The sequence below is a fragment of the Lysinibacillus sp. Y5S-8 genome (genome assembly GCF_036894365.1).
Classification (GTDB): Bacteria; Bacillota; Bacilli; order Bacillales_A; family Planococcaceae; genus Lysinibacillus; species Lysinibacillus fusiformis_D.
In genome coordinates this window covers 4,617,938-4,672,069 of sequence record NZ_CP145889.1, presented here as the reverse complement: position 1 = coordinate 4,672,069, position 54,132 = coordinate 4,617,938, and the positions used below count along the sequence as shown (strand labels likewise).

Annotated in this window: 51 protein-coding genes and 1 riboswitch; of the genes, 43 read left to right on the top strand and 8 right to left on the bottom strand. The window is 36.3% G+C overall.

Going from position 1 to position 54,132, the window contains the following annotated elements:
• The first annotated feature begins 608 nt into the window (after positions 1-608).
• The 11 genes from rpmH (at position 609) to V6670_RS22905 (ending at position 11,210) form a co-directional block, all read left to right on the top strand.
• Positions 609-743, top strand: a complete 135-nt coding sequence (rpmH, locus tag V6670_RS22955; RefSeq protein ID WP_004233310.1) for a 50S ribosomal protein L34 — start codon at positions 609-611, stop codon at positions 741-743.
• Positions 744-843: 100 nt separating this feature from the next.
• Positions 844-1,188 carry a ribonuclease P protein component gene (gene rnpA / locus V6670_RS22950; protein ID WP_036119559.1) on the top strand — a complete coding sequence of 115 codons (345 nt, stop codon included), beginning with the start codon at positions 844-846 and terminating at the stop codon, positions 1,186-1,188.
• 368 nt (positions 1,189-1,556) lie between these two features.
• Complete coding sequence (yidC, locus tag V6670_RS22945; RefSeq protein WP_025115704.1) at positions 1,557-2,327, top strand: membrane protein insertase YidC; 771 nt, start codon at positions 1,557-1,559, stop codon at positions 2,325-2,327.
• On the top strand, positions 2,324-3,127 hold the full coding sequence (gene jag, locus V6670_RS22940) for an RNA-binding cell elongation regulator Jag/EloR (protein ID WP_338652196.1): 804 nt from the start codon (positions 2,324-2,326) through the stop codon (positions 3,125-3,127). The genes yidC and jag overlap by 4 nt, the downstream gene beginning before the upstream one ends.
• A gap of 250 nt (positions 3,128-3,377) precedes the next feature.
• Complete coding sequence (gene mnmE / locus V6670_RS22935; RefSeq protein WP_036119549.1) at positions 3,378-4,763, top strand: tRNA uridine-5-carboxymethylaminomethyl(34) synthesis GTPase MnmE; 1,386 nt, start codon at positions 3,378-3,380, stop codon at positions 4,761-4,763.
• Positions 4,764-4,790: 27 nt separating this feature from the next.
• A complete protein-coding gene (gene mnmG, locus V6670_RS22930) occupies positions 4,791-6,683 on the top strand; it encodes a tRNA uridine-5-carboxymethylaminomethyl(34) synthesis enzyme MnmG (RefSeq protein WP_338652195.1) in 1,893 nt (630 codons plus the stop codon).
• A 111-nt stretch (positions 6,684-6,794) separates the two neighbouring features.
• On the top strand, positions 6,795-7,511 hold the full coding sequence (gene rsmG / locus V6670_RS22925; RefSeq protein ID WP_338652194.1) for a 16S rRNA (guanine(527)-N(7))-methyltransferase RsmG: 717 nt from the start codon (positions 6,795-6,797) through the stop codon (positions 7,509-7,511).
• Positions 7,512-7,690: 179 nt separating this feature from the next.
• Entirely contained in the window at positions 7,691-8,593 is a 903-nt protein-coding gene (gene noc, locus V6670_RS22920) for a nucleoid occlusion protein (protein WP_036119540.1), read from the top strand.
• A 220-nt stretch (positions 8,594-8,813) separates the two neighbouring features.
• Positions 8,814-9,575, top strand: a complete 762-nt coding sequence (locus V6670_RS22915; protein WP_036119537.1) for an AAA family ATPase — start codon at positions 8,814-8,816, stop codon at positions 9,573-9,575.
• Entirely contained in the window at positions 9,568-10,416 is an 849-nt protein-coding gene (locus tag V6670_RS22910; RefSeq protein WP_338652193.1) for a ParB/RepB/Spo0J family partition protein, read from the top strand. The genes V6670_RS22915 and V6670_RS22910 overlap by 8 nt, the downstream gene beginning before the upstream one ends.
• A gap of 77 nt (positions 10,417-10,493) precedes the next feature.
• On the top strand, positions 10,494-11,210 hold the full coding sequence (locus tag V6670_RS22905; RefSeq protein WP_338652192.1) for a DUF554 domain-containing protein: 717 nt from the start codon (positions 10,494-10,496) through the stop codon (positions 11,208-11,210).
• Here the strand turns inward: V6670_RS22905 and yyaC are convergent.
• Positions 11,127-11,759: a spore protease YyaC gene (yyaC, locus tag V6670_RS22900; RefSeq protein ID WP_338652191.1), complete on the bottom strand. Its 633-nt coding sequence runs from the start codon at positions 11,757-11,759 to the stop codon at positions 11,127-11,129. The genes V6670_RS22905 and yyaC overlap by 84 nt on opposite strands.
• Before the next feature lie 91 nt (positions 11,760-11,850).
• On the opposite strand from yyaC, the gene V6670_RS22895 reads away from it, so the two are divergent.
• The 4 genes from V6670_RS22895 to V6670_RS22880 all read left to right on the top strand — a co-directional run bounded on the left by V6670_RS22895 (position 11,851) and on the right by V6670_RS22880 (position 15,248).
• On the top strand, positions 11,851-12,723 hold the full coding sequence (locus V6670_RS22895) for a mechanosensitive ion channel family protein (protein WP_338652190.1): 873 nt from the start codon (positions 11,851-11,853) through the stop codon (positions 12,721-12,723).
• Positions 12,723-12,923, top strand: a complete 201-nt coding sequence (locus V6670_RS22890; protein ID WP_036119522.1) for a DUF951 domain-containing protein — start codon at positions 12,723-12,725, stop codon at positions 12,921-12,923. Before V6670_RS22895 ends, V6670_RS22890 begins: the two co-directional genes overlap by 1 nt.
• A 99-nt stretch (positions 12,924-13,022) precedes the next feature.
• Positions 13,023-14,123: a redox-regulated ATPase YchF gene (gene ychF / locus V6670_RS22885; protein ID WP_338652189.1), complete on the top strand. Its 1,101-nt coding sequence runs from the start codon at positions 13,023-13,025 to the stop codon at positions 14,121-14,123.
• An 84-nt stretch (positions 14,124-14,207) separates the two neighbouring features.
• Entirely contained in the window at positions 14,208-15,248 is a 1,041-nt protein-coding gene (locus V6670_RS22880; RefSeq protein WP_338652188.1) for an acyl-CoA dehydrogenase, read from the top strand.
• 55 nt (positions 15,249-15,303) lie between these two features.
• On the opposite strand, the gene V6670_RS22875 is transcribed toward V6670_RS22880, so the two are convergent.
• Entirely contained in the window at positions 15,304-15,879 is a 576-nt protein-coding gene (locus V6670_RS22875; RefSeq protein WP_141904588.1) for a DUF3267 domain-containing protein, read from the bottom strand.
• Positions 15,880-16,045: 166 nt separating this feature from the next.
• On the opposite strand from V6670_RS22875, the gene rpsF reads away from it, so the two are divergent.
• From rpsF to V6670_RS22855, 4 genes are all read left to right on the top strand, one after another.
• Positions 16,046-16,333 carry a 30S ribosomal protein S6 gene (gene rpsF, locus V6670_RS22870; RefSeq protein ID WP_036119511.1) on the top strand — a complete coding sequence of 96 codons (288 nt, stop codon included), beginning with the start codon at positions 16,046-16,048 and terminating at the stop codon, positions 16,331-16,333.
• A gap of 43 nt (positions 16,334-16,376) precedes the next feature.
• A complete protein-coding gene (gene ssb / locus V6670_RS22865; RefSeq protein ID WP_058844074.1) occupies positions 16,377-16,949 on the top strand; it encodes a single-stranded DNA-binding protein in 573 nt (190 codons plus the stop codon).
• Positions 16,950-16,988: 39 nt separating this feature from the next.
• On the top strand, positions 16,989-17,225 hold the full coding sequence (gene rpsR / locus V6670_RS22860; RefSeq protein ID WP_004233359.1) for a 30S ribosomal protein S18: 237 nt from the start codon (positions 16,989-16,991) through the stop codon (positions 17,223-17,225).
• 218 nt (positions 17,226-17,443) lie between these two features.
• Entirely contained in the window at positions 17,444-17,578 is a 135-nt protein-coding gene (locus tag V6670_RS22855; RefSeq protein WP_338652187.1) for a hypothetical protein, read from the top strand.
• A 268-nt stretch (positions 17,579-17,846) separates the two neighbouring features.
• Here V6670_RS22855 and V6670_RS22850 read toward each other — a convergent pair whose 3' ends face one another.
• From V6670_RS22850 to V6670_RS22840, 3 genes are read right to left on the bottom strand one after another with little or no spacing between them, the layout of a single operon-like run.
• Entirely contained in the window at positions 17,847-18,044 is a 198-nt protein-coding gene (locus V6670_RS22850) for a hypothetical protein (protein ID WP_036119346.1), read from the bottom strand.
• A 9-nt stretch (positions 18,045-18,053) separates the two neighbouring features.
• Entirely contained in the window at positions 18,054-18,752 is a 699-nt protein-coding gene (locus V6670_RS22845) for a hypothetical protein (RefSeq protein ID WP_222423550.1), read from the bottom strand.
• Positions 18,753-18,796: 44 nt separating this feature from the next.
• Positions 18,797-18,970 carry a hypothetical protein gene (locus tag V6670_RS22840; RefSeq protein WP_338652186.1) on the bottom strand — a complete coding sequence of 58 codons (174 nt, stop codon included), beginning with the start codon at positions 18,968-18,970 and terminating at the stop codon, positions 18,797-18,799.
• Positions 18,971-19,549: 579 nt separating this feature from the next.
• Here V6670_RS22840 and V6670_RS22835 point away from each other — a divergent pair.
• From V6670_RS22835 to V6670_RS22815, 5 genes are all read left to right on the top strand, one after another.
• Positions 19,550-20,491, top strand: a complete 942-nt coding sequence (locus V6670_RS22835; protein WP_141904587.1) for a YybS family protein — start codon at positions 19,550-19,552, stop codon at positions 20,489-20,491.
• A 13-nt stretch (positions 20,492-20,504) separates the two neighbouring features.
• Positions 20,505-22,475, top strand: coding sequence for a DHH family phosphoesterase (locus tag V6670_RS22830; RefSeq protein ID WP_338652185.1), 1,971 nt, complete (start codon positions 20,505-20,507; stop codon positions 22,473-22,475).
• Positions 22,475-22,921: a 50S ribosomal protein L9 gene (gene rplI, locus V6670_RS22825; RefSeq protein ID WP_036119355.1), complete on the top strand. Its 447-nt coding sequence runs from the start codon at positions 22,475-22,477 to the stop codon at positions 22,919-22,921. The genes V6670_RS22830 and rplI overlap by 1 nt, the downstream gene beginning before the upstream one ends.
• A 13-nt stretch (positions 22,922-22,934) precedes the next feature.
• On the top strand, positions 22,935-24,296 hold the full coding sequence (gene dnaB, locus V6670_RS22820; protein WP_141904585.1) for a replicative DNA helicase: 1,362 nt from the start codon (positions 22,935-22,937) through the stop codon (positions 24,294-24,296).
• A gap of 236 nt (positions 24,297-24,532) precedes the next feature.
• The gene (locus V6670_RS22815) at positions 24,533-25,822 is read left to right on the top strand and encodes an adenylosuccinate synthase (RefSeq protein WP_338652184.1); all 1,290 of its coding nucleotides are present in this window, start codon (positions 24,533-24,535) and stop codon (positions 25,820-25,822) included.
• 49 nt (positions 25,823-25,871) lie between these two features.
• Here V6670_RS22815 and V6670_RS22810 read toward each other — a convergent pair whose 3' ends face one another.
• Positions 25,872-26,735 (bottom strand): YitT family protein, encoded by an 864-nt coding sequence (locus V6670_RS22810; RefSeq protein ID WP_058844109.1) that lies wholly within the window; start codon positions 26,733-26,735, stop codon positions 25,872-25,874.
• Between the two features lie 403 nt (positions 26,736-27,138).
• Here V6670_RS22810 and V6670_RS22805 point away from each other — a divergent pair, with 403 nt between their 5' ends.
• The 16 genes from V6670_RS22805 (at position 27,139) to V6670_RS22730 (ending at position 44,034) form a co-directional block, all read left to right on the top strand.
• The gene (locus tag V6670_RS22805) at positions 27,139-28,602 is read left to right on the top strand and encodes a M23 family metallopeptidase (protein ID WP_338652183.1); all 1,464 of its coding nucleotides are present in this window, start codon (positions 27,139-27,141) and stop codon (positions 28,600-28,602) included.
• 213 nt (positions 28,603-28,815) lie between these two features.
• Complete coding sequence (yycF, locus tag V6670_RS22800) at positions 28,816-29,529, top strand: response regulator YycF (RefSeq protein ID WP_036077923.1); 714 nt, start codon at positions 28,816-28,818, stop codon at positions 29,527-29,529.
• 5 nt (positions 29,530-29,534) lie between these two features.
• Complete coding sequence (gene walK / locus V6670_RS22795; protein ID WP_058844079.1) at positions 29,535-31,400, top strand: cell wall metabolism sensor histidine kinase WalK; 1,866 nt, start codon at positions 29,535-29,537, stop codon at positions 31,398-31,400.
• A complete protein-coding gene (gene yycH, locus V6670_RS22790; protein WP_186436178.1) occupies positions 31,397-32,722 on the top strand; it encodes a two-component system activity regulator YycH in 1,326 nt (441 codons plus the stop codon). The genes walK and yycH overlap by 4 nt, the downstream gene beginning before the upstream one ends.
• Positions 32,709-33,530, top strand: a complete 822-nt coding sequence (yycI, locus tag V6670_RS22785) for a two-component system regulatory protein YycI (protein WP_338652182.1) — start codon at positions 32,709-32,711, stop codon at positions 33,528-33,530. The genes yycH and yycI overlap by 14 nt, the downstream gene beginning before the upstream one ends.
• Positions 33,530-34,318: an MBL fold metallo-hydrolase gene (locus tag V6670_RS22780; RefSeq protein WP_036119378.1), complete on the top strand. Its 789-nt coding sequence runs from the start codon at positions 33,530-33,532 to the stop codon at positions 34,316-34,318. Before yycI ends, V6670_RS22780 begins: the two co-directional genes overlap by 1 nt.
• A 166-nt stretch (positions 34,319-34,484) precedes the next feature.
• Positions 34,485-35,783, top strand: a complete 1,299-nt coding sequence (locus V6670_RS22775; RefSeq protein WP_338652181.1) for a trypsin-like peptidase domain-containing protein — start codon at positions 34,485-34,487, stop codon at positions 35,781-35,783.
• A gap of 244 nt (positions 35,784-36,027) precedes the next feature.
• Entirely contained in the window at positions 36,028-36,192 is a 165-nt protein-coding gene (locus V6670_RS22770; protein WP_036119384.1) for a CxxH/CxxC protein, read from the top strand.
• Between the two features lie 90 nt (positions 36,193-36,282).
• On the top strand, positions 36,283-36,762 hold the full coding sequence (rlmH, locus tag V6670_RS22765; RefSeq protein ID WP_036119387.1) for a 23S rRNA (pseudouridine(1915)-N(3))-methyltransferase RlmH: 480 nt from the start codon (positions 36,283-36,285) through the stop codon (positions 36,760-36,762).
• A gap of 98 nt (positions 36,763-36,860) precedes the next feature.
• The gene (locus tag V6670_RS22760) at positions 36,861-37,826 is read left to right on the top strand and encodes a hypothetical protein (RefSeq protein WP_338652180.1); all 966 of its coding nucleotides are present in this window, start codon (positions 36,861-36,863) and stop codon (positions 37,824-37,826) included.
• A 421-nt stretch (positions 37,827-38,247) separates the two neighbouring features.
• Positions 38,248-40,197 (top strand): NACHT domain-containing protein, encoded by a 1,950-nt coding sequence (locus V6670_RS22755; protein ID WP_338652179.1) that lies wholly within the window; start codon positions 38,248-38,250, stop codon positions 40,195-40,197.
• A 604-nt stretch (positions 40,198-40,801) separates the two neighbouring features.
• A riboswitch (PreQ1 riboswitch) is annotated at positions 40,802-40,848 on the top strand.
• 127 nt (positions 40,849-40,975) lie between these two features.
• Positions 40,976-41,476: a preQ(1) synthase gene (gene queF / locus V6670_RS22750; RefSeq protein WP_036119398.1), complete on the top strand. Its 501-nt coding sequence runs from the start codon at positions 40,976-40,978 to the stop codon at positions 41,474-41,476.
• A 119-nt stretch (positions 41,477-41,595) separates the two neighbouring features.
• On the top strand, positions 41,596-42,255 hold the full coding sequence (gene queC, locus V6670_RS22745) for a 7-cyano-7-deazaguanine synthase QueC (protein ID WP_338652178.1): 660 nt from the start codon (positions 41,596-41,598) through the stop codon (positions 42,253-42,255).
• Between the two features lie 3 nt (positions 42,256-42,258).
• Complete coding sequence (gene queD, locus V6670_RS22740) at positions 42,259-42,732, top strand: 6-carboxytetrahydropterin synthase QueD (RefSeq protein WP_338652177.1); 474 nt, start codon at positions 42,259-42,261, stop codon at positions 42,730-42,732.
• On the top strand, positions 42,725-43,453 hold the full coding sequence (gene queE / locus V6670_RS22735) for a 7-carboxy-7-deazaguanine synthase QueE (protein ID WP_338652176.1): 729 nt from the start codon (positions 42,725-42,727) through the stop codon (positions 43,451-43,453). The genes queD and queE overlap by 8 nt, the downstream gene beginning before the upstream one ends.
• A 41-nt stretch (positions 43,454-43,494) precedes the next feature.
• Positions 43,495-44,034, top strand: a complete 540-nt coding sequence (locus tag V6670_RS22730) for a VUT family protein (RefSeq protein WP_101966857.1) — start codon at positions 43,495-43,497, stop codon at positions 44,032-44,034.
• A 156-nt stretch (positions 44,035-44,190) separates the two neighbouring features.
• On the opposite strand, the gene V6670_RS22725 is transcribed toward V6670_RS22730, so the two are convergent.
• Positions 44,191-45,381 carry an MFS transporter gene (locus V6670_RS22725; protein WP_036119412.1) on the bottom strand — a complete coding sequence of 397 codons (1,191 nt, stop codon included), beginning with the start codon at positions 45,379-45,381 and terminating at the stop codon, positions 44,191-44,193.
• Between the two features lie 356 nt (positions 45,382-45,737).
• On the opposite strand from V6670_RS22725, the gene V6670_RS22720 reads away from it, so the two are divergent.
• The 3 genes from V6670_RS22720 (at position 45,738) to V6670_RS22710 (ending at position 52,871) form a co-directional block, all read left to right on the top strand.
• Positions 45,738-46,550: an MBL fold metallo-hydrolase gene (locus V6670_RS22720; protein ID WP_338654731.1), complete on the top strand. Its 813-nt coding sequence runs from the start codon at positions 45,738-45,740 to the stop codon at positions 46,548-46,550.
• A 608-nt stretch (positions 46,551-47,158) separates the two neighbouring features.
• A complete protein-coding gene (locus V6670_RS22715) occupies positions 47,159-48,991 on the top strand; it encodes an S-layer homology domain-containing protein (protein ID WP_338652175.1) in 1,833 nt (610 codons plus the stop codon).
• A gap of 76 nt (positions 48,992-49,067) precedes the next feature.
• On the top strand, positions 49,068-52,871 hold the full coding sequence (locus V6670_RS22710) for a chitobiase/beta-hexosaminidase C-terminal domain-containing protein (RefSeq protein WP_338652174.1): 3,804 nt from the start codon (positions 49,068-49,070) through the stop codon (positions 52,869-52,871).
• A 272-nt stretch (positions 52,872-53,143) separates the two neighbouring features.
• Here V6670_RS22710 and V6670_RS22705 read toward each other — a convergent pair whose 3' ends face one another.
• The gene (locus V6670_RS22705) at positions 53,144-54,109 is read right to left on the bottom strand and encodes a tRNA-dihydrouridine synthase (protein WP_141904573.1); all 966 of its coding nucleotides are present in this window, start codon (positions 54,107-54,109) and stop codon (positions 53,144-53,146) included.
• Positions 54,110-54,132 lie beyond the last annotated feature (23 nt).

Below are 54,132 nucleotides of genomic sequence, written 5' to 3'. Positions count from 1 at the left end.
GCTGCTAATCTCCTTTACAGTGTTCAATACATAAAAAAAAATCGCATTTATAGAAATGGTAAATACGTTCATAATTACAACTCGTCCACATAATCACAAGCTGTGGATAAAAGTTAACCAAAGGCTGTGATAAAAATTATCCACAGCATATTAACAGTTGTGGATAATTAAAATGTTCATTTCAGTTTTCAACAAAGTGAAGCACAGTAATCGTATCAGAAAAACAAAGCTATTTCAATAGTTTATGAAACTTATCCACATAGCTTGTAGTTATGCACTTTAGAGTTGTCCACAAGCACTGCTTATGTGAAAAAGCTGTAGATAATCGTTGTGGATAAAAAATAATGCAAAAAATACTATACACAACTCTGTGTAAAAAAAACAAGTACTCTGTGGATAAATATTTTATGTTCATGCAATAAATAATCTTTGAATTAGTAAAGATGCAAACGCTCAATGAGGGAAGATGGAATAGATTGATTTTGATACATAGATTAGCTGGTTAAAAGAAATTTATGAAATACATTGACAAAATAACTAGAAACTTTATATAATATTCGAGTCTGTATGTTGAAAAATTCAACTCATATCAGGAGGTGTCTATATAAATGAAACGTACTTACCAACCAAAGAAACGTAAGCACAGCAAAGTTCACGGTTTCCGCGCACGTATGAGCACGAAAAACGGTCGCAAAGTTCTTGCTGCTCGTCGTCGTAAAGGAAGAAAAGTTTTATCAGCATAAAATAAGTCCACTGAGCCACATCAGTGGTCTTTTTTTTCTTTATTTTTGGTAAACCTAGAAATGAGGATCAAAAGATATTATCTAATAGCAGGTGAAAGAAATGAAAAAACGCCAAAGAGTGAAAAAAAATGATGATTTTCAAAAGGTGTTTAAAAAAGGTAAATCTTTCGCTAATCGTCAGTTTGTTGTTTATTTTTTAGCAAAAGAAGGGCAAACAGAATTTCGTGTAGGTTTATCGGTTAGTAAAAAGCTTGGAAATGCGGTAACACGCAACAAAATAAAACGCTATATTCGACAAAGTATTCAAGAATTAAAGGATGATTTAAAGCCGAATATGGATTATGTTATTATCGCCAGACATCCGGCGGCCACTATGGATTTTCATGAAGTGAAACAAAGTTTGCAGCATGTACTACAAATCGCAAAGGTAATGAAGAAAGTGTAATGTATGCAAGCAAGTGGTGAAAATACGCCTGTACTGTAAGTAATGGAGTAGAAATAGAGCGGTTTTGCATACAATTATAAATAGAGGAATATACGCGTAGGGGTATTTGTAGCGTGCGATTTCATAAAAAAATATGTAAAATTCGCAACATAACTTAGGAATAAGTATATGTAGTTAGAATATTTAGTAGAGTGAACGTTATAGGCGTGATAAAATAACTGATAACTTTATCTTTATAGAGGACGTCTCAAACGCTGACTAAATCATGATAAAGCAGCTGGCAGGTCTTGAGGTAGGAAACTGCTAGTGAATGAAGAAATGCATATAGAATGAAGAAAAAGTGAATAGTAATTGTAGGGGGAAGAAGGTTGAAAAAACAACATTGGGTAATTTTGTCACTAGTATCAGTAGCCTTACTACTTTCTGGTTGTACAGAATTCAATGAACCAATTTCAAAAGACAGCACAGGCTTCTGGAATGAATTCATTGTTTGGCCGTTGGTATCAGCGATAAAATACTTTGCTGATTTGCTCGGTACGTATGCATGGGGGATCATTGCCGTAACGATTATTATTCGTTTAGCAATTTTACCTTTGATGATTAAACAAACAAAGAGCTCTAAAAAGATGCAAGAAATTCAACCAAAATTGAAGGAACTGCAGAAGAAGTATGCTTCTAAGGATGCTCAGACACAACAACAATATCAGCAAGAAATGATGAAGCTAATGAGTGAATCGGGAGTAAACCCACTAGCAGGGTGTTTACCAGTAATCATTCAAATGCCAATTTTAATTGGTTTCTATCATGCAATTAGTCGTATGAATGCTACATCTACATTTGATTTAGGAAATTTCTTTATCTTCCCGTTAGCAGATCCTGCACCTGCATTAGCAATTACGGCAGGTTTAATGCAATTTATCGTATTACGTACAGGACCAGCAATGGATAATCCTCAAATGAAAATCATGATGTATATTATGCCATTCATGATCATTGGTTTTGGTATGGCTTTACCAGCTGCATTATCACTATATTGGGTAATCGGGAATATTATTTCGATTTTCCAAAACCTGTATATTTATAAACCTTGGAATAAAGATAAAACACAACCTGCTCAAAATGGAGGGGCTAAAAAGTGAAACAACTTACGCAAATAGGCGCAACAACACAAGAAGCGATCTCATTGGCGTTACAGAAACTTGGCAAAACCCGTGAACAAGTAGATGTTGAAGTTTTACAAGAAGGTAAAAAAGGATTTTTAGGTTTTGGTGCACGTTCTGCAGAGGTACGTGTAACAGTAAAGGAAGTTCAGGTTCCGACAATTGAAAGTGACAAAGCCGAACCGCAAAATGCGACAAAATTAGACGAACCATTAGTAGTAGATGATGTTGAAACAATAAGTTCACAAGTTTCTGAACAACCAAGTGAAATCAAAGAAGTTCAACAAATCGTAAAAGAGCAAAATGAGGAAGAAGACACGGCAAACCCAATTGAAGAGGCAAAAGCTTATTTACAAAGTATTGCTGAACAGTTGGCTATTGATGATCTTGATATTGCTACGACTCGCGAGGGGAAATATGTATTATTTCAACTAAAAAGTGAGAAAGCTGCACTGCTTATAGGAAAACGTGGTCAAACACTAAATTCCTTGCAGCAATTGACGCAACTCGTATTGAATAAAAGCGCTAAGCAGTTTTTAATGGTGAAATTGGATGTAGAAAACTATCGCGAACGTCGACAAGAAGCTTTAGAATTACTTGCAGATCGAATGGCGGATAAAGCATTACGCTTAAATCAACGTGTGGCATTTGAACCAATGCCGTCTTACGAGCGAAAAATAATTCATAATCAATTAGCAAATCGTCTAGATCTTGAAACGTATTCAGAAGGCACAGAGCCTAATCGTTATTTAGTGATTGAACCAGTAAATAATAATTAGTCTGCTGCTGTAAACATACAGACACTATATTTTGAAAGGTCATTTTATCTTCGTGATAAAATGACCTTTTTTAGTGAGGCAAAGAATAGTGATTTTTGTCGAAAATAAGATAACCTAAAAAATTGATATTATCCACATTTGGAAATGATCCTTACTTTAGATTTTGTTGAAAATATGTTAGTCTAAGGTGTTAGTAAGTATTGGTCGGTTTCGATTATCCACATGTGGATAACGTTGAGGAGGTCATTAAATGGAGTTCGATACAATTGCTGCGATATCCACACCTATGGGTGAAGGTGCCATAGCTATCGTTCGTTTAAGTGGGGACGAGGCAGTGACAATTGCAGATAAAATATTCAAATCACCTGGTGGGAAAAGTTTAACAACGAAAGATTCGCACACCATTCATTATGGTCATTTAGTTGATCCTAAAACAAGTGAGGTAGTAGAGGAAGTAATGCTATCACTGATGCGTGGACCAAAAACATTTACACGTGAGGATGTAGTTGAAATAAATTGTCACGGTGGACTAGTTTCAGTGAATCGTGTATTGCAACTTGCGTTAACGAATGGAGCAAGATTAGCTGAGCCTGGCGAATTCACAAAACGAGCGTTTTTAAATGGACGTATTGATTTATCTCAGGCTGAAGCGGTTATGGATCTGATAAGAGCTAAAACAGATCGTGCGATGAATGTTGCTTTGGGGCAAATGGATGGAAAATTATCGAGACTTATTGGTGATTTACGCCAAGCTTTACTAGAGACATTGGCACAAGTAGAGGTTAATATAGATTATCCGGAGTATGATGATGTAGAAGAAATGACAGTACCTGTATTAGTAGAAAAATGTACATGGGTAAGAAATGAAATTAGTAAACTTTTGCAAACATCTTCTCAAGGAAAAATTTTACGCGAGGGCTTATCAACTGTTATTTTAGGTCGTCCAAATGTAGGGAAATCCTCTCTTTTAAATAGCTTAGTACAAGAAAATAAGGCCATAGTGACAGATATTGCAGGGACTACTCGTGATATTATAGAAGAGTATGTCAATGTACGCGGTGTTCCACTTCGTTTAGTGGATACAGCAGGTATTCGGGAGACAGAAGATATTGTTGAACGAATTGGAGTAGAACGTTCTCGAGAAGCTCTTCGTGGAGCAGATTTAATTTTGTTTGTATTAAACTACGCAGATGAATTAACTGCTGAGGATGAGCGTCTATTCAAAACAATTGAAGCGATGGATTACATCGTTATTGTCAATAAAACAGATTTACCGCAAAAAATTGATTTAGCACGTGTCGAAGAATTAGCTGATGAGCATCGTATTGTAACGACTTCCTTGTTACAGGAAGAAGGCATTACAGAGCTAGAAGAAGCCATTGCTGCTTTATTCTTTGAAGGACAAATCGAAGCGGGCGATTTAACATATGTTTCAAATGCAAGACATATTGCACTTCTGCACCAAGCACAGGCAACGGTTGAAGATGCAATAGCAGCTGCACAGGAAGGTGTACCAGTTGATATGGTACAAATCGATGTAACAAGAACATGGGAAATACTTGGTGAAATCATTGGCGACACTGTACAAGAAAGTCTAATTAATCAGCTATTTTCACAGTTCTGCTTAGGAAAATAAATTGATAAGAGAAAGGAAGATACGAGCATGCCAACAAAATATGAGGCAGGCACGTTTGATGTTATTGTAATTGGCGCAGGTCATGCAGGTTCAGAAGCTGCACACGCTGCGGCTAAAATGGGCGCTAGCACATTAATGCTAACAATCAATTTAGATATGATTGCATTTATGCCATGTAATCCATCTATTGGTGGCCCTGCCAAAGGAATCGTCGTACGTGAAATTGACGCTTTAGGTGGCGTCATGGGGAAAGTTATCGATAAAACACATATACAAATGAGAATGTTAAATACAGGGAAAGGTCCAGCAGTACGTGCATTGCGTGCACAAGCGGACAAAGTTTTGTACCAACAAGAGATGAAACGTGTGTTGGAGGAAACTGAAAACTTAACAATCCATCAAGGAATGGTTGAAGAGCTGATTATTGAAGATGGGGAAGTTAAAGGAGTCATTACACAAATTGGTGCCGTTTATCGCGCTAAAACAGTCGTTGTGACAACAGGTACTTTCTTACGTGGTGAAATCATTATTGGTGATATGAAGTATTCAAGCGGTCCTAATAACCAACAACCTTCGATTAGCTTAGCCGATAATTTAAAAGAGCTTGGCTTTGACCTAGTTCGTTTCAAAACAGGTACTCCACCACGTGTAAATAATCGTACAATTGATTATGACAAAACAGAGATTCAACCAGGGGATGACGTTCCACGTGCATTTAGTTTTGAAACAACTGAGTTCATTATGGACCAGCTACCTTGCTGGTTAACCTATACAAGCCCTGAAACGCATGAAATTATTGAAGCGAATTTACATCTTTCACCGATGTATTCAGGAATGATTAAAGGGACGGGGCCACGTTATTGCCCGTCTATTGAGGACAAAGTTGTGCGTTTTAATGATAAGCCACGACACCAAATTTTCTTAGAGCCAGAAGGCCGTAATACGCGTGAGGTGTATGTTCAAGGTTTGTCAACGAGCTTACCAGAACATGTCCAAACACGTTTACTAAAATCTATTCCTGGCTTAGAAAATGCAGAAATGATGCGCGCTGGTTATGCCATTGAATATGATTCAATTGTGCCAACCCAATTATGGCCGACATTAGAAACAAAACGCATTAAAGGCTTATATACAGCTGGTCAAATTAACGGTACATCTGGTTATGAAGAAGCAGCCGCACAAGGCTTAATGGCGGGAATGAATGCTGCTGCTAATGTACTTGGTAAAGAGGAGTTAATTTTAAGTCGCTCTGATGCCTATATTGGCGTTTTGATCGATGACTTGGTGACAAAAGGGACAAATGAGCCATATCGTTTATTAACATCTCGTGCAGAGTATCGTCTATTGTTACGTCACGATAATGCCGATTTACGTTTAATAGAGCTGGCTTACAAAATGGGCATGATTCCACAAGAAAGATATACAAAGTTCATTGAGAAAAAGGAACTGATTGAAACTGAAATTGCACGTCTTCGTGAAATCATTATTAAGCCAAATGAAGCAACCCAATCTGTTATTCGTTCTGTTGGCGGTAGTGAATTAAAGGATGGTATTCGTGGCGCAGATTTATTAAAACGTACTGAAATGCATTATGAGTTAATCGCATCTTTAATTCCTGCAGAAATAGAGTTTACGGATGAAGTAAAAGAACAAATTGAAATTCAGCTTAAATATGAAGGCTATATCGAAAAAGCATTGCAACAGGTAGAGAAGCTACACAAAATGGAAAACAAAAAAATTCCTGAGAATATTGATTACGATGCGATTTCAGGTTTAGCAACAGAAGCACGTCAAAAGTTAAAACAGGTTATACCACTTTCTATTGCACAAGCTTCTCGTATTTCGGGTGTTAATCCAGCTGATATTTCCATTCTGCTTGTTTATATTGAACAAGGTAAAATTGCGAAAGTAAGCAGCTAATCAACAACGTAAAGTGAATAAAGGGCGGGCATACTATTGTGCCCGCTTCCTATTTTTAAGGTTATACTGCTGAGTGGAGTAGTATAGTAAGATCGATAAAGGAGACTTTACATGAACGAACAACAATTTATTGAGGCTCTGAAAGAGAAAGGCATCGAACTTTCGGATAAGCAGATCGCTCAATTTAAAAAATATTTTGAATTACTTGTCGAGTGGAATGAAAAAATGAATTTAACCGCTATTACAGATTTAGAAGGCGTTTATTTAAAGCATTTCTTCGATTCGATCAGTGCCTCATTTTATTTTGATTTTTCAAAAGTAATTACTGTTTGTGATGTTGGAGCAGGTGCTGGTTTCCCTAGTATCCCTATTAAAATCTGTTTCCCGCATTTACATGTCACAATTGTCGACTCCTTAAATAAACGAATTACATTTTTAAATCATTTAAGTAATGAGCTACAATTAGAGAATATGCATTTTGTACATGCACGAGCAGAAGAGTTTGGTCAAAATACAAAATATCGTGAACAATTTGATGTGGTAACAGCACGCGCTGTAGCTCGTTTATCAGTGTTATCTGAGCTATGCGTACCTTTAGCAAAGCAAGATGGTTATTTTGTTGCTTTAAAGGCTGCAGCAGGAGCAGAGGAATTAAAGGATGCTAAAAAAGCTTTAATAACATTAGGTGTTAAACTGAGAGAAGAATTTTCTTTCAAGCTACCTGTTGAAGAAAGTGACCGCACTTTATATATATTTGATAAAATAAAAGGAACACCGAAAAAATACCCGCGTAAGCCAGGTGTACCAAATAAAACACCAATTCAATAATTAGTGTTTCATGTGAAACTTCTCAAAGTAGAAAATATTTTTTCTATTTTGAGCATACATACTAGTTATGGATGGTTCACGCAAAAGACATCTATGAACTATATACATTTGATGAAATATAATAAATAATAATAGAATGACACTTAGCAAGATAGTTACTTAAAGGTGGTGCCACTTGGATGAAAAGTCCTTTTTCACGTTTTTTTGGAGGCGGGAGTAAAACGGAGCCTATTGTGAAAAATGAAGTAGAACAAGCAGAGGCGGTTCATGCAGCGGAAGAAGTCATAAAGTTGCCTATTGATCAAATTGTACCTAACCGTTTTCAGCCACGTACTATTTTTGATGATGAAAAAATTGAAGAATTATCAAGAACCATTCATACACATGGTGTGATTCAGCCAATTGTTGTACGTAAAACATCAGAAAATCAATATGAAATCATTGCCGGTGAGCGCCGTTACCGAGCGATGAAAAAGCTACAATGGACAGAGGTCCCTGCTATTGTACGTAATTTAACTGATAAGGAAACAGCTTCTATTGCGCTAATAGAGAACTTACAGCGTGAGGAGTTAACCGCAATTGAAGAAGCGGTAGCCTATCAAAAATTATTAGAGCTTCATGAGCTAACACAAGAAGCTCTGGCCCAAAGACTTGGAAAAGGACAATCCACTGTAGCCAATAAATTGCGTTTATTAAGGCTGCCGGATGAAGTGCAGCAAGCCATTTTGAAGCGTAAAATATCTGAACGACATGCACGTGCATTAATTGCTATTAAGGATCAACCATTACAATTAGAAATTTTACAGCTATCGATTGATAATGAATGGAATGTTCGTCAGTTAGAGGAGCAAATTCAAGCCATATTAAACCCAGTCACAGACGAGCCAGAAGAAACAGTACCAAAGAAAGCAAAACCAAAACGTAAGGCTATAAGTAAAGATGTGCGCATTGCTTTAAATACCATTAAACAATCACTAACAATGGTAACGAAAAGTGGTATTACAGTAAAAACAGAAGAAGAAGATACAGAGGAATACTATCAAATTACAGTGAAGATACCTAAAAAGAAAAAGGTGCAATAAATTATTTTAGAAAAGTAATATATTGTTCTATCCAACACTGAACAGAGGAGATATCTCAGAAAAATAAATGAGATGTCTCCTTTTTTGTATATATTCTTAATATTTTATACAACTCTCTTCAATTTTTTTGATAGAATGAAAGTTAGATAGCGTATTAAATAGTGATTTTACAAATGATTTGTCAAAGTTAAGTTTGATAGATGAAAGCAGGTGCTTTTAAATGGGTAGAATTATAGCAATCGCCAATCAAAAGGGTGGCGTAGGTAAAACAACAACTTCGGTCAATTTGAGCGCTTGCCTAGCATATTTAGGTAAGAAAGTGCTATTAATTGATACCGATCCTCAGGGGAATACAACAAGTGGACTTGGTATTAATAAAGGAGAAATACAAGCTTGTATTTATGATGTGCTCATTGATGATGAAGATGTTGAAAATGTCATTCAAAAAACAAACGTAGAGAATTTATCAATCGTGCCAGCAACCATCTCACTTGCAGGTGCAGAAATTGAATTGGTTTCGACTATTTCAAGAGAAGTGCGTTTAAAACATGCACTGCAAAATGTGAAAGAAGATTTCGATTATATAATTATTGACTGTCCTCCATCTTTAGGGCTTTTAACTATTAATGCTTTAACAGCTTCAGATGCGCTCATTATCCCTGTACAATGCGAATATTATGCGTTGGAAGGGCTAAGTCAATTGCTCTCAACTGTTCGACTTGTTCAAAAGCATTTAAATCAGCAGCTCTATATTGATGGCGTTCTATTAACAATGCTAGATGCACGCACAAACTTAGGCTTGCAAGTTATTGATGAAGTAAAAAAATATTTCCAAGATAAAGTATACAAGACGATCATTCCTCGTAATGTGCGATTAAGTGAGGCACCAAGTCATGGTCAACCAATCATCACTTATGACGCAAAATCGAGAGGTGCAGAAGTTTATTTGGAGATGGCGAGGGAAGTGATTAAAAATGGCTAAAGGTTTAGGAAAGGGTATTGGTGCACTATTTCCAGGAGAGTCTTTAGAGCAAAGTGGTCAAGTGGAAGAAATTCAATTAGATTTAATTGTGGCGAACCCCTTTCAACCTCGTAAAATTTTTGATGAAGAAAGTTTACAAGAGTTAGCAGATTCTATTAAAGAACATGGTATTTTGCAGCCAATTGCTGTGCGCAAAAAAGGGCGTAAATTTGAAATTGTTGCAGGGGAACGTCGTTATAGAGCATGTCTGTTAGCTGAATTAGAGGTTATTCCTGTCATCATAAAAGAGCTATCAGATGCACAAATGATGGAGTTAGCTATTTTAGAAAATCTTCAACGTGAGGATTTAACCGTTATTGAAGAAGCGGAAGCCTATCAGAGTCTAATGGAAAACTTACATTTAACTCAAGAAGAATTATCGAAACGGTTAGGGAAAAGTAGACCACATATCGCTAATCATGTTCGGTTGCTTGCTTTACCAGAAGATGTACGTAAACTTATGAATGATGGCACCTTATCGATGGGGCAGGGACGAGCATTACTCGGTCTGAAAAATAAAAGAAGAATTTCAGAAGTGGCTAATAAGGTCATTAATTTAGGTTTGAATGTACGGCAGGTTGAAATGCTAGTACAAAACTTAAATGAAGAAGTTTCACGTGAAACAATTCCACCAAAGAAGAAAGATATATTTGTATCAGCCAAGGAATCCCAATTACGAGACTACTTTGGAACAAATGTTCAAATCAAAAAAACAAATAATAAGGGGAAAATTGAAATTGAATTTTATTCTGAAGATGATTTAGAACGTATTTTAGAAATACTAAATTTACAGGAAGAATAAAATACATTTCTATAACTTAATCAGAGCGCCAAGCAAATAGGCGCTCTCTATTTTTTAGAGAGAAGGAAGGCTTAAGTGTGGTATTACTAGGGGCATTGATTAATGCTGTGCTAATAGTAGCAGGTGCATTAGTAGGGCGCATTTTCAAAAATATTCCTGAATCTATGAAATCTACTGTACTATCTATTATTGGCTTAGCAGTCACATTATTAGGGATAAAAATGGGCTTTGAAAGTGATAATTTTATTATATTAGTAGTAAGTTTAGTAGTAGGTACTGTAATAGGTGAGTGGTTAGATTTAGATAGACAAATGAATCGTCTAGGGAAATGGGTAGAGAGTTTATTTCGTACAAAACGAAATGACCAAAATCAAATTAGCATAGCAGAGGGCTTTGTCACTGCCTCCTTAATTTTTGTTGTTGGGTCAATGGCTGTAATCGGTGCACTCGATAGTGGTCTTCGTAATGATCATAATGTATTAATTACAAAAGGATTAATAGATGGGTTTACATCCATTATTCTAGCATCCACTTTAGGCATTGGTGTATTGCTATCCGCCGTACCTGTTTTTGTTTATCAGGGATTAATCGCACTTTTTGCAGGCGTTATCAGTTCCTTGATACCTGATGCTGCACTACAAATGTACATTACAGAAATGACAGCTGTAGGCGGTGTAATGATTATGGCAATAGGGTTAAATATTGCTGGCTTAGCTAAGATCAAAGCTGCTAACTTGCTGCCAGGTATCGTCATTGTTGGTATTATGGTGGCTATCTTCTACACTTTTCAATGAATATCGATGGGCAGCCAATAATAAAGCTCTTGAAAGCTTTTCAGCCATAGCATAAGAAATATGAAGTCTTGTATTTTGTAAAACAAGCATTTCCATAAAGCCTCCAATATTGACGATTCCTTTAACGGAAATGTCTCCGATTGGGGGTAATTCTTTTTTTACAGCCTTGCCAGGGAAGATGGGTCCGCTTTGAACTGAAATATGACCAACATTTTGCTCACTGCCTAGACAGGCATCAATCGCAATAATGAAAGGTTTTGTAGTATGATTGTGTAGCTGTTGCATTGTAGAATCAAGATTTAGAGCATGTAAAGGATCTTCTAAAGAACCTACAATTTCATAGGGAAAGCTGACAGATTTTTTTAAAAAACTACCTGTTAATGGCCCAAGTGTATCACCCGTACAACGGTCACTGCCAATACAACAAAAAATTAGTCGTTCATGATGAAACGGTATATGTTCTAAAAATAATGTACTTAATTGCCAAACGGCATTTTTACTCTCGTGATGAAGGGAATAAGGTAGTAACAAATTTGGTATAGTATTCATAAAAAAACTCACTTTCTTTTTATTTTTAGAAGTGCTCAATTTTTATGCAGTATACGCAAATTTTTAGCAAGTTATTCAAGAGGTGGTAATTATGGAAGAGAATAAAAAATTAATGGAGAGATACTGGGATAAGCTCACATCTGAGGCCCTTTGGGAATCGGTTATTAATGCATCTTTAGAGATATTGCTCATTTTATTAGCATCATGGATTGCAGTAAGATTAGGTAAAAAATTTATTAAAAAAGTGTTTTTAATACGAATGCGCTCCCCATTAAACCACTCAGAGCGACGCCAACGAACAATTGCAAGATTATTACAAAGCGTGATTTCCTATGTTGTTTATTTCTCTGCAATCATTGGTATTCTTTCTTCCTTAGAAATAAAGGTAGCAGGTTTATTGGCTGGTGCAGGGATTGTTGGTTTAGCAATCGGTTTTGGCGCTCAAAGCTTAGTGAAGGATGTTATTACTGGATTCTTTATTATCTTTGAAGATCAGTTTGGTGTAGGGGATTATATAAAGATTAACGCAGCAGAAGGTACGGTTGTAGAAATTGGTTTACGTACAACAAAAATTAATGGTGCTACAGGGGAGCAATTCATCATTCCGAATGGTGCAATTGGTGAGGTCGTCAATTATTCTGTTAACAACTCCAAAATTTTTATAGATTTACAAATGGCTACTGAGGCTGATTTTGAAAAAGCAGAGGCAGTTATTAATAAGTATTTAGAAACATTACCAAAAATGCACAAGGAGCTAATAGCGACTCCAGTATTTTTAGGTGTGCAAAATGTTAAAGGGACAGAGGTAACGATACGAATAGCTGCTGAAACATTACCGCAACAGCAATATGGAGTAGCACGTAGTATTCGCCGTGACGTTACCAAACTTTTTGAAGAAAATAATATACCAATGGCCTATCCAAAAATGATGTTCTATGGCAAAGAAGAAGGGAGAAGTGAATAATGGAAGCGAAAAAATTTGGTTTAAATGATATTGTTGAAATGAAGAAACAACATCCATGTGGTACTAATAAATGGAAAATCATTCGTATGGGAGCAGACGTACGTATCAAATGCGAAGGATGTCAGCATAGTGTAATGATTCCACGCCGTGACTTTGAGAAAAAAATGAAAAAGGTTTTAATTTCTGCTAATGAGGCGTAACATCAGGCATATTAGACTTTTTATGAGTGAATCAATATAATAGATAAGGTTATATGAGAGAAAAAATTTGAACTGAGTATAGAAAGGTTGTGTCCATTCATGGCATTAACAGCTGGAATCGTTGGTTTACCTAACGTTGGAAAATCAACATTATTTAACGCAATTACAAAAGCGGGCGCATTGGCTGCAAACTATCCATTCGCAACGATTGATCCAAACGTTGGTATCGTTGAAGTACCTGATGCACGTTTAGATAAATTAACAGAATTAGTTGTACCGAAAAAAACTGTACCAACTGCATTTGAGTTCACAGATATCGCAGGAATTGTAAAAGGTGCTTCCAAAGGTGAAGGATTAGGGAATAAATTCCTTGCTCATATTCGTGAAGTAGATGCAATTTGTCAGGTTGTACGTTGTTTTGTAGACGAAAACATTACGCACGTATCTGGTGCAGTAGACCCTATTGATGATATAGAGGTTATTAATCTGGAGCTTGCACTTGCTGATTTAGAATCTGTAGATAAACGTTTACAACGTGTTAGCAAAATGGCAAAACAAAAAGATAAAGAGGCTATGGTGGAAGAGCCAGTTCTTCTAAAAATTAAAGAGCAATTAGAAAACGGTAAACCGGCACGTGCGGCTGAGCTTTCTGATGATGAACTAAAGATAATTAAAGGTCTTCATTTACTAACAATTAAACCAATGCTATATGTAGCAAACGTTTCAGAAGATGAAGTAGTAGATGCTGACAATAATGAGTATGTGAAAAAAGTACGTGAGTATGCTTCAGCAGAAGGTGCTCAAGTTATTACAATTTGTGCAAAAATCGAAGAAGAAATTTCTGAGCTTGATGATGAAGAAAAAGCTATGTTCTTAGAAGAACTTGGAATTAAAGAATCAGGCTTAGATCAGTTAATCCGTACTTCTTATGATTTATTAGGATTAGCTACTTACTTCACTGCAGGCGTACAAGAGGTACGTGCATGGACGTTCCGTAAAGGGATGAAGGCGCCACAATGTGCAGGTATCATCCATACGGATTTTGAACGTGGCTTTATTCGAGCAGAAACAGTTGCTTATGCTGATCTATTAGAGGCAGGTTCTCAAGCAGCAGCGAAGGAAGCTGGTAAAGTACGTCTTGAAGGTAAAGAATATGAAGTACAAGATGGCGATATTATGCTGTTCCGCTTTAATGTATAAAAACTGACAAGGGCAATCGAAAATGGTTGCCCTTTTTCGATTGTATCATTATCAGAATTTTTAACGTATGGAGGCGACTAACGCATGAATGCTTTGCAAATTAAGGAACGTGGTTTAGAGTTTGAGCAACTGGGGATGCTACCACAGGACGTCTTAGATTTTATTTATGAGCAACAATTATTTAAATTGTTCACGTCAAAAGAATTAGGTGGTAAGGATTTAGATTTAGTAGAGGGTGTAAAAGTATTTCAGCAAATGTCTGCACTCGATGGTAATGTCGGGTGGCTAATTACTATTGGTACAGGTGGAAATGCATTTATCCCAACATTCAGCCAGGATATTTGTGAGAAAATCTATATGCCTAAAGAAGCAGTCATAGCAGGCAGTGGTTATCCAACGGGAATAGCATTAAAAACAGATGGAGGCTACTACATAACGGGGCAGTGGAAGTATTGTAGTGGCTCCAACTATGCGTCAACATTTACAATGAACTGCTATATTGAAGAAAATGGTGTCAAAACAGAAAAAATTATTAGCTGCTCTGTGAACCCGCAAGATGTTGAAATTTTGAACGATTGGTGTGCCATGGGATTGAAGGCAACAGCAAGTCATACAATCCGTGTGAACAATGTTTGGGTGCCACAGGAAGCTACTTTTCAATTAGGTACTATCAGAAATAATTATGGCGATTCAGTACATAGCTTTCCATTTACCACTTTTGCGGAAGCTTCCTTTTTAAGTGTTTGTCTTGGGATAACAGAGAATTTTTTAGAAGAAGCAACCGTTTTAATGAAGCAACGAAATCATGATAGAAGCTGGGCTGAGCATATTGGATCCCTTCAGTTTTTATTAATGCAACAGCAGAAACGTTACAAGCAATACGAGGAACAATTCTATACAACATTATCTAAATATTGGGAATTACATCAACATGGTGATCAATTATCCGAAGAGGACTTATCACAATTTACACAAATGAGTAAGGATATTGCTGCAGCTTGCCTAGAGATAGCGAATAATTTAATACGCAGTCTTGGTATGGATGCTATTACAGAAACATCCACTATTAATCGTATTTGGAGAAATTTATACACAGCGGCCCAGCACGGATTTTTAACGCCTTAAATTAGAATCTGTAGCTAGTCATTTCTACGCTACAGATTCTTTGAATGATGAAGTGTTACTTTAGTGAGCTATCCTTTTCCAGTGGTAGATAGACATAAAGTTTCGGCAATTTGGGATCATCCCGTATCAAAGCATCTCTTGGATATTTTCGTAATTCTTTATACATGGCAAAATCACCTACTGCTCCTGCAATTAAAAAAGCCCCAATCAGGATCAAAACCGTACTATTGAGATAAAACCCAACGATAGTTGGAAGGATGCCGGTTGTCCAGAATGGCAGTAATAGAGCTTTTTTCATAGCGTGATTGAAGAGAGGCTGTTCAGTCGTCGCATAGGCAATGCCAAGCTCTAAATTGATGCCATATTTTAAAGCCTTAAAGGGTACTTTGCCAAAAAACATAAAACCAATTAAATGAAAAACCTCATGTAGGATAATAAAAATAATATACAACACCACGAACAGTGCTGTGCCACCAACCATGTTCCAAAAAGAAAAATGAAAATCTTTAAAGCAAATATATTGAATAGCTGTAAATAATATGACAAGACCACTAGTGATCACAAAATTGTCGATCATTAATTTCTTTAAATCTAATTCGATAACAATAGGCTCTTTATTATTAGTTAGCATGAAGGCGCTCCTTTCAAATATACTGTCATTATATAATGAATTATTAGTTTGTGACTTGAAAGAAATGTATCTATATGTTACAATTCATTGATGTGAGTAATAATTAATTACTTGCTCCTTGCTCCCTTCAATAGGAGAGCCTAAGTCCATAAGGAGGTGTAAACAGATGAGAAAATACGAATTAATGTACATCGTACGTCCGAACATTGAAGACGAAGCGAAGAAAGCTTTAGTTGAACGTTTCAACGAAATCTTAACTTCTAACGGTGCAGAAGTCATCGAATCAAAAGAGTGGGGCAAACGCCGCTTAGCTTATGAAATTAAAGACTTCCGCGAAGGTTACTACCAAATCGTAAAAGTAAACGCTTCTTCAGATGCAATCAACGAGTATACACGTCTTGCTAACATCAGCGAAGACATCATTCGCCACATTGCAGTTCGCCAAGAAGCTTAATAATTAATTTTTAACAAAACGCTGAAAAGGAGGTTGCATTCTGATGATAAACCGTGTCGTATTAGTCGGAAGACTAACAAAAGATCCTGAGCTACGTTATACACCAAATGGAATTGCGTCTACAAGATTTACAGTTGCTGTAAACCGTGCATTCTCAAATCAACAAGGTGAACGCGAAGCTGATTTCATTAGCTGTGTTGCATGGCGAAAACAGGCTGAAAACCTAGCGAACTTCATGCGAAAAGGAAGTTTAATTGGGGTAGAAGGCCGTATTCAAACAGGCAGTTATGAAGGACAAGACGGTAAGCGAGTATACACAACAGATGTCGTGGCAGATAGCGTACAGTTTTTAGAACCCCGTAATGGTAGCGGTGCACCTGCTCCTCAATACGGTGGTGGACAAACTTACGGTAATAACCAACCGTCATATGGCGGTGGTCAACCACAACAACAGTTTGGTGGCGGCGCAATGCCAGGACAGGGTTCCTATGGCGGCGATGCTTATCAGCAAAATCAACCACCTATGAATCAGCCGAATTATACACGTGTAGATGAGGACCCATTTGCGAATAGCAAAGGGCCAATAGAAGTATCTGAGGATGATCTTCCATTCTAATGCTTCTAAATTATAAAAAAGATAAGGAGGAGACATACTATGGCACCACGTCGCGGAGGCCGCAAACGCCGTAAAGTTTGCTACTTCACTTCAAACAATATTACGCACATCGACTACAAAGATGTAGATTTATTAAAAAAATTCATCTCTGAGCGCGGTAAAATTTTACCACGTCGCGTAACTGGCACAAGTGCAAAGTACCAACGTAAATTAACTTCAGCTATTAAAGTATCTCGTATCATGGGATTACTTCCATTCGTAGCAGAAGACAAATAATATTAAAAAAAGTACAACATTGGTTATTGAACCTTTGTTGTACTTTTTTTATGTATTTCATTTTAAATATATGTAAAAATATTATAGCAATAGCTACGGATTATTGTAGAGGTCTTAGATTTTATAAATACTTTAGAACAAAAAGGGTTATCACCAAATACTGTAAAAGATTATTTAGAAGGTTTAAAGTTTTTTATTTATGGCTAAAACAGGAGAGTTTGAAATTCTATGAAGTAAAGTCAGCAGATATACCAAACTTCATTGAGTTTATTGAAAATCGTCAAGCTAGTAAAAAGGTTTCTCCTGCAACATTAAATCGTTACTTAGCAACAACTAGTTTCTTTTATAGTTAAAACAATAAAAGTGTGAGTTAATCTGAATATGTATCTCGTATAAACTTTCTAAAGATATTTTTCCATGAAAAGATATAGCTGGAGGACATATTTACCAAGCAGTTTTATAAATTGAAATTAGAAGGAACAAGTCTGAATTTATTTTTGAACGCTTAGACAAAATAAAACTGTATTCTTTTACCTCTTGTTTAAAATCATCCTCAGTAAAAAAGAGTAGTCAAAGTTGACTACTCCTTAATACCACGGCTTTATTCATTTAATAAATATATTACTCTCTTTTTGCATCTAATCGCCGACGAAATACTAAAGCTGAGACAGCGAAAATAACGAAAGCTAATGTTGAAGCAGCAGTAACCATCTGCAACACAATTCCTATTGGAGATTTGAACAACAAGGCGACCGAGATGATTAAAACGGCACCAGTTAAACCCATTCCTAAAATCGAGATTGCCAAAACCTTATTCATCTAATCACCTCACAGGTAGTTGAAACAAGCTACCGCTCCAGCAATACCCCCTGCACCAATAACAGCATATGCTCCAATACATGCAGCACAGATCGGAGCAGTTACTGGTGTCGGTGCTGCACACGAACCGCCACACGCAACCGCAATAATATAAGCCACCGTACCACCGACACCAAGTACTGCTCCAAGACAACTTGCCACTGCTCCTACACCCATGGGTTGAATCATAGATGGCTCTTCTGCAAGTAATTCTTCATCCGTCATATAAGCAATCCCAGCATCCTGAGATTTAACAAGTGTTCCATTCAAATACGTCGAAATCTGGAAGTTTCCTAGCTCATTCTGGGTAACCAGCATTTCATTTGTCTGCAATACATTATGATCCTCATCTAAGAATACCGTTATATTACTAGGAAGGCTATAATCCCCATGCAAAGGAACTGTAACCGCCGTAACTCCACCACCAACAGTGTACACACTCGAACCTTCCAAATCAAATGCAGACACAGGAGCTACATTCTCAACTTTCCCCTTCTCGACTGCACGGAGCGTTGTATTAACAAGTTCCTTAGCAAGTTTGCCAGTAACTACAACAATACTCGGAGCATCCTCAGCTTGCACAGAAACATCTTTAGCTGGAGACAAACCTAAACAAAAAATAGTAAAGATCATTAATACTGGCAAATATATTTTTTTTGCCATTGACATAATAAAACCTCCCATTTTTAGTATTTTGTTACAAATTATTAATTCTACACCAAATCAGAATTTCCTCCTTTTTGGTAATTAATATATTTATCTGCAACAAAAAAGTAGACATTACTTTTTTCTATTTTTTTGAGTTGATAACTCGTGCAATTAACACTTAACAGCCTTTGAGGTTGCATCAAATACAGGATAGCTCTTCCTAATTCTGTATCTAACATGATCCTATCCCTCAAGGGCTTTTTGTGTTTAAAAGTAGTATGAATACAAAGAAGAAAGGAAGGATTGGTCTATAATAATAAAACTCAGATTATACATGTTTTTTGTTTGATAGTGTTATCAATTGAATACACAAGGATTACACACTGTATGGTAAGAAAGAGACGTACTATGGCACCACGCTGCGTAACTGGCACTAGCGCTAAGATTAACTTCAACTATCAAAGTATCTCGTATCATGGATTCGTAGCAGAAGATAAATAAGATTGATGACGTTAAGGTAACGGACCTTACATCAACTTAAAAACCAGCATATTACGATATTCGAATCGGTATATGCTGGTTTTTTGTTATAGGTAAAAGTCTTTTTTTCAAGCCTAATATACGTTTTCTCTTCATGGACCGTTGAATTTGCACCAGTAATGTACCAAAGTATTTTATAAGCAAGCGCAATAATACTAAACAAGAATGATAAAATTAATGGCAATGCATATAGTGATCTAAGTGATTTTTGTTCAATACTATGAAAAAATGGTACAATAAAGGGTAGTAAGTTTGACTGAAAAAAAGGAAGGTTTTCAATGCCGAATAATCAAACAAAAGCGCTTGTACAAGGCTCAATGATGGTTGCACTTTTTACAATATTAATGCTGATTTCTGCATATGTACCATTCATCTTTATAGTAGCTTTATTATTCGCTCCTCTACCGATTGCTTGGTATAGTGCAAATTACAAGCGTTCCTCATCAATACTCGTCGCAATAGTAGGCTGTATCCTAACCACTATCACGAGTGGAATAACCATGCTACCGTTTGCCTTTATTTTAGGGCTATTAGGTGTCATTATAGGTAATGCAATTTATCTGAAGAAAAGTAAGCTCTATTTATTTATGTCAACAGGGATTGCTAATCTAATCTCCATGGCAATGGTTTATCTTGCCTATGTAAAACTTGCAGGAATTGACTTCATTAGCATGAGTTTAGAAATGGTTCGTAAAAATTATGAACAATCTAATGAATTTGCAAAAAATGTAACGGGTCAAGTAGCCTTACAACCAGAACAGCTTGAGGCGATGCTTAAAACAATCGAGCTGACGATGCCTGCAACGATAACAATATCAGCATTTTTTGCTGCATTTATTATCATCACGTTAAATTTACCAGCTTTAAAACGACTAGGAGTAGATGTACCAAAGTTTGCTCCGTTCCAAAATATGAGATTACCACGCTCTATTTTATGGTATTACATGATTGTTTTATGCATTAATCTGTTTATGCGTCCAGAGGCTGGTTCCACGTTAGATATAATTGTATTAAATGTTTCTTATATTTTATGGATGTTACTCATTCTACAAGGGATATCTTTTATCCATTATTTCATTTCTAAAAAGGGCATGCCAACAGGAGTAAAATGGGTAGCTACCTTGTTAGCTATTCCGTTATCATCTTTCATGATTTTACTTGGTATTGTTGATTTAGGTTTTGACGTACGTGCACTTGTAAAGGGGAAAACTAAAGAATAAGGGGCTGATTGTAATGGGGACTTTTAGAAAACGACCAATTCGCTATCCGCTTTTTGTTCTTTCCATATTTGGAATTGTGACGTTCGTGCTTCTATGTATTTGGAATATCGGGATAGGTATCGGTTATGGGGTAGGTTTTATTTTATTAATGGCCTACACATGGAAGGTAGAAAAGATTGCTTTTGAAGAAACAGAAAAGCATATTGAATCCATTTCCTTCCGAATGAAAAAAGTAGGCGAAGAGGCATTACTTGAAATGCCTATCGGGATATTGCTGGTTAACGAGCAATATGAAATCGAATGGTCGAATCCATATATGCAAGGTATCTTAAATATGGAATCATTAGTGGGAGAAGGTATTGTCGATATATCTGACGACATCTATGTATTAATGAAGACTGAGGAAACAAACGAGGCTACGATTACACTAAGTGATCGGAAATATCGTGTGTATTATAAAAAAGAGGAACGACTACTATACTTCTTTGATATAACGGAACAGATTGCCATTGAAAAGCAATACTATGCAGATCGTACAGTTATTGCTATCTTATTTGTCGACAATTATGATGAAATCACGCAAGCTATGGACGACCAACCACGAAGTTTAACAAATACAATGGTTACGTCAATTGTCAATGAATGGGCTGCTGAGCATGGTGTATTTGTCAAACGAATATCATCAGATCGTTTTTTAGCGGTACTAAACGAATCTATTTTAACAGAGCTTGAAAAGAAAAAATTTGCTATTTTAGATACTATTCGAGAAAAAACAGCTCAGAAAAATTTATCATTAACATTAAGTATTGGTGTAGGGGCTGGATCATCATCACTAGTAGAGCTTGGTGAATTGGCACAATCGAGTCTAGATCTTGTATTAGGGCGTGGCGGTGACCAAGTGGCAATCAAACAACCTACTGGAAAGCTTAAATTTTACGGTGGGAAAACGAATCCAGTTGAAAAGCGTACACGAGTTAGAGCTCGCGTCATTTCACACGCATTGCGTGATTTAATTCAAGACAGTGACCAAGTGTTTGTTATGGGACATAAAAATCCTGATATGGATTCCATAGGTGCATCTGTGGGTGTACGAAAAATGGCTCAGATGAATGATGTAAAAGGCTTCGTCATTATAAACTTTGATGAATTAAATGGTAGTGTGACACGACTCATGAATGAAATTGAGAGTAAATCCGATTTCTATGAAAATTTCCTAACACCTGAGGAAGCTGCTGGGAAAATGACAGAAAAATCATTGCTCGTGATCGTGGATACTCATAAACCGAATTTAGTCATCGATGAACACTTATTGAAGCTAGCTGAAAAGGTTGTCGTAATCGACCACCATCGTAGAAGTGAGGACTTTATAGAAAATCCTACTCTTGTTTATATGGAACCATATGCGTCATCGACGGCCGAGTTAGTGACAGAGTTACTAGAATATCAGCCGAAGCGTGCAAAGATCAATATGCTGGAGGCTACAGCGTTACTGGCAGGCATTATTGTCGATACCAAAAGCTTTACACTTCGAACAGGAGCACGTACATTTGAAGCGGCTTCATATTTACGAACGAATGGTGCTGATACAATATTGGTGCAGCGTCTTTTAAAAGAAGATGTGGACACATATATTGAGCGCTCCAAAATTGTGCAAACCGTGCAATTTGTAAAACCTGGAGTTGCTATTGCTGTAGGAGAGGAATCGAAAGTGTATGACTCTGTCTTAATTGCACAAACAGCAGATATTTTACTAACGATGAAGGATGTTAGTGCATCCTTTGTCATTGCACATCGAGCAGATGGAAAAATCGGTATAAGTGCAAGATCTCTAGGGGAGGTCAATGTACAGCTCATCATGGAAAGGCTTGGCGGTGGTGGACATTTAACGAATGCTGCCTGCCAAGTAGATGCTAAATCCATTGATGGAGTGAAAAAACATTTAGAAGAGGCTATAAATGAGGTCTTTGAAGGGAGTTCTGACTAATGAAAGTAGTATTTTTAAAAGACGTTAAAGGAAAAGGAAAAAAAGGTGAAATTAAAAATGTAGCTGATGGCTATGCACAAAATTTCCTGATTAAAAATGGCTATGCAGCTGAAGCAAATGCTCAAGCACTAAGTCAATTAGATGGACAAAAAAAATTAGAAGCCAAAAATGCGGCTGCTGAATTAGCTGAAGCACAAGCATTAAAAGAGAAATTAGAAGCGTTAACAGTTGAGGTAAAAGCAAAATCAGGTGAAGGTGGCCGCTTATTCGGCTCAGTATCAACGAAGCAAATTGCTGATGCATTACAAAAAGTACATGGCATTAAAATTGATAAACGTAAAATGACTTTACCTGATGGAATTCGTGCTCTTGGCTTTACAAATGTTCCTGTAAAATTGCACCATGAAGTATCAGCAACGTTAAAAGTACATGTAACGGAAGAATAAGGAGCGACGATCCATGAGCGAACCGATGATGGACCGCGTTCCACCGCATAACCGGGAGGCGGAGCAATCGGTTATCGGTGCAATATTTCTTGAACCACAGGCGTTAATAACAGCATCAGAAATTTTATTGGCGGATGATTTTTATTTAAATGCCCATAAGAAAATTTTTGAAACGATGCTACGCTTGAGTGATCAAGGAAAAGCGATAGATGTTGTAACAGTTACTGAAGAGTTATCAGCTAAAAAAGAGATTGAAGATGTTGGCGGGCTATCTTATTTACTAGAGCTCGCCAATGCTGTCCCTACAGCTGCCAATGTCGCACATTATGCCAAAATCGTTGAGGAAAAGGCGCTATTACGTCGATTGATTCGTGTAGCTACGAAAATTGTTGAGGATGGCTACACACGTGAAGACGAAGTAGAGGCATTGTTAGGCGAAGCAGAGAAGAAAATGATGGAGGTTGCCAATCGAAAGAATGCTGGTGACTTTAAGCATGTTAAAGATGTGCTAGTAGAAACATTCGATAATATTGAGCAACTTCAATCACAAAAGGGAGATGTAACGGGTATACCGACAGGCTTCCGTGATTTAGACAATATTACGGCGGGCTTCCAGCGCAATGATTTAATCATTGTAGCAGCACGTCCTTCTGTAGGGAAAACGGCCTTTGCGTTGAATGTGGCGCAAAGTGTCGCCGTACAAGCGCGTGAGAATGTGGCAATATTTTCTTTAGAGATGGGTGCAGAGCAACTTGTCATGCGTATGCTTTGCGCAGAAGGCAATATTGATGCACAAGTTTTACGTACAGGTGCTTTAACTACGGAAGATTGGGGTAAACTAACTATGGCAATGGGTAGTTTATCGAATTCAGGAATTTTTATTGATGATACACCAGGTGTACGAATCAATGAAATTCGTGCAAAATGTCGACGTTTAGCACAGGAAAATGGACTCGGAATGATCTTAATCGATTATTTACAGTTAATTCAAGGTAGTGGCAAACCGGGAGAAAACCGTCAGCAAGAAGTATCGGAGATTTCACGTTCCTTAAAGGGACTAGCCCGTGAATTAAAGGTTCCTGTTATTGCACTATCACAGCTATCTCGTGGGGTTGAGCAGCGACAGGATAAACGACCAATGATGAGTGACTTACGTGAATCGGGAAGTATTGAGCAAGATGCTGATATTGTTGCCTTTTTATATCGTGATGACTATTACGATAAAGAATCTGAGAGTAAAAATATGATCGAAATTATTATTGCAAAACAGCGTAATGGTCCAACAGGAACCGTTACACTGGCCTTTAAAAAGGAATTCAATAAGTTCATTAATGTGGATTGGTCTCAAATGCCACCACCACCGCCACGTGATTAGTCGTTATTCAGATAAGTTGCCTCTTAAGTAATGCAATATTACCCATAGATTAAATTAATCTGAATGTTCGATAATATTCATATCATTCTGTTATTAAACACGAACGTTGAATCAGATTTTTTGATTTTATGTTCGTGTTTTTTCACTGTTTTTTATTGACGGGGCGTTTCTATCATTGTTACAATGATTGAGGCTTGAAAATTGAGATACAAAGGTATCTAACGGAGGTGCTGATTATGACATCAGTAGTAGTTGTAGGAACACAGTGGGGAGATGAAGGGAAAGGTAAAATTACAGATTTCCTTTCGCAAAAAGCCGATGCAATCGCTCGCTTTGCAGGTGGAGATAATGCAGGACATACCATTAAAATTGATGGTGAAACATACAAACTACATTTAATTCCATCAGGGATCTTCTATAAAGAAAAAACTTCAGTAATTGGTAATGGATTAGTTGTCAATCCAAAGTCATTAGTAACAGAGCTTAAAGGTTTACAGGAGCGCGGCATTAATACAGATAATCTACGTATTTCTAATCGTGCACATGTTATTTTGCCTTATCATATTAAGCAAGATATTGCAGATGAAGAAAGTCGTGGCGATAATAAAATCGGCACAACTTGTAAAGGGATTGGACCTTGCTATCAAGATAAAGTAGCACGTATTGGAATCCGTATGGCTGATTTACTTGATAAGGAAATCTTTGAAGAAAAACTACGTCATAATTTAGCCATTAAGAATAAATTATTTGAGAAATTCTATGAAGTTGAAGGCGTAACATTCGAAGAAATTTTCGAGGAATACTATGGCTATGGACAAGAAATCGCAAAATATGTCGCAGATACATCTAAAATCTTAAATGATGTCCTTGATGAAGGCGGCAAAGTGTTGTTTGAAGGTGCACAAGGAATTTTACTTGATGTCGATCAAGGTACGTATCCATATGTAACATCTTCAAACCCAGTTGCAGGTGGTGTAGCGATTGGAGCAGGTGTTGGTCCATCACGTGTGACAAGTGTTATTGGCGTATCGAAGGCCTATACATCTCGTGTAGGAGATGGTCCTTTCCCAACAGAATTATTTGATGAAGTGGGTCAACAAATTCGTGAGGTTGGTCGCGAATACGGTACAACAACAGGTCGTCCACGTCGTGTAGGTTGGTTCGATACAGTCGTTGTTCGTCATTCACGTCGTGTAAGTGGAATTACACATCTTGCACTTAACTCTATTGACGTTTTATCTGGTTTAGAAACAGTAAAAATCTGTACAGCATATAACTATAAAGGTGAAACAATTACGGAGTATCCAGCAAATCTTCATATTATTGAACAATGTGAGCCGATCTATGAAGAGCTTCCAGGCTGGTCAGAGGATGTAACGAGCTGCCGCACTTTAGAAGAGCTACCTGAAAACGCGCGACGCTATGTAGAGCGCGTCAGTGAGTTAACTGGCATTCAAATTGCTACTTTCTCAGTGGGACCTGCTCGTGAGCAAACAAACGTTTTAGTGGATGTTTGGGAAGCCTAATAAAGTAAAATAAATTGAAATGGGCGTGCCATATGAGGTACGCCCATTTTTAGTGAATATCCCTTTTCTTAAAGCGACCGCCTTTTACCTCGGCGATATTACCGATGGCTAAAAATGCATTGTCATCAATTTCTGCAACAATTGATTTTAACTTCGCTTCTTCTAAACGAGTAATAACGGTAAAGATGACTTTCTTATCGTTCCCCGTATAAGCCCCCTCCCCATGAAGGAAGGTAACACCACGACCAAGTCGATCCATAATCGTTTGTCCAATTTCATCAATGTCATCACTTATGATATAAACCGATTTTGATTCTTCTAATCCTTGAATAACAATATCAATCATTTTATAGGCAATATAGTAGGCAATGATGGAGTACATGGCTTGCTCCCAATTAAAAACAAAACCTGCCACTGCAAAAATAATGACGTTGAAGATCATAATGATTTCCCCGACTGAAAACGGTGTCTTGCTATTAAATAAGATAGCTAATATTTCAGTTCCATCCAATGAACCACCATAACGAATGACAATACCGACCCCAACGCCTAAAATCATTCCACCAAAAACTGTAGCCAGTAGTGTGTCTTCCGTAAATGGATGTATGTTATGTAAGGCAAGTGTTGCTAACGAGAGTACAGTAATACCGAGCCCTGTAGAAATAGCAAAGGTTTTCCCAATTTGTTTATAGCCTAAAAAAATAAAAGGTAAGTTTAAAATGAAGATGAAAATACCAAGGGGTAAATTTAATAAATGAGATGTGATAATGGAAACGCCTACGATGCCTCCATCCATGATGTGGTTAGGTACTAAAAATAGCTCCAAGCCCAATGCCATTATTATTGCACCTAGCGGAACCATAATAATTCTAAGAAAAATTTTACGCATATTATTTTTCTGCAGTCTCAACATTTTTGTTGAAATCTCAGAGGTTTGTGAATCACTCAATTTAATCGCTCCAATCAAATAATGTATTTTCTTTTATAGTTTATCGGAATATTAAAAAAGTAAAAAGTATTAAGTCGAAATTCACTTGAAAAAACTTAGAGATTAATATACCAATGGCTCAATATAGTCTATCTTATCCTTCTATAGACAGGTGTTTTCTATAACCCAATATATGAATAAAAATACAGTAATTACTAACTATATAAAATATATTCTATGTAACAATTAGTAGATAAATAATACATTTACATTACAAAAGGGGGAAATCATTCAAACGCCATTTTCTTTATGGTAAATTATAAGGGTGCAAAAAATCCTTGTGGGTAAATAATCCTACTATAGGGTAAAGTTGGAAGGGGCTTTATTGATGAATTCGTTTTGGAAAAGAAAAGAAGAAAACAATAGATTCACCTACAATTTTTCTTCTTTTAAAAAGGCTTCAATCGTTGCAGTTTTAATGACAAGCCTAACGATTAATATGGGTTTTGCTAAGGAATATAATAAAGAAAACTTAAATAAAATTTTCCACGTTTATGTGGGAAATGAATATATTGGTGCAGTATCTGATGAGAAAGCTATTCAAGAAATCATTGCCTCAAAAGAAAAAGTAGCGAGTCAGCAATTCAAAGGATTATCGATTGACGCTAGTTCAGCTGTTAAAATAATCCCAGAGCAAGTATTTGCGAATGAAACAAAAGATGCGGAAACGTTATCCAAACTTGAGCAATCTTTAGTAGCAAAATCGGATGCTTTTACATTATTAGTTGATCATAAACCCGTTGTATCATTAAAGAATACAGAGGCTTATGAAAAGACTGTCCAATTGTTAAAGCTACAATATGTTTCTCAGCAAGAATTAGATAAACTTGCTAAAACCCAGCAAGCTATTAACAATTTACCTGAATTACAAAATGGTGAATCTCGTCTATTAGATATTTCGTTTAAACAGGGAGTTTCGGGATTGTCGCAAAAAGTTACACCGACTGAAATTGTATCACCTGAGCAAGCGGTAAAATATTTAATGACAGGCTATCTTGAGCAAGAGACATATAAAATTCAATCAGGTGATGTGTTAGGGTCGGTTGCTAAAAAACACAATTTAACAACAAGCGAACTATTAGCCTTGAATCCTGACATTACAGTGGATACAGTTTTACAAATTGGACAAGCACTAAATGTTACAGTGGCAAAACCGTTTGTAACACTTGAAGTGAAAAAAGAAAAGAAAGTTGCAGATGAAATTCCATTTAAAAAAGTGGTCAAAGAAGACCCTACAATGTATAAAGGCGAAAAAGTAATTAAACAAGAAGGCGCAAATGGAAAAAAAGAAACAACCTATGCATTAACGTCTGAAAATGGAGCACAAACTTCAAAAGTTGCATTAGCAGAAAAAGTTATTCAACAACCAGTAGATCAAATTGAAGTAGTTGGTACAAAGGTAATTTCTTCACGAGGAACTGGTGAATTTGCATGGCCAGCAGTAGGAGGCTATATTTCAAGTGGCATGGGTGAACGTTGGGGAGCCTTCCATCGAGGTATAGATATCGCTCGTCCAAGTAACTACAATATTTTAGCTGCTGATAATGGCGTAGTTGTTGCAGCTGGTACTTCAGGCAGCTATGGTAATCGCATTGTTATCAATCACAATAATGGCTATACTACACTTTATGGGCACCTATCTTCAATTAATGTTGAAGTGGGCCAAGTAGTGGAAAAGGGTTCTGTAATTGGAATAATGGGTTCTACTGGAAATTCGACAGGTACACATTTACACTTTGAAGTTGAAAAGAACGGTTCATTAGAGAATCCGTTATCTTATGTAGGTCGATAAACATGTGGAATAGAAGGCAGTCCAAATGGTGGGCTGTCTTTTTCAATTATTTCCCGAGAAATAATTGTTGGAATATATCATTTTCTGTCACAGTATAAGATGGATTGAATATCGATTAATGCATAGAACTCGAAAGCATGATAGAGTTAAGAGTAGTGAATTTACAAATACACATTGTTTAAGAATAGATAAAAAGCGAAAGGGAGAGAATGAATGAACAAAACCATTTTAGTTGTTGACGATGAAAAACCAATCGCAGATATTTTGCAATTTAATTTGATAAAAGAAGGCTATAAAGTTATTTGTGCTTATGATGGTGATGAGGCATTAAAAAAAGTAGAGGAAGAGCAACCAGATTTAATGCTTTTAGATATCATGCTACCAAAGCGCGATGGAATGGAAGTGTGTAGAGAAGTACGTAAAAAATACGATTTCCCTATTATTATGCTAACTGCTAAAGGCTCTGAGATTGATAAAGTATTAGGATTAGAGATGGGTGCAGATGATTATGTCACAAAGCCATTTAGTACACGAGAGCTGATTGCACGTGTGAAGGCTAATATGCGCCGTCTACAAGTTGTTGCTCCTGCAGCAGAAGAGGCTGAGGAAGAATCTAATGAGATTGTTGTGGGATCTCTTGTTATCCAACCAGATGCTTATTTAGTAATGAAGCGTGATGAAGCAATTGAACTGACACATCGTGAATTTGAATTACTTCATTATTTAGGAAAACATATTGGTCAGGTCATGACACGAGAGCACTTACTACAAACAGTATGGGGCTATGATTACTTTGGTGATGTACGAACAGTTGACGTAACAATTCGTCGTTTACGGGAAAAAATTGAGGATAATCCTAGTCATCCCGCTTGGATCGTCACACGACGTGGTGTAGGTTATTATTTACGAAATCCTGAACAGGAGTAATAGGAATGCAGAAAGTGAGCTTCTTTAAATCCATTCATGTCAAACTAGTGCTGATTTATATTTTATTAATATTGCTTGCCTTACAAATTATCGGTATCTATTTCGCTCGTGAATTAGAACGAAATTTGAAGAGCAATTTCCAAGATTCCATTTTTCAGCGTGTCGACTTGATGCAATACAGTATTCGTGAAGAAATATTAAAGGAACGCGATGAAAGCATGCCTAAATTAGAAGAAAGTCTAAAATCCATTGTGATGGAGTTTTCTACTGGTTTAAAGGATGTTTCGAATGGGGATATTTTAGAAATTCGTGTTATTGATGATAGACAAAGAATTCTTGCTACATCGGAGCTTGAAAATCAAAATTTAATCGGACAACGTTCTAATACGGATCTAGTGCGTCGAGCCATATCTGCTGAAACACTCTTTGACATCATTAAACTAGATAATAAAACGAGAAATCGAGTGTGGGTATTGGCGAATCCGATTAGAGCTGGTGCAGGACCAGACGATGAAATTATCGGTGTTCTCTATATTGAAGCTAATATTGAATCCGTTTTTGAACAAATGAATGACATTAACCGAATTTTCCTTGGTGGTACAGCTATGTCCTTAGTTATTACCATCTTCTTAGGTATTCTTGTTGCACGAACGATTACACAGCCAATTGCTGATATGCGAAAGCAGGCTCAGGCGATGGCAAAGGGGAACTATTCTCGGAAAGTACGGGTATACGGTACGGATGAAATAGGACAGCTAGCCATTACCTTTAATCATTTAACCAATCGTTTACAAGAGGCACAATCGACAACAGAAGCCGAACGTCGAAAGCTAGATTCGGTTCTGACTAATATGACAGATGGCGTTATCGCGACCGATCGCAAAGGACGTATCATTCTGATTAATGACCCTGCACTAGAATTACTGCATATTTCAAGAGATATTACATTAGGGCGTCCTATCGCCTCTGTATTGGGAATTGATCAGGAATATGGCTTTGAAGACTTAATCCATATGAATGATGCGATCAATTTAAACTTTAGTACAGCCGATGCACCCTATATACTTCGTGCTAATTTCTCTGTTATTCAAAAAGAGACTGGTTTTATTAACGGTTTAATTACTGTACTGCACGATATAACAGAGCAGGAAAAGATTGAAATGGATCGTCGAGAATTTGTATCGAATGTATCACATGAGTTAAGAACGCCGTTAACAACGATGAATAGTTATTTAGAGGCACTAGCAGATGGGGCATGGAAAGATGAAAATATTGCTCCGACATTTTTGAATGTGACACAAACCGAAACAGAGCGAATGATTCGTCTAGTGAATGATTTATTACAATTATCAAGAATGGATAGTTCGGATTATGAGTTGAATAAAGATATTGTGTTATTCAATTCATTCTTTAACCGTATTATCGACCGATTTGAAATGTCTAAATCGGATAAAGTCCAGTTTGAACGATTATTCCCTGAAACATCCTTCTATGTAGAAATTGATACAGATAAGGTGACACAAGTCATCGATAATATCATTTCGAATGCCATTAAATATTCACCAGATGGCGGTAATATTCGCTTTGGCTTTACTGGACAAGAAGATATGCTGAAGGTCATGATTTCAGATGATGGTATGGGTATTCCTAAAGAAAATGTAGGGCGTATTTTCGATCGTTTCTATCGTGTGGATCGTGCACGTGCTCGTTCTATGGGAGGAACAGGCTTAGGATTAGCTATTGCGCGGGAAATGATTGAAGCTCACGGTGGGAAGATTTGGGCTGAAAGTGAGGAAGGACACGGTACAACGATTTTCTTCACATTACCATATGATGCAGATGAATTTGGTGAGGCAGGTGAGTGGGAATGAAATATATAGAGCCAGTTAAATCTGTTGTATTATTTCTACTTGTCATGCTAAGTGTGGTCTTAACTTTTTTGATTTGGACCTACACACCTGATTATAAATTTATTGAAAAAACAACAGGAGAGGAAATTCTCATTAAGCCACAAAAGGATATGGAGGATATTATTCGTCCGTACAAGGCTATTTTCCGTTCTGATGAAGAATTTACAGGTACAGTATCTAATGCTGCAATGAAAGATATGATGAAGGCTTTTAAAGGCTGGAATATTCTCGACCTAGTACCTGTTAACAATAATCTATCTCCAAACTATGTGAATCAAATTATTAGTGCAGATAATCGGATGACCATCTTCTTTACTGGTGAAATTCCATTTTCAGCCTTTAACACGATTTTTCAGTTTACGGACAAGGAATTACCCGAAACAACGTTCAATCGTATGATTATCGATTGGAGTAATTATAATAGCAAGGATCTAATGCTTTATTATATTAGCAGCAATAACCAATCATTATTCCGTTCACATGTCAGTGTGCCAAACGTAAATCAGTTTATCAAAGAAGTCATAGAGCCTGCAAAAAAATATGAAGCTTTTAAAGAAATTGAGCGCGAAGGCCAGACATCTCTTTATGTAGCTAGTAATAAAATGGAATCTGTGAAATTTACGTACTATATTGAAGAGATCACACCAGAATTATTTAAAAATGTGTTATTCCCAGAACCAAATATTGTCCAACGTAATGTTGAAAGTGCATCCTCTGAAAAATATACAGATGGTATGTCCTTAATGACATTAGACACAAATCTCAAATCATTAAACTATGTTTATCCTGCGGCAGAAAGCAGTATACGAATTGAGCCATCGAAGCTTCTTAAAGATAGCTTTGAATTTATCAATGAACATGGAGGATTTACAGCAGATTTTCGTTATGCTTCAACGAGCATCAATAAAAATCAAATGGATTATCAATTATACTTACAAGGTTTACCTGTGTATAGCAATCATGTCATTACTCGAATGACGACAATTTGGGGAGATAGCCGGATTTTCCATTATAAGCGTCCATACTTTTCATTAGATATGGATATTGAAGCAGAGAAGGAAATTAAAGAACTACCTTCTGGTACAGAGATTGCTGAGAGATTAAAAAATGCTAATAACATTGCCTTATCAGACATTGAGGAACTTGTATTGGGCTATTATTTAACGCAAAATCAAGAACTGAATATCTTTACATTTGAACCTTGTTGGTTTGTTATTCGTAATGGTACATGGATTAAACTGACGCCTGAAGTTTTAGGAGGTGTTAAAAATGGATTGGAATAGAACAAAATCTATTTTTATATTCGTTTTTTTAATTCTCAACATCTTCTTATATACACTTTATGTAAATCGCTATAATGAAGCAAAAGATATTGAAGTACCTGGTGAAAAAACGATCGAAGCTCGTTTAAAAGATGATAATATTACGTATGGCTCCTTACCAAATAATATTGAATCGGCCTCTTATATTACAGCCCAAGTACATAAATTCACAAAGGCTGAATTTAAAGATACCAATCAACAGGTCACCCCTACGGATGATAATACAAAGGCTCGTGCTATTTTCATGAAGCCTGTTAAATTACGTAATGTGAATGATGATGCAAGCTTTACAGATTTTGTTCTAGCCAATGTCAATGAAGGAGCATCGTATGCTTTATGGAAAATAGATCGAGAAGAACGCATCGCTGTTTTTTTCCAAAAGACGAATAATCGAATGTTCTATTATAATGGTTCATTAAAAATAAAATGGAATACAAATGACGAAGTAATAATGTATGAACAAACAATGATTGATAATATTGAAGAAATGGAGCAGCAGGAAACGGTTATTCCACCACTTCAAATTATTCAAACATTGTATGCAAAAGGACCGCTCAAACCAGACTCGCGCATTACACAAATGAAGTTAGGTTACTCCACGCTTGTTAAATTAACGCGTACACAGGTACTGGTGCCAACGTGGGAGGTTCAAGTGAAATTACCTGATGGAGGAAAAGAGGAGTACTTTGTCAATGCAGTAGAAGGTAAAGTCATTGAAATCCAGGAGGACAAGCAGGAGAGCGGAGAAGAAGACTGGGGAGTTGAATAATGCGATTTAGTGTTTTAGCAAGTGGCAGTACAGGAAATTCGATTTATGTAGAGAATGACGACCATGCTTTTATTGTCGATGCGGGACTTAGTGGGAAAAAGATGGAGCAGCTCTTTACAAAAATCGACCGTAATATGAAGCAGCTTAGTGGTATTTTTGTTACACATGAGCATAGTGATCATATTAAGGGCATTGGTGTACTGGCACGAAAATATAGTGTACCAATTTATGCAAACGCCAAAACATGGCAGGCAATGGATGGGCTAGTTGGTGATATTCCTGTAGAACAGCGTTTTGAATTTGAAATGGATACAGTGAAGTATTTTGGTTCTTTAGCTGTTGAGTCCTTTGCCGTTTCACATGATGCAGCAGACCCAATGTTCTACACTTTCCATGAGAATGATCGCAAGCTGGTCATTATTACAGATACCGGCTATGTCAGTGATCGTATGAAAGGGATTATCCGTGGAGCAGATTCCTTTGTTTTTGAAAGTAATCATGATGTCAACATGCTTCAAATGGGACGTTACCCTTGGTCCATTAAACGTCGTATATTAAGTGATGTAGGACATGTGTCTAATGAGGATGCAGCTATCGCAATGAGTGAAGTTGTATTTGATAAGACGACCAATATTTATCTTTCGCATTTAAGTAAAGATAATAATATGAAAGAGCTGGCACGCATGAGTGTCTCTCAAACTTTGCAATCTTGTGGCATCCTTGTCGGTGAGCATGTTCATCTCTTTGATACAGATGCAGAAGAACCAACAAAATTAGTCACGGTTTAATCATAAGCTATTTAGGCAAAACTTGGAGCTGTTCAAGGCATTTTAAAAAATGCTTTGGGCAGCTATTTTTATGCCCATTTTATTTGTTTTTCATCTGATTTTAATGTTTGAATTGTAAGATTAGGGTAACAATTAACAAATAGCACTAAAGGAAAGGATGAGGAACTTGAGTTATTTCCAAGATGATGATAAAAACAGTGATTTCTTAAAAAATGATGAAGTACCGAAATCACCTCTTCAAGAAAGATTAGAGCGTGAGGAGCAAGAAATGCAGGCCAAGCGCCATAAAAAGAAAGGCGGTGGCGGAGGAAAGGGAGGCTATTTCTTTAGTGGTCTTATCGGTGTGATTATAGGTGCTTTACTTGTATGGCTTATGTTACCTGGACTAGTCAATCAAATGCCTGGGACAACATCAAGTGGTACAGGAAAAAATAACACAACGATTAACCAAGTTGCGACAGAGATAACAACCGATGTGACATCCGCAGTAGATAAAGCTTCAGCAGCAGTTGTGGGTATTACGAATATTCAAGAAATAACGAGTGGAGGCTTTTGGAGTCCACCATCAACAACGACAAAAGAAGCAGGAAGCGGTTCAGGTGTTGTTTATAAAATCGAAGGAGATAAAGCCTTTATCGTCACAAACAACCATGTGATTGAAGGTGCAAAACAGTTAGAGGTCACAATGCCAGACGGAACGAAAGAACCAGCTCAATTAGTAGGTCATGATGTTTGGACAGACCTTGCTGTTATTTCTATTAGCGCTAAAAATGTAAAAACAGTTGCGACATTCGGTAATTCTGATGTATTAAAACAAGGCGAAACAGTTATTGCAATTGGGAATCCCCTTGGCTTAGATTTCTACGGCTCAGTTACAACAGGTGTAGTTTCTGGGAAAGACCGTTCTGTACCAGTAGACTTAAATGGTGATGGTACGGAAGATTGGCAACAAGAAGTATTACAAACAGATGCTGCGATTAACCCAGGAAATAGTGGTGGAGCCCTTGTCAACTTAGCTGGAGAATTAGTAGGGATTAACTCCATGAAAATCGCTCGATCCTCCGTGGAAGGTTTAGGATTCTCTATTCCCATTAATTCAGCTATTCCAATTATCGAGGAATTAGAGAAAAATGGTGAAATGAAACGTCCAACAATGGGAGTGTCACTAGCAGATCTAACAGATGTCCCATCATTCTATCAGCAACAAACATTAAAATTACCTGCAGAGGTGACAACAGGTGTTGTTGTAACAGATGTCATGAATAACTCAGCTGCATCAAAAGCAGGTGTTCAACAATATGATGTTATTGTGGAAATGGATGGTCAAAAAATCGAAACAACTATTGATTTACGCAAGCATTTATATAATGAGAAAAAAATTGGTGATAAACTAACATTAAAAGTTTACCGTCAAGGTAAATTAGTCGAGCTATCACTAACATTAACAAACGGTAATACATTGTAAAGAATAGGAAGAGCGATGGAGATCTAACAAGTTCTCCATCGTTTTTTTGCGAGGATGAAGAAAGGCTTTTATGAAATATTGTGGATAACTAGAAAATTGTGAATACTATTTCTGTACAAGCAAACGTGAGAAGAAGGCACTTCTTCCATACATGCCATTCCTTTGTTACAATAGGTTGTGGATAACATAGACTGATTTGTGAATAAGTTTGTGGAAATTTCGGAAAATAAGGAGACGTAAAAAAATGGAAAAATACAGCTGTGAAAGCCATATAGAACACGCTTTAGACATGTTTGTAGCAGAGCAAAAAGTGTTCCCAATTATGGATAAAATCGAAGAGGATAAAAAGTTATCCACAAAGTGTAGCTACTGTGAACAGCCAGCAGAATATATTGTATCAAGTAAATAACTTTACACTATATATAGAAGTAACCTGTGGATATGTTGATAACTTTTGTGGATAATTTGTTTGTAAATGAATTGTAAAGGTGGATAACGTGTGAATATAACGATTGTATCAGTCGGCAAACTAAAAGAAAAGTACTTAAAAATGGGAATCGATGAGTATGTAAAACGACTTGGCGGCTATGCAAAAATGGATTTGATTGAAGTACCAGACGAAAAGGCACCTGAACAACTAAGTGAAGCCGAAATGGACATCGTCAAGAAAAAGGAAGGCGAACGCATACTAGCCAAAATAAGCCCAGATGCCTACGTCATCGCCCTAGCCATCAACGGCAAAATGAAAACCTCCGAACAAATGGCAGCCGATATCGAATCCCTCATGACCTACGGCAAAAGCAAAATCACCTTCGTCATCGGCGGCTCCCTCGGCCTACATGATGACGTGCTAAAACGTTCTGATGAACAACAATCTTTCGGTAAGATGACGCTCCCACACCAGCTCATGAAGCTCGTGCTAGTCGAGCAGGTTTATCGGAGCTTTAGGATTATGAAGGGTGAACCGTATCATAAGTAAGTGAGGTTTTTCTGTATTTGGGGTAAAATAACAGCATCTTCAACTCTATAGTAAAGAAGGCTTCTAGTTTTATGCGTAAAGTGAAGGAGACTGAACACATGGAGAGTGAATTAATTAAAATATTAAATAACAGTATAAAAAAATATAGATTTTTATACATTTTATGTATACTTTTTGTTGGTATCTATTATATAAAAAAATATAATAATGAAGTATATCAAATTATAGTATCCACTGTGTTGTTAAGTATAGAATTAATTTATAACTATAAAAATGTAATAATATTTATTGTTATATTAGTAACGACTACTTATCTTTTATTGAAGAAAAGTGATTCCGAGTTTAAAAAATTGCTAGAAAAACATTACCCTGATATTGACAGTTGGGATTCCAAAGATACATTTCCAATAAAAACAAGAATAATTGAGAACTATAGAAAATCCGATAATACTCGTGAGATTGTGATATTTAACGAATTAAGAGATAAAATAGAGCAATTAAAGGGTAGAATAGAGTTCTTTCAAAATAGAAAAAGGATTTTTCAGGTATCAGTTGACGTTTCGGATATAGAAGTCTATCGAGGGGAAAGAATTTGTAAGGACAAAATAAATGAATCAGAAACAAATTGGAATGAGTTTAATATTATTATTGAATATATAAAGGCTGGAGAGTATGAACAGCATAATCTTAAATTATTTGGTGTAAGTTTTCGTAAGACTCATTACTTAATATTAAATCAATTTAATTATATTAGATTATGGGGTAAACGATTACTACCATATGAAATATCATGGTTGAAAGAAAAGTGGTATAGAAATGTTTTTCCAAGAATTAAATGGCATTTTAGGTTAAGGAATACTTTTTCGTTATTTAAACCTTTACCTTTAAAAGTTATATTAAAAGATATATTTAGAAATTCGTTGAGAATAATATTAACCTTACCAATAGTTTTATATATTTTATGGTTCATGACAAAAATCTTTATGGAAACTGTTTCGTTTATATATGATCTATGTAAGTTATGGATAACACTTGTTATTGATGTAATAAAAGTCATTTTATAGAGAAGAAATGGACTATGATTTAAACCAAGTAAGCTCAGATTTCTTCAAAAGTGGATTTTTAAAACGGAAGAAGAAGCTCGGGAAGAGGTAGATGAGTTTAAACATAGCTAATCGTAGTATATAAACATTTGAAGTCTAAGTATCGTTTGCGATATTTAGACTTTTATTTATTTGGAACGAAATTCGGAAAGGAGCATAAGTCAGTGAAAATAATAAAAAGCATAATTAAAACAGAGGTCACTTATGATGATGAAATGAAAAATAAGTATGTTGTTAGAAAAGAATGGTATAAGAATAAAAGGAAAGCCCTCATCTTTTCAAGGTTTTACTATTAAAACCTAAATATTTTATCCTATTAATGCTGTTATAATAAAATTATGGAAAAAATTATTGCACTTTAACATAAAAAGGAGGAAGTTGTATGGTAATAGGAAAATTATTCGGTACTACGTTATTAGAACATAATTTGAAAGAATTAAATGATTTAACGATAAACGGTTTAGTTGAGAAATGGGAACAGTTTGAGTCTAATTATAATAAAAATTTTGGGAATTATTTTGAAAAAACCATAACTAATCTTAATAAGGTTAGAACAATTTTGAATGATAGAACTCAAAATTTAACTGAGATATTTCAACCAACTGCTTTACAAGAAAAGATTAGAGAAGGAAGGAAATTTTCTGAAAAAGAAATCGCAGCTATTGACTTTTTACCCTACATTAATGAAAAGAAATATGTATGGATTACTGGACATGGTGGTATTGGAAAATCTACATTATTAAAACATACTATGTTAACGATTCTTATGGATGAGAAAAAAAGTAAAAATAAAATCCCTGTATATATTGAACTTAGAAAATATAATCATGAGGAGATTAAGAGAAGAAGTATTATTAATTTTATTTATAACGAAATGAATGTAACAGGGTTTGAATTGAATGAACAGATTTTTGAGTATATGTTAGATAAGGGAAGATTTTTGTTTCTGTTTGATGCCTATGATGAGATTTCATCTAATAAATCTCAAATTTTCTTACAGGAATTTGAAGATTTTTTAACAAAATATGAGAAGAATGAGGTGGTAATTTCGAGTAGATATATGCCTAAAGGGCATTTAGATAATTTTATTAAATTATATGAATTGAGAACAAATGGCCTTACTAAGCAAGAAGCTATACAGATGATAGAAAAAACTAAATATGATGAAGAAATCAAAAACGAATTTATAAAAAGTCTATCAGAAGGTCTATATGATGAATATGAAAGTATAGCTTCAAATCCTACGTTATTGCTATTGATGCTTTCTTTATTTAGAGAAAATTCTAACTTTCCAAAGGAAAAAAGTGCATTCTTAATAAAAGCATTTGAAGAGTTATTTGAGAGGCATGATGGTAGAAAAATTGCTTATATCAGAGATTTTCGTAGCAAGGCATTATCTAAGTATCAAATGATGAAAGTTTTTTCAGCTTTCTGCTTTTTAACATACTTTGATACAAATGCCTCTCAAGATGAATTTAGTGAAGAGTATATCAAAGAAAAACTTGATAGAATAATTAAAAGCTATTCATGGTTGAAAAGTTTAAATATCAGTGGAGGGGATCTACTTTATGACTTTAGAGTGTGCTTATGTATTTTATATAAAGAAGGTGAAAAGTACTATTTTGTACATAATATTTTCCAAGAATTTTTTTCAGCCTATCATGTATATAAGAGTGATGAAGAGACTCAGAAAAAGTTTTTGAAAAAATATGCCCTCACTGGTATCAGTAATGAAACTCAAGGAAAACGTTCATACAATTATAGAATGATACAAACAACTTTTGACTATATATGTGAACTAGATAATTCTGAAGATCAAAGTGTAATTAAATATAATTTATTATTACCTTTATTGGAAATGATTGAATCGGATTCTTCTTTTATCAACTATCATCACTTAGAAAACAAATTACGTTATATAATAACAGTTTATGAAGATCAATTTTCAATTAGTTTTCAGCCTATATCATTGGGTTTCTCAAAAAATCGTGCCATAATACGTTTATATAATCTATACATTCATGGAACTAAAGCATTACTATTGAAAGGTGGTGGATTTTTCCAAATAAGAAATGAAGTAATTATTACAAATGAAGATTATGAGAATATTATTGCTTTATCATTGTTTAAACATGAGATTCAAGAAGATAAGGAAGGGCGAAAAACAGAGCGTATAGATGTAGATATTGAAACTGTATTTGCTAATGATATATTAAAGAGAATCTATATGAAGAGCTCTAGATATAAGAGGAATGAAAAATTAAAGGGATTGAGTGAAATTTTAAGGGAAGATAGACTTAAGCGTAATAGTGAAGAAGAAAGCTTATTATAGTGAAGTAAACCATATGCTATTCTTTTATAAAATAAACTGACTACTCATGAGAGGGAACTGCACTTATATAATAGACATTTAAAAAAATTAGACAACTTGGCGAAGCTGTTGTTTTTGTTTTGCAAACAGTAGCTTTTTAAATTCTATTTTCCGTGATGATAGTCGTAGTACTAAATTATATAACTTTTGATTTCTTTTGTCCCAATGTTTCGTATTTTTAAAGTTCGCTTCGTTTTGGCATTAGATTGTAACGAATTTTGAAAGTTGTTAAAAAAAGATGATGATGGTTAATTGGATTTAGTAGAGATGATTAACCAATTTAAACCTTAGTAGGTGAAAAGTTCGAAAATTATAGTATGTGGAGTTATCATGAAGAAATAAACTTATGATAAAAAATTCATTTAGCTTCATCACGGTGAACCATACCATAAGTAAGTGCGACGGTTCTAAAGAAAATATAAAAATCCGATTCTAAATCCTTTGAATCAATTCTTTAGTAATGCTTTCAAACCACACTCCATACAGAAAGATTTTTTTTAAAAATCCATTTGACGTGCTGTATTATTTTTTGTACGATAGTGAAGAAAAGAATGCCCGGACTAGAACGGGAGAGGTTCATAGCTGATACCCTCTATAAAAAACTATGGAAACATGACAATAATGCCATGTCCATATTGGACGTGGCTTTTTTTTATGTGTTTACGTATGTTTTAAATAGAATGCTTGGTGATGCCTCTCTTGAAAAGTGTTGGGAAACATTTTACAAGGAGGTTTTTTTATGTCTGGCCGAAGTCATGAAGAAGGATTAAAGGATTTAACCCTATTAGGTAATCAAGGTACAAAGTATTCCTATGATTATGCACCTGAGGTATTGGAGGCTGTAGATAATCTGCATGCCAATCGAGATTATTTCGTTAAATTTAATTGTCCAGAGTTTACTAGTTTATGCCCACTTACACATCAGCCTGATTTTGCTACGATGTACATCTCGTATATCCCAGATAAAAAAATAGTTGAAAGTAAATCACTGAAATTGTATTTATTCAGTTTTAGAAATCACGGTGATTTCCATGAAGATTGCGTTAATATCATTATGAATGACTTAATTGCATTGCTTGATCCTCGATATATCGAGGTTTGGGGGAAATTTACGCCACGTGGGGGTATCTCGATCGATCCATGGTGTAACTATGGGAAGCCAGGAACAAAATACGAAGAAATCGCCAATTATCGTTTAATGAACCACGACCTTAATCCAGAAAAAATTGATAATCGATAAATGGAGAATTAAATAGTTCCATCAAGAAAGAGGTTTTTAGCTACCCTCTTAAAAAAACTAAGAAGAAAGCAGCACTTTTTCTTAGAGTGCTGTTTTTTCGATATAAGGGAGTTTTATAGATGAAGCAGGAAAAAGCAATTGTTGTATTTAGTGGAGGTCAGGACAGTACAACTTGTTTGTTTTGGGCAAGGGAACGTTTTGAAGAGGTTGAGGCAGTCACTTTTGATTATGGTCAAAGGCATCGCCTTGAAATTGAATGTGCAAAGGAGATAGTGGGTGAACTTGGTATCAAGCATCATATTCTTGATATGTCACTCCTGAACCAGCTTGCTCCAAATGCTTTGACACGACAAGATATTACAGTAGAGGAAGGAGATAATGGTGAGCTTCCATCGACTTTTGTCCCTGGTCGAAATCTTCTCTTTCTTTCATTTGCAGGTGTTTTAGCGAGTCAAGTAGGAGCTAGGCATATCGTGACTGGTGTTTGTGAAACGGATTTTAGCGGATATCCGGATTGCCGAGATGTTTTTATTAAATCCTTGAATGTAACGTTAAATTTATCGATGGATGATTCTTTTGTTATTGATACACCGTTGATGTGGCTGAATAAGGCACAGACATGGGAGCTTGCTGATCGGTTTGGGGCATTGGAATTTGTTCGAGAAAGAACGTTGACTTGCTATAACGGTGTTATAGCGGATGGTTGCGGTGAATGCCCGGCCTGTAAACTGCGAAAAAAAGGGCTTGATGAGTATTTGCGTTATAGGAAGGAGTCTTAAGGGATGTTAGATTTTAAAATCGTCGATAAGCTCCAAAAAATAGATGAAGATATTCAAAAAGATCAATTGAACTATCATGCAAAGCGTGTTCTTGTAAGCAAAGAATTTACCTTTGATGCTGCTCATCATTTACATCATTATGAGGGGAAATGTAAAAACCTACATGGTCATACCTATCGTGTAGTATTGGGATTGAGTGGCTACACAGATGAACGCGGTTTGATGATTGATTTTGGCGATATAAAAAAAATATGGAAACAAAAAATAGAGATTCATTTGGATCATCGTTATTTAAATGAAACACTTCCACCCATGAATACGACGGCAGAAAACATTGTTGTTTGGATTTATGAAAAGTTGGCAGAGGCCTTGCTTGATGAACCAAGCTATAACGGTGCATGTGTAGAGTTTGTTAGGTTATATGAAACTCCGACAAGCTATGCAGAAGCGAGACGGGAGTGGATGGAAGGTGAGTAAGGTACCTGTTATCGAGATTTTTGGACCGACGATTCAAGGTGAAGGAATGGTAGTTGGCCAGAAGACAATGTTTGTGAGAACTGCAGGTTGTGATTATTCCTGTTCTTGGTGTGATTCATCGTTTACTTGGGATGGCAGTGGGAAGCATCTGATTGTCCAAATGACAGCGGAAGAGATTTGGGCTGAGTTGAAACGTCTTGGAGGCAATGGCTTCTCATTTGTCACGATTTCAGGCGGCAATCCCGCACTCAATCCACATTTAGCTGAGCTCATTGCCATTTTAAAAGAAAACGACATAAAAATTGGGGTGGAAACACAGGGAAGTAGGTGGCAAAAATGGATGCATGAGATTGATGAACTGACCATTTCTCCAAAGCCACCTAGTTCTGGAATGACCACAGACTATTCGGTGCTCTCATATATCTTCGAAAAACTTAAAAATCAAAACAGCAATCACCATATATCTCTCAAAATAGTCGTTTTTAATCAAGAGGATTACGAATATGCTAAACAAATTCACCATCGATATCCAATGATTCCCTTTTATCTTCAAGTCGGTAATGATGATCTTATGACAACTGACAATTCACAATTAATTATGCATTTATTGGATAAATATCATGCACTGATTGATAGAGTGATGAAGGATGAAGAATTAAGAGATGTTAAAGTACTGCCACAGTTACATGCCCTTGTTTGGGGAAATAAAAGAGGCGTATAGTGTGCCATTACAAAAATGTTTTTAAATTGAGGAGTAGTAGTATGAGAATATTGTTTTATTTATTATCTATTGTCATCGCTAATGTAGTAACGGCAGCATTTGCACCATTGCACTTTGGTATGTTTATTGTTCCAATGGGGACGTTTTTAATTGGGGCAACCTTTATTTTTCGGGACCTTGTACAAAATAAATATGGTAGAGCAAAGACGTATTTATTTATTATTACAGCTTTAATTTTATCAGCAGTAGTGTCATTCCTACTGGGGGATACACTTTTGATTGTGGTAGCGTCAGCACTATCATTTGTTGTCGCTGAAACAGCTGATACAGAAATCTATACTCGATTAAAATTACCAATGGCTTGGCGTGTGTTCTACAGTGGGCTTGTTGGAGGATTTTTGGATTCTGCAATTTTCGTAGTAATCGGCTTGAGTCCACTTGGAGCTAATATATTACCTTGGGAAGCCGTACCAGCCGCCATTTTTGGACAAATTGTTGTGAAGACGATTATTCAAATGTTTGGCGCAATGATTTTAAATCAAGTTGGTACAATGAAAGAAAAACATCTAACTACAGGATAACTCGTTGAAAACATTCATTAGGCATATTTCATAAGAGATGCCGTTTATTTTGACGAGATAGAGCTATAAGTAAAACAGGCAGATTCGCATTATAAAGCGAATCTGCCTAGTTTAATTTTAAAGGTCTTATTGCATTTTCAATTGTTTCTATCATTTTTATGCTGATTTTTCTAGTTTTTGATCTAAATGGTGACTAAGAAAAGTTAGCAAACTTGCACAGACGGCAACAATCCCACCGACCCATGTAACATTCATTAAATTTCCCTGATGATAGACAATTCCCCCTAATGCAGAACCAAAAGCGATACCTACGTTACTTGCTACGGGCATAAGTGAAGCAGCCAATCCTTTCGCACTTGGTTGGTAAATTTCAGCGAGGTCTATTAAATAAAGCTGAGTAGATGTTGTTAAGAGGATAGCCATTAATGACATTAAGCCAATATTGACCAGCCCTAAAATAAAATGATTTGTAGTCCAAAATAAACTTGTCAGAACAATAGCCTGCACAAGAAAAACAAAGCGAAGGCGACCGATAGCATTATGACTGGCAATTTTACTGGCGAGGATATTGCTGAAAATCGAAATAAACCCATAACCAAATAAGATTAGACTAATAGAATTATTTGGTGCTCCCATTCCCTTCAAAATAGGAACAAGGTACGTAAAGACAGCGTAAGTTGCCCCAAATCCTAGAGCAGGAATGAAAAAAGCCATTAAAATACGCGGCTTGATCATTAAAGAAAACTGATCCCGTATCGAACTACGTACTTGGCTGAGTTGATTAGGTAAGACAAAAAAGGATGCCAAAAACGCCAAACCACCTAGAAAGGTTGTTAACATGAAAGTGGCATTCCAACCATACCAGTCTGCGATTACAATACCAATTGGCACTCCAACGACATTTGCTAGTGTGAAGCCACCAAAAACGAATGATATAGCAAGACCGCGTTTGTTTATCGGCATGGTTTCGCTTGCAACAATCATGGCTAGAGAGATTAATACTCCTGTTACAATCGCTGTCATAATACGAAGTACAAGGAGCATGATGTAGCTCGTTGAAATGACGCAAAAAGCATTGAGGACGATGAAAGAAAGGATCAAAAACAACATCCATTTACGCTTTGGAAAATGACTTGTTGCTGACATCACTAGTGGTGTGGCAATAGCAAATGTAATGGCAAATGCAGAAACGAGTGTGCCTGCTTTTGCATTAGTCATTTGAAGGCTTGAGGAAATATCGGTTAAGATTCCGACTATAACAAATTCGCTTGTCCCTAGTACAAATGTCAATAACGTAAGTGTTAAAATGAGTAACCAATGTCGCTTGGATAATTGTGAGTTGTGCATAGATACCTCTTTCTAAGATGAATATAAATGTGTAGTAGATAAACAACCTAAACATCATATCATAAAATATTTTAGCGAGAAAAAATCTTTCTAGATTAAATCGGAATGAATGGATTCCCAAAATCGACAAAACTACAGAGAAATCACATTCTGTTGCTAATCCTAAAAGGATATCAATAAAGATGCTTTTGTATTAAATATGTACACAAAGAATAATTCCTAGTACCTTCTACTTTTACTTAAAGAAGGAATTTACTGATTTTGCTTGAACTCTATAAATTAAGAAATTCCTGTTCAAAATCTAAAATACTCACTTAAAGATGCTCCCTTTTAAAAGGGGAAAAGGAAGGTTCATGATGATTCAATTCCAAAAAGATAATATTACTGTTTTTCAAAGTGCATTGTATATGACTACTTCGGCTATCATTCAAACGAATGAAGCGATAATTATGACAGATCCTAATTGGTTACCTAGCGAAATTGAAGAAATTCAGGCTTACATAAACAAAATGAAGGGTGATAAGCAACTATATATTATTTACACTCATAGCGATTTTGACCATATTATTGGTTCAGGGGCCTTTCCAGAAGCAAAGGTAATTGCATCTAAACAATTTGATGAAAATCCGAACAAAGCAAAAAGCATTCAAAAAATCAAACAATTTGATCAAAGCTATTATATACAGAGGAGCTATTCCCCTGTATATCCAACAGTAGATATTGTCGTTTCAGAGGATGGGCAAACATTAGAGTTAGATTCGATAACTATGACATTTTATCAAGCACCTGGTCATACGAATGATGGTTTATTTACAGTGATAGAGCCGTATGGGCTATTTCTTTCGGGAGATTACTTGTCAGATATTGAGTTTCCTTTCATCTTTAGCAGTTATAAAGACTATGTCAATACTATTCGTAAAGCTGAAGATATTTTACTGCATCATCAAATAACAACCCATATACCAGGACACGGAACGACAACACAGAACCAACAAGAAATCCAAAAAAGGATTCTTTTTTCTAAACATTACTTAGCACAGCTTCCGCAGGATAACGAAGAGTTAGAGAAATGTTTAAGGGAAGAGTATTCGTTTTTTGAAGGAATGAAAAGCATTCATACTGACAATAAAAAGATGGTCAATAAAGAATGTTCAGAAGAGAATCTGTAGTCGATAATCTTTTGAGATGTATTACAAGTAAAGTAAAAAGGAGATTGGTTTAGTACCCATAGAAAAAACACCTCCACGTTGATTGTTTGGTATTCAATACCCGTTTTTCAACGAAAGGTGTTTTTATTTGTCTCTTTTTTTTAGGTCAGTGCGAGATGGATACTCACTGGCTTTTTTCCTATTAAGGATATGACATTGTGGTTAACTTTAAGGTAAGAGTATTGTCTACGTTTGGGCAAATGTGCCGATTCCTCGTTTATTTCAGCCCTCCCGTACAAAAGTTGTAGAGGTTTTACTTTTGTGTCGGGCCTTTCAATGTCTAATAGAGGTGAGGCACAATTGCGCTTTAGTTCATGTGAAAATGTAATTACAGAAAATGAGGTGTTATTATAAAACTACTATTCTAAATAATTATTGTAAAAGTTTAATATAAAAATTTTACGAAAGATTTAGAATATTAACGTTAAATAACAATGTATTTATTATTTTTCTGTTAAAATTACTATGTTAAACAATATTTTGTCAATGTTTAATAATTACAATTAATTTTATTGATTGGATTCAAAATCATCCTTATGAAATAGGAATGGGGAGGTATTACTCTAAGTATGCGTAAATGGGGAAAATCGAAGTATTTAAAAGCAATAACAGCAATGGCATTAACGGCTTCAGCGGTAGTAGTAGCACCGATTGCATCTGAAGCTAGTAGTTTCAAGGATGTACAACGAACGCATCCATTTTATGACGAGGTTAAAAATTTAAATGATCGTGGCATTATTAATGGGTTCCAAGATGGGACATTTAAACCTGAGCAAAACATAACACGTGGACAAGCTGCTAAAATTATTGCGGGTGTATTAGGACTGAATACATCGAATGTTAGCAATCCAAACTTTAAAGATATTCCTACTAATCATGTATATTTTGGTGCAATTGCTGCATTAAAGCAAAAGGGGATTATTAATGGTTATGAGGATGGAACATTCCGTCAGGATGAATTTATTCAACGTAACCATGTAGCAAAAATTGTAGCGAACGCTTTTAATTTAAAAGCTTCAAATACGAATTCATTACCGTTCACTGATGTGCGTGCAGATTATAAAGAAGCGATTGCTGCTTTATATGAAAACAACGTAACGACTGGTAAGACAGCTACATTATTTGATGGTTCTTCCAATGTAACACGAGGACAACTGGCTGCATTTATTACTCGTTCAGAAGCTGTTAGTAATCCGACTACTCACCCTTCTCAAAGTGTAACGTTTAAAGTTGAAAAATATACAGCGAATGAAATTGCTATTAATGGTAAAACTTATTTATTTGGTGATTCAGTAAAGTCAATTTTTACAACTAAAAATAAAACCGCACTAACAGGAGCAAAAATTACAGCAACTATTGAAAATGGGGTTATAACAAAAGTAAATAATGTTGTTTTAAATAAGGCAGGTTCAGCAGAGATGGGCGTTGTATTCAATACAAATGCAACGCTCGATTCGATAACGATTAACGCAGATGGTGTGACCGTTAAAAATGTATCAGTTACAGGAAATGTAACCATTACCTCAAATGTTAAGAGGAAAATGGAATTTGATGGTGCTACAATTACTGGCGATTTAATTATAGCTGATGCAATCGATGGTCAAAGTACACTTGTATTGAAAATCAAAAATTCGCACACAGAAAAAGTACAAGTCAAGCGTCAAAATATTTCGATTGTGACGGACACGGTGATTCCTGAAATTATCATAGCAGCTCCCATTGCTGCTATAAATATTGATGGATCAGCAACGAAGGTAACAATTGAATCTACAGCAAAACTGAATATGACTGGGAATGTAAAGTTTGAACGATTGTTGCTTCCTACTGCAGTGGAGTTAGAATTGAATGCTGTTGGTTTAGTGAAATATTTAACGGTTCTAAACGCTGATGCCCGAATTACAATCGGTTCAGGTTTACTAATAAATGACTTGTCGATTCCAGCAGGTTCAACGGTAACAAAAATTATGACCAACTATGCCTCGGTTGCTTCCCAAATTAAAGCCATTATTGGAGGTTCTTCGCCAAGTACAGGGGTTCCAAACACAGGTGGAGGAAATGTGGCACCCGATCCGGTTATTCCACCAGAAAAAGTGAATGAATTTAATGTAAAGAATGCGGAGGAATTAAAACAAGCATTAAATAAAGCTAAAGCAGGAGACTTGATTAGGTTAACAGCTCCAGTGACTGCAGATGTAACGCTAACAGATTTAGTAATGATTGATTTGAATGGTCAAACCTTGACTGGGAATGTAACGCTAACAGTACCTACAGCTTCAGGAAGGTACTCTTTAATGCCATCTGGTAGTACTGGTACTATTGCAGGGGATTTAATCATTGATGCGCCAAATGTGAATATTAGTTTAGATGGGTTAACCGTTGAAGGGAACACAATAATTGAATAATAACTTCTAGTAAATTCCTTTGTAAGATAGAGAAAAGATTTATTGCATAGATAAAAAATCATAAGGAGCTAAACGAATGAAGAAATATGAATGCAATATCGTTTCCAAGATAGCTTTATCATTTTTACTTGTAATTTCTATGATTTTGCCTTACTTAACAATTGTAAAGGCGGAAACGACAGAAGCTATTGGAATGGGAGAAGCGGTCAATCAATTGGATCAAACTTCTGAATTAACAATTGCTGAAGCTCGTGCAGCGGTTGGAACGGACCGCACAGTCCAAATTCAAGGGACGGTTACGACAACACCTGGTAGCTGGGGAGGTAAGGCCTTCTATGTACAGGATGATTCAGCAGGAGTATATGTTTTCTCCAGTTCTCCAGAAGCAGGGAGCTTAGCTGTTGGAGATATTGTCAAAATCACAGGGAAAACGAGTTTATATAGCGGAGAAGTTCAATTTAATTCACCGATAATTGAACGGATTTCAAATGGGACAGCACCAGCACCACAAACAGTGAATCTACCGATTGATGACAGTATACAAGGTGAATTAATTACACTTGAAAATATGAAGATTAAAGATTTAAAGCCATCTGGTACGTCTGGTACATTTGAATTTAAAGCAGTCGATGCAGCATATAACGAGCTGTTAATTCGCCATGATAACCGTACAGGCTATCAGTTCTCTCAATTTGAAGCAGATGGGTTCAATAACAATGATGTGATTACCGTGACAGGGATTGCTTCAATTTTTAACGGGACTTATCAATTAAAAACGTTAAGCGCGAAAAGCTTCCAATTAGTATTAAATTATGAGCCAACACAAGTAGCGAATATTAAAGCTGTTCCAGCATCAGGCGAAGTCTATGCAGGAACAAAAGTAACATTGTCTACAGATACGCCAAATGCAACAATCTATTACACGATAGATGGTTCTGAACCTTCTACAGCTAGTACGGTTTATGATGCGGCAACTGGCATTGTTGTCAATGAAGCAATGACGATCAAAGCATTTGCTACTGCAACAAGCTTAAACGATAGTGAAATAGCGTCCTTTCATTATGCAGTTAAAGAACAGCCAGCAGTTATTTCCATTACGGAAGCTCGTCATAAAGAAATCGGACAAAATGTCATCGTATCAGGTATTGTAACAGCAAAATTAGAAACTGCTACAGCGCACATTCAAGATGAAGATGGTGCGGCGATAGCCATTTATCCTGTAGATAGTCTTTCTGCTAATGTCGGTGATCGGGTGACGGTGCAAGGTCAAGTAGCTGAATATAGCGGACTAAAGCAATTAATGAATATTTCGCTTGTTGGCATGCCTATTCCTTCGACAATACCAGAGCCACACATTTTTAAAAGTATTGAGGTTGCAGAAGATAATGAATCGAAATTAGTAACGATTAAAAATGTTGCCATTACTGGTTCAGGTCAAAACTTTACCGGAACAGATGATGTAGGTACATTTGCTATTTACGATAAAACACGTGACTCAGGTTTAGTGAGTGGAAAAACGTATGGGGAAATTACAGGAATTATTGGTCAATATACAAACCACCAACTGCTTCCGATACGCATTATTGAAGATGTAACAAAGGTTCAGGATATCAAAGCCTCTCACGTTGGGGGCGTAACAGCGGGCACGAAAGTCTCACTTTCTACAATGACAGAGGGTGCAACCATTTATTACACAGTGGATGGCTCAACACCAACTACAGCCAGTACAAAGTATACAGGAGAAATTCTTGTTAATAAACCAATGTCGATTAAAGCGATTGCGGTAAAAGAAGGTTTAACGAACAGTGCGATTGCTACATTTGTTTATGAAATTATTGATACTAAAAATGCAAAGATTAGCGATATTCAAGGGGCAAGCCATAAATCACCATATGTCGATTTAACAGTAAATGATGTAGAGGGAATTGTTACATTCGTTATCAATTCAACTAGCTTTATTATGCAAGAAAACGAGTCGACGTTCGATGGTGTAAAATCAACAGCAATCAAGGTAAATAAGTCGGCACATAATGTAAAAGTAGGGGAAGTTATTAAAGTAGCAGGAAATGTAATAGAAGCAGGTGGAAACTCTCGATTGACAGATACGCAAATTTCAGCAACAAATATTACAAAAACGGGTACGGCAGTAATTCCAGAAGCTCTTGTGATAGGGGAGGACCTTTTCCCACCTAATAAAATTATCGATAATGATGGCTTTGTAATTTTTGACCCACAAGAAGATGGCATCGATTTTTGGGAATCCATCGAGTATATGCGGGTATCATTCCCGGATGCGAGAGTAATTGGACCGATTTATAATAATGATTCACCAATTGTTGTACCGAGCACAACAAATAATACATTTAATGTGAATGGTGGTTTAAATATTGCTGTCGACGATTATAACCCTGAAAAAATTATGCTTGAAGGGGTAGCAGGGAAAAATTATGATTCAGGTGATCGTTTTAATGAAGCGCTTATCGGATTTGTAGAAAATTTTACAGATGGCTATCGACTGAACACGAATAAGGTCTTCCCGGAAGTGACAAAGGCAAATCTTCAACAAGAAGTGACGCATCTTGAACCAGTAGCGGACAAGTTAAATGTTGCTTCTTATAATATCGAAAACTTTTCGAATAATGTTGCCAATACATCAAATGAAAAAGTAGACAGAATTGCAGCGACATTTGTAAAAAACATGAAGTCACCAGATATCATTACATTAGTCGAAGTACAAGATAATGATGGGCAAATTGATTCAGGAAATGCTGATGCATCGGAAAGCTACATGCGATTAATTCATGCAATTAAAGCTGCGGGTGGTCCTGCCTATGATTGGATTGATGTCATGCCAATTAACAATACAGTAGGTGGAGCACCTGGTGGTAATATTCGTGTAGGCTACTTATATAACCCGACGCGTGTTTCATTAGTGACAGGTATAAAGGGAGTGGGTGACCAAGCGAATACGTGGACAGCAGATGGAGGTCTTGCCTTAAATCCTGGCTTTGTTGATCCATCAAAATTTGTAGATACACGTAAACCAATTGCAGCGGAATTTGAATTTCAGGAAGAGCGTGTAGTCATTATTGGAGCTCACTTAAATTCTAAAGGTGGGGATGGTTCACTTTGGGGGCCAACACAGCCGCCAGTATTAGAATCAGTAACGAAACGTCTTCAGCTTGCTCAAGCCATCAATGACTTTATCGATAAAGGTCTTGCAATGAATCCGAATTTAAATATCATTGTAGCAGGGGACATGAATGACTTTGAATTCACACCAGCACTTGAAACGTTAAAAGGTGATGTTTTAACGAATATGGTAGATAAAGCCCCAGAAAAAGACCGTTTTACGTACTTCTTCCAAGGGAACAATCAAGTGTTGGATCATATTTTAGTTTCGAATAATCTTGCTGATGTTACCGAAATTGACTTGATTCACATTAATGCCAACTTTACAGAAGCACAAGGCCGTGCATCGGATCATGACCCAGTATTAGTTCAAATTGATTTGAAGGCAGGGAAAGAAGAAATACCAACACCAGTATTACCTGAAAATGTATATAGCTTTAATAACTACAAAACAGGTAAATTAATAGTGAATCGCCCAAGTGTTTCGTTAACGTTAGGGGAAAATACAAATATTAAAAATGGGATTGCGGTATTTAGTCAATATGCCGAATTCCATGGTGAAGGATTTGCAGACAAAACGGTAACGATTAGTCCCAAAAAAGGAAATGCGATTATTGACTTTAAAGGAACGAAAATGGGTGAAATTATTATTGAAGGGGAAAATGTAAAAGAAATTCGAAATTTACCTGTTGGAGCAAACATAACATATACTAAAGGAGCTTCGGAAGAGAAAATTAAGTTTAAGTAAAAACTAAGGATGCTAAACACAAATTTTATTGGCATCATCATCTTCTTAAGCAAGTAATACATTTTTAATAGTTAGGCATATTCAGATTAAATGAATATGCCTATTTTTTTATTGTAAAGCTAGTCCATATGTTTACGCGGACACCACAGTGGACACAAATTTCTGCGTATTCGCACCCCCTTTTGAGGTTTAATATGTATTACAAGTAAAGCAAAAAGGAGATTGGCTTATAGCCAGTCTCCTTTAACGTATGTCGTATCTTATTTGAAGATTTACTCAGCAGTGTAGGCTGCTAGAAGATCACGTACTTCATCGGTGGAATTTGCACTTAGTAATTGAACTCGTAATTGACTAGCGCCTTTAAAGCCGCGCACATATATTTTAAAGAAACGTTGCAATGCTTTAAATGAACGCATTTCGAATTCCTTAGAGTAGTGATCATGAAGGTTGAGGTGCAAGTATAGTAAGTTAAGGTACTCTTTGGCGTTATGCTCTGACGGCTCTTTTTCAAAAGCAAATGGGTTTGAAAATACGCCTCGGCCAATCATGACTCCATCGATGCCGTATTGCTCCACTAGTTTTAGACCTGTTAAACGGTCAGGAATATCTCCATTGATTGTCAGCAACGTTTTAGGAGCAATTTCATCGCGTAGCTTTTTGATGTCTGCAATTAATTCCCAGTGTGCTGCGACCTTGCTCATTTCTTCTCGTGTCCGAAGATGGATAGAAAGATTAGCTATATCCTGTTTAAAAATATGAGTGAGCCACGCACGCCACTCTGCTACATCTGTAAAGCCAAGTCTTGTTTTTACACTAACAGGTAAGCCACCTGCTTTTGCTGCTTGAATTATTTCTGAGGCTAGTTCAGGGTGAAGAATTAAGCCGGCTCCTTTACCTCTCTCAGCCACATTATCGGCCGGGCACCCCATATTAATATCGATACCTTTAAAGCCTAGCTCCTTCATACCGATGCTCATTTGGCGAAAGTGCTCAGGGGTGTCTCCCCAAATATGGGCAACAATTGGCTGCTCATCTTCCGTGAAGGCTAAGCGGTTACGTACATTTTCGAAGCCGCCAGGTTGACAATAGCTTGTTGTATTGGTGAATTCCGTAAAAAATACATCAGGCCTCCCCGCTTCACTAATGACATGACGAAATACAACATCTGTCACATCCTCCATGGGTGCTAAAATGAAAAATGGCCGTGGTAAATCAAGCCAAAAATTATGTTGATGCATTGATGAAAATCCTCACTTTCGAA

What these genes read in the sequence shown, in the direction of transcription:
- mnmG (WP_338652195.1), top strand. Translation starts at nt 4,791, where the DNA reads ATGCCAACAAAATATGAGGCAGGCACGTTTGATGTTATTGTAATTGGC.
- yycI (WP_338652182.1), top strand. Translation starts at nt 32,709, where the DNA reads ATGGATTGGAATAGAACAAAATCTATTTTTATATTCGTTTTTTTAATT.
- V6670_RS22720 (WP_338654731.1), top strand. Translation starts at nt 45,738, where the DNA reads ATGATTCAATTCCAAAAAGATAATATTACTGTTTTTCAAAGTGCATTG.
- dnaB (WP_141904585.1), top strand. Translation starts at nt 22,935, where the DNA reads ATGAGCGAACCGATGATGGACCGCGTTCCACCGCATAACCGGGAGGCG.
- queD (WP_338652177.1), top strand. Translation starts at nt 42,259, where the DNA reads ATGTTAGATTTTAAAATCGTCGATAAGCTCCAAAAAATAGATGAAGAT.
- noc (WP_036119540.1), top strand. Translation starts at nt 7,691, where the DNA reads ATGAAAAGTCCTTTTTCACGTTTTTTTGGAGGCGGGAGTAAAACGGAG.
- V6670_RS22910 (WP_338652193.1), top strand. Translation starts at nt 9,568, where the DNA reads ATGGCTAAAGGTTTAGGAAAGGGTATTGGTGCACTATTTCCAGGAGAG.
- rpsF (WP_036119511.1), top strand. Translation starts at nt 16,046, where the DNA reads ATGAGAAAATACGAATTAATGTACATCGTACGTCCGAACATTGAAGAC.
- rplI (WP_036119355.1), top strand. Translation starts at nt 22,475, where the DNA reads ATGAAAGTAGTATTTTTAAAAGACGTTAAAGGAAAAGGAAAAAAAGGT.
- V6670_RS22770 (WP_036119384.1), top strand. Translation starts at nt 36,028, where the DNA reads ATGGAAAAATACAGCTGTGAAAGCCATATAGAACACGCTTTAGACATG.
- rpsR (WP_004233359.1), top strand. Translation starts at nt 16,989, where the DNA reads ATGGCACCACGTCGCGGAGGCCGCAAACGCCGTAAAGTTTGCTACTTC.
- V6670_RS22725 (WP_036119412.1), bottom strand. Translation starts at nt 45,381, where the DNA reads ATGCACAACTCACAATTATCCAAGCGACATTGGTTACTCATTTTAACA.
- V6670_RS22840 (WP_338652186.1), bottom strand. Translation starts at nt 18,970, where the DNA reads ATGTTAGATACAGAATTAGGAAGAGCTATCCTGTATTTGATGCAACCT.
- mnmE (WP_036119549.1), top strand. Translation starts at nt 3,378, where the DNA reads ATGGAGTTCGATACAATTGCTGCGATATCCACACCTATGGGTGAAGGT.
- V6670_RS22705 (WP_141904573.1), bottom strand. Translation starts at nt 54,109, where the DNA reads ATGCATCAACATAATTTTTGGCTTGATTTACCACGGCCATTTTTCATT.
- V6670_RS22875 (WP_141904588.1), bottom strand. Translation starts at nt 15,879, where the DNA reads ATGCTAACTAATAATAAAGAGCCTATTGTTATCGAATTAGATTTAAAG.
- V6670_RS22755 (WP_338652179.1), top strand. Translation starts at nt 38,248, where the DNA reads ATGGTAATAGGAAAATTATTCGGTACTACGTTATTAGAACATAATTTG.
- V6670_RS22835 (WP_141904587.1), top strand. Translation starts at nt 19,550, where the DNA reads ATGCCGAATAATCAAACAAAAGCGCTTGTACAAGGCTCAATGATGGTT.
- V6670_RS22710 (WP_338652174.1), top strand. Translation starts at nt 49,068, where the DNA reads ATGAAGAAATATGAATGCAATATCGTTTCCAAGATAGCTTTATCATTT.
- queF (WP_036119398.1), top strand. Translation starts at nt 40,976, where the DNA reads ATGTCTGGCCGAAGTCATGAAGAAGGATTAAAGGATTTAACCCTATTA.
- ychF (WP_338652189.1), top strand. Translation starts at nt 13,023, where the DNA reads ATGGCATTAACAGCTGGAATCGTTGGTTTACCTAACGTTGGAAAATCA.
- V6670_RS22830 (WP_338652185.1), top strand. Translation starts at nt 20,505, where the DNA reads ATGGGGACTTTTAGAAAACGACCAATTCGCTATCCGCTTTTTGTTCTT.
- yycF (WP_036077923.1), top strand. Translation starts at nt 28,816, where the DNA reads ATGAACAAAACCATTTTAGTTGTTGACGATGAAAAACCAATCGCAGAT.
- V6670_RS22880 (WP_338652188.1), top strand. Translation starts at nt 14,208, where the DNA reads ATGAATGCTTTGCAAATTAAGGAACGTGGTTTAGAGTTTGAGCAACTG.
- rpmH (WP_004233310.1), top strand. Translation starts at nt 609, where the DNA reads ATGAAACGTACTTACCAACCAAAGAAACGTAAGCACAGCAAAGTTCAC.
- V6670_RS22780 (WP_036119378.1), top strand. Translation starts at nt 33,530, where the DNA reads ATGCGATTTAGTGTTTTAGCAAGTGGCAGTACAGGAAATTCGATTTAT.
- ssb (WP_058844074.1), top strand. Translation starts at nt 16,377, where the DNA reads ATGATAAACCGTGTCGTATTAGTCGGAAGACTAACAAAAGATCCTGAG.
- V6670_RS22845 (WP_222423550.1), bottom strand. Translation starts at nt 18,752, where the DNA reads ATGTCAATGGCAAAAAAAATATATTTGCCAGTATTAATGATCTTTACT.
- V6670_RS22805 (WP_338652183.1), top strand. Translation starts at nt 27,139, where the DNA reads ATGAATTCGTTTTGGAAAAGAAAAGAAGAAAACAATAGATTCACCTAC.
- V6670_RS22810 (WP_058844109.1), bottom strand. Translation starts at nt 26,735, where the DNA reads ATGTTGAGACTGCAGAAAAATAATATGCGTAAAATTTTTCTTAGAATT.
- V6670_RS22730 (WP_101966857.1), top strand. Translation starts at nt 43,495, where the DNA reads ATGAGAATATTGTTTTATTTATTATCTATTGTCATCGCTAATGTAGTA.
- V6670_RS22915 (WP_036119537.1), top strand. Translation starts at nt 8,814, where the DNA reads ATGGGTAGAATTATAGCAATCGCCAATCAAAAGGGTGGCGTAGGTAAA.
- V6670_RS22715 (WP_338652175.1), top strand. Translation starts at nt 47,159, where the DNA reads ATGCGTAAATGGGGAAAATCGAAGTATTTAAAAGCAATAACAGCAATG.
- V6670_RS22850 (WP_036119346.1), bottom strand. Translation starts at nt 18,044, where the DNA reads ATGAATAAGGTTTTGGCAATCTCGATTTTAGGAATGGGTTTAACTGGT.
- queC (WP_338652178.1), top strand. Translation starts at nt 41,596, where the DNA reads ATGAAGCAGGAAAAAGCAATTGTTGTATTTAGTGGAGGTCAGGACAGT.
- rsmG (WP_338652194.1), top strand. Translation starts at nt 6,795, where the DNA reads ATGAACGAACAACAATTTATTGAGGCTCTGAAAGAGAAAGGCATCGAA.
- walK (WP_058844079.1), top strand. Translation starts at nt 29,535, where the DNA reads ATGCAGAAAGTGAGCTTCTTTAAATCCATTCATGTCAAACTAGTGCTG.
- V6670_RS22815 (WP_338652184.1), top strand. Translation starts at nt 24,533, where the DNA reads ATGACATCAGTAGTAGTTGTAGGAACACAGTGGGGAGATGAAGGGAAA.
- V6670_RS22760 (WP_338652180.1), top strand. Translation starts at nt 36,861, where the DNA reads ATGGAGAGTGAATTAATTAAAATATTAAATAACAGTATAAAAAAATAT.
- rnpA (WP_036119559.1), top strand. Translation starts at nt 844, where the DNA reads ATGAAAAAACGCCAAAGAGTGAAAAAAAATGATGATTTTCAAAAGGTG.
- yyaC (WP_338652191.1), bottom strand. Translation starts at nt 11,759, where the DNA reads ATGAATACTATACCAAATTTGTTACTACCTTATTCCCTTCATCACGAG.
- V6670_RS22890 (WP_036119522.1), top strand. Translation starts at nt 12,723, where the DNA reads ATGGAAGCGAAAAAATTTGGTTTAAATGATATTGTTGAAATGAAGAAA.
- V6670_RS22895 (WP_338652190.1), top strand. Translation starts at nt 11,851, where the DNA reads ATGGAAGAGAATAAAAAATTAATGGAGAGATACTGGGATAAGCTCACA.
- yycH (WP_186436178.1), top strand. Translation starts at nt 31,397, where the DNA reads ATGAAATATATAGAGCCAGTTAAATCTGTTGTATTATTTCTACTTGTC.